Source organism: Fontimonas sp. FW305-C-3 (assembly GCF_058783185.1).
Map to the genome: position 1 here is coordinate 904,417 of NZ_JBYSYK010000001.1, position 57,019 is coordinate 961,435.

49 protein-coding genes (2 of these 49 running past the window's edge) are annotated in these 57,019 nt (G+C 65.7%); 24 read left to right on the forward strand and 25 right to left on the reverse strand.

The features are described from left to right. Positions 1-249: the beginning of an MraY family glycosyltransferase gene (locus tag AC3WUF_RS04260; RefSeq protein ID WP_492422747.1), read on the reverse strand. Its footprint begins 852 nt before the window's first position; only the first 249 of its 1,101 coding nucleotides appear in the window; it begins with the start codon at positions 247-249; its stop codon lies off the left edge, out of view. A 167-nt stretch (positions 250-416) separates the two neighbouring features. Here AC3WUF_RS04260 and AC3WUF_RS04265 point away from each other — a divergent pair, with 167 nt between their 5' ends. From AC3WUF_RS04265 to AC3WUF_RS04310, 10 genes are all read left to right on the forward strand, one after another. Continuing rightward, a complete protein-coding gene (locus AC3WUF_RS04265) occupies positions 417-785 on the forward strand; it encodes a hypothetical protein (RefSeq protein WP_492422749.1) in 369 nt (122 codons plus the stop codon). Positions 786-982: 197 nt separating this feature from the next. Further along, entirely contained in the window at positions 983-1,387 is a 405-nt protein-coding gene (locus tag AC3WUF_RS04270; protein ID WP_492422751.1) for a hypothetical protein, read from the forward strand. An 86-nt stretch (positions 1,388-1,473) separates the two neighbouring features. Next, positions 1,474-2,322 (forward strand): hypothetical protein, encoded by an 849-nt coding sequence (locus tag AC3WUF_RS04275; RefSeq protein WP_492422753.1) that lies wholly within the window; start codon positions 1,474-1,476, stop codon positions 2,320-2,322. A 43-nt stretch (positions 2,323-2,365) separates the two neighbouring features. Beyond that, a complete protein-coding gene (locus AC3WUF_RS04280) occupies positions 2,366-4,432 on the forward strand; it encodes a YjbH domain-containing protein (RefSeq protein ID WP_492423557.1) in 2,067 nt (688 codons plus the stop codon). After that, positions 4,422-5,114, forward strand: a complete 693-nt coding sequence (locus AC3WUF_RS04285; RefSeq protein ID WP_492422755.1) for a hypothetical protein — start codon at positions 4,422-4,424, stop codon at positions 5,112-5,114. The genes AC3WUF_RS04280 and AC3WUF_RS04285 overlap by 11 nt, the downstream gene beginning before the upstream one ends. 123 nt (positions 5,115-5,237) lie before the next feature. Further along, the gene (gene tkt, locus AC3WUF_RS04290; protein ID WP_492422757.1) at positions 5,238-7,235 is read left to right on the forward strand and encodes a transketolase; all 1,998 of its coding nucleotides are present in this window, start codon (positions 5,238-5,240) and stop codon (positions 7,233-7,235) included. 104 nt (positions 7,236-7,339) lie between these two features. Beyond that, positions 7,340-8,344: a type I glyceraldehyde-3-phosphate dehydrogenase gene (gene gap, locus AC3WUF_RS04295; RefSeq protein WP_492422759.1), complete on the forward strand. Its 1,005-nt coding sequence runs from the start codon at positions 7,340-7,342 to the stop codon at positions 8,342-8,344. Positions 8,345-8,414: 70 nt separating this feature from the next. Next, a complete protein-coding gene (locus AC3WUF_RS04300; protein WP_492422761.1) occupies positions 8,415-9,593 on the forward strand; it encodes a phosphoglycerate kinase in 1,179 nt (392 codons plus the stop codon). Positions 9,594-9,698: 105 nt separating this feature from the next. Then, the gene (locus AC3WUF_RS04305; RefSeq protein WP_492422763.1) at positions 9,699-11,276 is read left to right on the forward strand and encodes a TPM domain-containing protein; all 1,578 of its coding nucleotides are present in this window, start codon (positions 9,699-9,701) and stop codon (positions 11,274-11,276) included. Positions 11,277-11,339: 63 nt separating this feature from the next. Next, entirely contained in the window at positions 11,340-12,188 is an 849-nt protein-coding gene (locus AC3WUF_RS04310; RefSeq protein WP_492423559.1) for an AAA family ATPase, read from the forward strand. A gap of 26 nt (positions 12,189-12,214) precedes the next feature. Here AC3WUF_RS04310 and AC3WUF_RS04315 read toward each other — a convergent pair whose 3' ends face one another. Together AC3WUF_RS04315 and acs are read right to left on the reverse strand one after the other, a co-directional pair. Then, on the reverse strand, positions 12,215-12,943 hold the full coding sequence (locus AC3WUF_RS04315) for an FHA domain-containing protein (protein WP_492422765.1): 729 nt from the start codon (positions 12,941-12,943) through the stop codon (positions 12,215-12,217). Between the two features lie 62 nt (positions 12,944-13,005). Further along, positions 13,006-14,970, reverse strand: a complete 1,965-nt coding sequence (acs, locus tag AC3WUF_RS04320; RefSeq protein WP_492422767.1) for an acetate--CoA ligase — start codon at positions 14,968-14,970, stop codon at positions 13,006-13,008. Between the two features lie 456 nt (positions 14,971-15,426). On the opposite strand from acs, the gene AC3WUF_RS04325 reads away from it, so the two are divergent. Further along, complete coding sequence (locus AC3WUF_RS04325; RefSeq protein WP_492422769.1) at positions 15,427-16,257, forward strand: 23S rRNA (adenine(2030)-N(6))-methyltransferase RlmJ; 831 nt, start codon at positions 15,427-15,429, stop codon at positions 16,255-16,257. Continuing rightward, the gene (locus AC3WUF_RS04330; protein WP_492422771.1) at positions 16,254-16,790 is read left to right on the forward strand and encodes an NUDIX hydrolase; all 537 of its coding nucleotides are present in this window, start codon (positions 16,254-16,256) and stop codon (positions 16,788-16,790) included. The genes AC3WUF_RS04325 and AC3WUF_RS04330 overlap by 4 nt, the downstream gene beginning before the upstream one ends. Here the strand turns inward: AC3WUF_RS04330 and AC3WUF_RS04335 are convergent. Both AC3WUF_RS04335 and AC3WUF_RS04340 read right to left on the reverse strand, forming a co-directional pair. Beyond that, positions 16,787-17,437, reverse strand: coding sequence for a DUF2799 domain-containing protein (locus AC3WUF_RS04335; RefSeq protein WP_492422773.1), 651 nt, complete (start codon positions 17,435-17,437; stop codon positions 16,787-16,789). The genes AC3WUF_RS04330 and AC3WUF_RS04335 overlap by 4 nt on opposite strands. Next, positions 17,434-18,312: a bile acid:sodium symporter family protein gene (locus AC3WUF_RS04340; RefSeq protein WP_492422775.1), complete on the reverse strand. Its 879-nt coding sequence runs from the start codon at positions 18,310-18,312 to the stop codon at positions 17,434-17,436. The genes AC3WUF_RS04335 and AC3WUF_RS04340 overlap by 4 nt, the downstream gene beginning before the upstream one ends. Positions 18,313-18,578: 266 nt before the next feature. On the opposite strand from AC3WUF_RS04340, the gene thiC reads away from it, so the two are divergent. After that, positions 18,579-20,468: a phosphomethylpyrimidine synthase ThiC gene (thiC, locus tag AC3WUF_RS04345; protein WP_492422777.1), complete on the forward strand. Its 1,890-nt coding sequence runs from the start codon at positions 18,579-18,581 to the stop codon at positions 20,466-20,468. Positions 20,469-20,666: 198 nt separating this feature from the next. After that, the gene (locus AC3WUF_RS04350; protein WP_492422779.1) at positions 20,667-22,970 is read left to right on the forward strand and encodes a thrombospondin type 3 repeat-containing protein; all 2,304 of its coding nucleotides are present in this window, start codon (positions 20,667-20,669) and stop codon (positions 22,968-22,970) included. Positions 22,971-22,973: 3 nt separating this feature from the next. Here AC3WUF_RS04350 and AC3WUF_RS04355 read toward each other — a convergent pair whose 3' ends face one another. Beyond that, positions 22,974-23,360 carry a DUF3592 domain-containing protein gene (locus AC3WUF_RS04355; RefSeq protein WP_492422781.1) on the reverse strand — a complete coding sequence of 129 codons (387 nt, stop codon included), beginning with the start codon at positions 23,358-23,360 and terminating at the stop codon, positions 22,974-22,976. Between the two features lie 173 nt (positions 23,361-23,533). On the opposite strand from AC3WUF_RS04355, the gene AC3WUF_RS04360 reads away from it, so the two are divergent. After that, positions 23,534-24,658 (forward strand): mechanosensitive ion channel family protein, encoded by a 1,125-nt coding sequence (locus AC3WUF_RS04360; RefSeq protein ID WP_492422783.1) that lies wholly within the window; start codon positions 23,534-23,536, stop codon positions 24,656-24,658. Here AC3WUF_RS04360 and AC3WUF_RS04365 read toward each other — a convergent pair. The 3 genes from AC3WUF_RS04365 to AC3WUF_RS04375 form a co-directional block, all read right to left on the reverse strand. Then, positions 24,652-28,965, reverse strand: a complete 4,314-nt coding sequence (locus AC3WUF_RS04365) for a DEAD/DEAH box helicase (protein ID WP_492423561.1) — start codon at positions 28,963-28,965, stop codon at positions 24,652-24,654. The genes AC3WUF_RS04360 and AC3WUF_RS04365 overlap by 7 nt on opposite strands. 79 nt (positions 28,966-29,044) lie before the next feature. After that, positions 29,045-29,509 carry a type II toxin-antitoxin system death-on-curing family toxin gene (locus AC3WUF_RS04370; protein ID WP_492422785.1) on the reverse strand — a complete coding sequence of 155 codons (465 nt, stop codon included), beginning with the start codon at positions 29,507-29,509 and terminating at the stop codon, positions 29,045-29,047. Between the two features lie 7 nt (positions 29,510-29,516). After that, entirely contained in the window at positions 29,517-29,741 is a 225-nt protein-coding gene (locus AC3WUF_RS04375; protein ID WP_492422787.1) for an AbrB/MazE/SpoVT family DNA-binding domain-containing protein, read from the reverse strand. Between the two features lie 120 nt (positions 29,742-29,861). Here AC3WUF_RS04375 and AC3WUF_RS04380 point away from each other — a divergent pair, with 120 nt between their 5' ends. Both AC3WUF_RS04380 and AC3WUF_RS04385 read left to right on the forward strand, forming a co-directional pair. Then, on the forward strand, positions 29,862-30,713 hold the full coding sequence (locus AC3WUF_RS04380) for an SDR family oxidoreductase (RefSeq protein WP_492422789.1): 852 nt from the start codon (positions 29,862-29,864) through the stop codon (positions 30,711-30,713). Positions 30,714-30,823: 110 nt separating this feature from the next. Beyond that, positions 30,824-31,300, forward strand: a complete 477-nt coding sequence (locus AC3WUF_RS04385) for a topoisomerase DNA-binding C4 zinc finger domain-containing protein (protein ID WP_492422791.1) — start codon at positions 30,824-30,826, stop codon at positions 31,298-31,300. A gap of 30 nt (positions 31,301-31,330) precedes the next feature. Here AC3WUF_RS04385 and AC3WUF_RS04390 read toward each other — a convergent pair whose 3' ends face one another. Continuing rightward, positions 31,331-31,813, reverse strand: coding sequence for a YajQ family cyclic di-GMP-binding protein (locus AC3WUF_RS04390; protein WP_492422793.1), 483 nt, complete (start codon positions 31,811-31,813; stop codon positions 31,331-31,333). A 170-nt stretch (positions 31,814-31,983) separates the two neighbouring features. Here AC3WUF_RS04390 and AC3WUF_RS04395 point away from each other — a divergent pair, with 170 nt between their 5' ends. Further along, complete coding sequence (locus AC3WUF_RS04395) at positions 31,984-32,889, forward strand: alpha/beta fold hydrolase (RefSeq protein WP_492422795.1); 906 nt, start codon at positions 31,984-31,986, stop codon at positions 32,887-32,889. 6 nt (positions 32,890-32,895) lie between these two features. Here AC3WUF_RS04395 and AC3WUF_RS04400 read toward each other — a convergent pair whose 3' ends face one another. Beyond that, entirely contained in the window at positions 32,896-34,053 is a 1,158-nt protein-coding gene (locus AC3WUF_RS04400) for a PQQ-dependent sugar dehydrogenase (protein ID WP_492422797.1), read from the reverse strand. Between the two features lie 103 nt (positions 34,054-34,156). On the opposite strand from AC3WUF_RS04400, the gene AC3WUF_RS04405 reads away from it, so the two are divergent. From AC3WUF_RS04405 to AC3WUF_RS04415, 3 genes are read left to right on the forward strand one after another with little or no spacing between them, the layout of a single operon-like run. Continuing rightward, positions 34,157-34,561 carry an MAPEG family protein gene (locus tag AC3WUF_RS04405; protein ID WP_492422799.1) on the forward strand — a complete coding sequence of 135 codons (405 nt, stop codon included), beginning with the start codon at positions 34,157-34,159 and terminating at the stop codon, positions 34,559-34,561. A gap of 6 nt (positions 34,562-34,567) precedes the next feature. Then, entirely contained in the window at positions 34,568-35,173 is a 606-nt protein-coding gene (locus AC3WUF_RS04410) for a DUF938 domain-containing protein (RefSeq protein WP_492422801.1), read from the forward strand. Beyond that, positions 35,170-35,571 (forward strand): YchJ family protein, encoded by a 402-nt coding sequence (locus AC3WUF_RS04415; protein WP_492422803.1) that lies wholly within the window; start codon positions 35,170-35,172, stop codon positions 35,569-35,571. Before AC3WUF_RS04410 ends, AC3WUF_RS04415 begins: the two co-directional genes overlap by 4 nt. A gap of 23 nt (positions 35,572-35,594) precedes the next feature. Here the strand turns inward: AC3WUF_RS04415 and AC3WUF_RS04420 are convergent, their stop codons facing one another. Next, the gene (locus AC3WUF_RS04420) at positions 35,595-37,256 is read right to left on the reverse strand and encodes a hypothetical protein (protein ID WP_492422805.1); all 1,662 of its coding nucleotides are present in this window, start codon (positions 37,254-37,256) and stop codon (positions 35,595-35,597) included. A 350-nt stretch (positions 37,257-37,606) separates the two neighbouring features. On the opposite strand from AC3WUF_RS04420, the gene AC3WUF_RS04425 reads away from it, so the two are divergent. Beyond that, positions 37,607-38,440: a glutathione S-transferase family protein gene (locus tag AC3WUF_RS04425; protein WP_492422807.1), complete on the forward strand. Its 834-nt coding sequence runs from the start codon at positions 37,607-37,609 to the stop codon at positions 38,438-38,440. On the opposite strand, the gene AC3WUF_RS04430 is transcribed toward AC3WUF_RS04425, so the two are convergent. The 6 genes from AC3WUF_RS04430 to AC3WUF_RS04455 all read right to left on the reverse strand — a co-directional run bounded on the left by AC3WUF_RS04430 (position 38,437) and on the right by AC3WUF_RS04455 (position 43,731). Then, entirely contained in the window at positions 38,437-40,317 is a 1,881-nt protein-coding gene (locus AC3WUF_RS04430; RefSeq protein WP_492422809.1) for an ATP-binding cassette domain-containing protein, read from the reverse strand. The two genes, AC3WUF_RS04425 and AC3WUF_RS04430, sit on opposite strands and share 4 nt — an antisense overlap. Positions 40,318-40,347: 30 nt before the next feature. After that, a complete protein-coding gene (locus tag AC3WUF_RS04435; protein ID WP_492422811.1) occupies positions 40,348-40,746 on the reverse strand; it encodes an OsmC family protein in 399 nt (132 codons plus the stop codon). 12 nt (positions 40,747-40,758) lie between these two features. Continuing rightward, positions 40,759-41,694, reverse strand: coding sequence for a pirin family protein (locus AC3WUF_RS04440; RefSeq protein WP_492422812.1), 936 nt, complete (start codon positions 41,692-41,694; stop codon positions 40,759-40,761). Between the two features lie 55 nt (positions 41,695-41,749). Continuing rightward, on the reverse strand, positions 41,750-42,619 hold the full coding sequence (locus AC3WUF_RS04445) for a pirin family protein (protein WP_492422814.1): 870 nt from the start codon (positions 42,617-42,619) through the stop codon (positions 41,750-41,752). 63 nt (positions 42,620-42,682) lie between these two features. After that, positions 42,683-43,081, reverse strand: a complete 399-nt coding sequence (locus tag AC3WUF_RS04450; protein ID WP_492422816.1) for a DoxX family protein — start codon at positions 43,079-43,081, stop codon at positions 42,683-42,685. A gap of 35 nt (positions 43,082-43,116) precedes the next feature. Beyond that, positions 43,117-43,731 (reverse strand): FMN-dependent NADH-azoreductase, encoded by a 615-nt coding sequence (locus AC3WUF_RS04455; RefSeq protein WP_492422818.1) that lies wholly within the window; start codon positions 43,729-43,731, stop codon positions 43,117-43,119. 108 nt (positions 43,732-43,839) lie between these two features. On the opposite strand from AC3WUF_RS04455, the gene AC3WUF_RS04460 reads away from it, so the two are divergent. Continuing rightward, the gene (locus AC3WUF_RS04460) at positions 43,840-44,754 is read left to right on the forward strand and encodes a LysR family transcriptional regulator (RefSeq protein ID WP_492422820.1); all 915 of its coding nucleotides are present in this window, start codon (positions 43,840-43,842) and stop codon (positions 44,752-44,754) included. A gap of 26 nt (positions 44,755-44,780) precedes the next feature. On the opposite strand, the gene rsgA is transcribed toward AC3WUF_RS04460, so the two are convergent. The 5 genes from rsgA to AC3WUF_RS04485 all read right to left on the reverse strand — a co-directional run bounded on the left by rsgA (position 44,781) and on the right by AC3WUF_RS04485 (position 51,141). Then, positions 44,781-45,845: a ribosome small subunit-dependent GTPase A gene (gene rsgA, locus AC3WUF_RS04465; protein WP_492422822.1), complete on the reverse strand. Its 1,065-nt coding sequence runs from the start codon at positions 45,843-45,845 to the stop codon at positions 44,781-44,783. A gap of 46 nt (positions 45,846-45,891) precedes the next feature. Further along, on the reverse strand, positions 45,892-47,277 hold the full coding sequence (locus AC3WUF_RS04470) for a sensor histidine kinase (RefSeq protein ID WP_492422824.1): 1,386 nt from the start codon (positions 47,275-47,277) through the stop codon (positions 45,892-45,894). After that, complete coding sequence (locus AC3WUF_RS04475; RefSeq protein WP_492422826.1) at positions 47,274-47,954, reverse strand: response regulator transcription factor; 681 nt, start codon at positions 47,952-47,954, stop codon at positions 47,274-47,276. Before AC3WUF_RS04475 ends, AC3WUF_RS04470 begins: the two co-directional genes overlap by 4 nt. Beyond that, entirely contained in the window at positions 47,935-50,025 is a 2,091-nt protein-coding gene (locus AC3WUF_RS04480; RefSeq protein WP_492422828.1) for an LTA synthase family protein, read from the reverse strand. Before AC3WUF_RS04480 ends, AC3WUF_RS04475 begins: the two co-directional genes overlap by 20 nt. Positions 50,026-50,100: 75 nt before the next feature. Further along, entirely contained in the window at positions 50,101-51,141 is a 1,041-nt protein-coding gene (locus tag AC3WUF_RS04485; RefSeq protein ID WP_492422830.1) for a 1-aminocyclopropane-1-carboxylate deaminase/D-cysteine desulfhydrase, read from the reverse strand. A 156-nt stretch (positions 51,142-51,297) separates the two neighbouring features. On the opposite strand from AC3WUF_RS04485, the gene hutH reads away from it, so the two are divergent. Next, positions 51,298-52,836, forward strand: a complete 1,539-nt coding sequence (gene hutH, locus AC3WUF_RS04490) for a histidine ammonia-lyase (RefSeq protein WP_492422832.1) — start codon at positions 51,298-51,300, stop codon at positions 52,834-52,836. A gap of 150 nt (positions 52,837-52,986) precedes the next feature. Here hutH and AC3WUF_RS04495 read toward each other — a convergent pair whose 3' ends face one another. After that, positions 52,987-54,579, reverse strand: coding sequence for an OpgD/OpgG family glucan biosynthesis protein (locus tag AC3WUF_RS04495; RefSeq protein ID WP_492423563.1), 1,593 nt, complete (start codon positions 54,577-54,579; stop codon positions 52,987-52,989). Positions 54,580-54,734: 155 nt separating this feature from the next. Further along, a protein-coding gene (locus AC3WUF_RS04500) for an efflux RND transporter permease subunit (RefSeq protein WP_492422834.1) crosses the window boundary here: on the reverse strand, positions 54,735-57,019 show its 3' portion. It continues 793 nt past the right edge of the window; only the last 2,285 of its 3,078 coding nucleotides appear in the window; its start codon lies beyond the right edge, outside the window; it ends in the stop codon at positions 54,735-54,737.

Here is a 57,019-nt window from a genome sequence, read left to right on the forward strand (position 1 = left end):
GCCCCAGAGCATCCACAGGATCTTTGCCGTTACATCGGGCAACGTTGGCGACAGCAGGGCAAGGCCAGTGAGCCCGGAAACATAGACCGACACACCTCCCACTCTTGGCACGGTTCCCGCATGTACCTTGTGGCGAGCTTCGGTTGCGGTGTCCCCCGTCAGGCCGATATGCCAGCGCTCCGCAAAAATGAGCGCTGCTGTGCAACTTGAACTGATGAAGAGTACGGTCAGAAATTGACTCAAAATCATGGGGGGTGGCACCATAGAACGACAGGGAAGCGCGGCAGCAGGACAGGTGGGTAGCTACTAGATTGCAGCGCGCCATGGGCCTTTCGCGATTCTAGCAGGGCGACAAAATGGGCTGCGAGCAGGTTGTAGGGTCGATTTGAGGGCCGCTTTTGCGAAATTCGGGTGAAATGCTGGCATTGACGATGCGCGGAGCCCTCTCACTGGGAGCGCTCCTGTGCGCGCAGACAGCTTTCGCCGCGCTGCCGGCAGACTCTGCAAATCCGAGCCCAGAAGCGGAGTTGCAGGTCGTCAGGGAAATTGAAACCGGTAAGGCCTTGGCCGATTACTGGGCCGCGGAACCTGTCGAGTATCGCGCCACTGCCGAGGCCGTCTTGAATTCGGTGGGTGCGAGCTATCTGACTCGGGATTCAGTCGGTGCCTCGGCACTTGCCGATTTTCTGGTCTGGTTTGGTGGCGGAGGCGGCGCGCCGCAGGATTTGGTCAAGCTGCGTCCTTTGGAGTCAGCAACTGTTCAGCGGGAAACTGTTGTAAAGTAGCTATAAGAATTTGTGGTAGATCACTATATTTTCGCCGGCATATGCTAAGATTTGTTCGGTGGGGATACGTTTATAACTGTCCGGGCGGCGAGTGATCCGTGCTTCGCCCGCAAAATTTCACGGGTATCTTTACGGGGTTTTCAGTGAACAAAGCTATTGTGATGACATTGGCGGTTTGCCTTGCGGGCGGCCCGATCGTGGCAGCTGTGACCAGCACGCAGGCTATGGCCCAGGCGAAGCAGACTGGCGTGCTGTCTCAGGCGGCGGCGGTTGCGTATTCCAACAAGCTGGGCATGACGCTCCCCGACGCCGTCAAGGCCGGGTACCTCAAGCCGGCTGAAGTTCCGGGCACCTACGTGGTGACGGAATCCGGCGCCAGCGCCGTTGGCGTACCGGTTGCCGGTGGTCCGCTGTCGGCCCTGCAGATCACGGCGATTGTCGCCGGCGTTCTGGGTCTGACGCTGGTCACCATCGACTTCCTGGACGATGACGACGACAGCAGCGGCCCGACGCTGCCACCGACGCCGACGGCGACGGTGACGCCGACGGCTCCGCCGACGACTCCGCCGACGACCACGACGACGTCGACGACGTCGACCTGATAGTCGTCAGCAGAAATCGGAAAGGCTAGCCCCTCGGGCTAGCCTTTCTTTTTCGTTCTGCGGGTGGCTAGTGGTGCAGAGGCGCATTGATCGATGTGCCCAAGGATGGCCACCGCCATCAAAGTCATTTTGGCCTCGGTCATTGGCTGCACAGGTTTTTGATTGGCCTGAAATCAGATTCAAGCAGCAGCCTCGATTGGTGCGCACAAATGGATGCGAAGCGGCTTTTCCTGATCACCGCACTGTGTTGCGTGCCGGCGCTTGTTCATGCGCAGGCAGATGATGTCCGTTCGCAGCGCCCAGCCAGTGTCGGCACCATTTCCGTGCAGCTTGATGGCTCGGTTGATAACCCAGGCGCCGTCAAGCTCCCGGCTGACAAAGCGACCATCCAGAACGCGCTTGCCGCGAGCACAGGGGCCAGCCGCGACGGTTATCGACTGGGAACACTCTTGCTTCGTCGCGCCGACGTAAGCAATAACGACAAATCGGACTGCGTCCCGCTGGCGGCGCGTCACGCCAGCCTGCTCATGCAGGATGATCCCAAACTCGAAAAGCGCACCGACGCGATCCGCCAGCTGCTTTCCGGGCAGCTGATTCGTATCGATGCGCGCGATGCCGTTGTCGGAGAGGCAGGAATTCGCCCCGTCTTGCTGCAGGACGGTGATTTGCTCGCGCTGCCTGCTCGCAGCGGCGTTGTGTACGTCGCCACCGCGCAAGGCGCCATCGTCCGCATGCAGCATAGCCCAGCAGCGGCAGCAGACATCTACGTCGATCAGCTGCCCAAGGCAGATCGCGAAGGGGTCGATAACTTCGTGCTGCACTATCCCAATGGTCGGCAGCTGGGGCTTGCACTGGACGCTTGGCGTTATCGGCCGACAATGGTTCCTCCGGGCTCGCTGATTGCCCCTGATTCGGTTTGTCTGCGTGGTGAATAGGCTTTTACGCAATTCGTTTGCAGTGGCGATTTGTCTCGCCGCTATGACTGCGGCTGCAGAAGCGCAACCGGTTGTGCATGGACCCTCCGGTTACCCGGCGCTGATCACAACCCCGACAGCCGCTTTCCCGCAGACGGGGACATTGGGCCTGGGCGTCTCCATCGCGCCGCCGTATAACACGCTTTATCTGTCGGCCCAACCTGCGGACTGGCTGCACGTCGGCGCGCGATACGTGGCGATCACCAATCGCCGCTATAGCGAGGTCAATGATCAGTCGTTCAAGGACAAATCTTTCGACGTTGCGATTCGCCTTCTGTCCGAGTCGACTTGGCGGCCTTCGATTGCGCTGGGGCTGAACGATTTCGGCGGAACTGGCCTGTTCTCCTCGGAGTCCCTGGTCGCGACAAAGCACTACTACGATTTCGGCTTCACGCTGGGCCTGGGCTTCGGTCGTTTCGGGACCTACGCAGACATTCGCAATCCTTTTGCGGCGATCGGCGTGCGCGACGACGAGCGCGAACTGCTTGATCCAGCGAGCGAGCAGGGCGGCATCCCGGAGCTCAGCGAATGGTTCGCCGGGCGCAGTGCCAGCATTATCGGCGGCGTTGAATGGGCGCCGCGAGATTCGCGCTGGTCTGTCCAGCTCGAGCTGGACGGCAATGATTACACGGCCGAGCCGTCCACCGAACCGCTTGAGGTCAAGTCGCGCGTCAATGTCGGCATGCGATATCGCCTGCCGGGCAGTTGGTTTGCCAGCTTGGCGGTGATACGCGGCGACACCGTGATGGGCCAGATTGGCCTTGCCCCGAATTTCGGTGGTGACAGAAAGCCGTCCGAACACTTCGTTCCCAAAGGTGCGAGCCATCTGCTGATTCCGCAGTACCAGCCCAAAGGTCCCAAGCTCGATACGCCGGAGGGTGCCAAGAATTGGCTTGAGATGCTGCAGCGCTATGACGTTATCCCGCACGCGGCCAATTACGATGCGCAGACCGGTACTGTAAGTCTCTGGGAAACCAATCGCGTCTCGGACGAGAGCGTGGATGTGTTGCGCACCGCCGGTCGTGCCACGCTGGCGCACATGCCTGAAGAGGCTAAGCGCCTCGAAGTGATCGAGGTCGCCGGTGGCATGGAAGTGCTGAGTCTCACCGCCGACCGCGAGGTGCTGGACGCCGAGGCCCGTGAACGGATTTCTCCGGACGAGTTCCGCGCGAATGTGGAGATCAGGTCGCAGGCTTCGACGCCGCGCCTTCAGGCAACGTATCCGGAGCTGCTCGAATACCCGGCCTGGACCTGGGGCGTCTCGCCAGGCTTGAGATTGAACATCGGCGGTATCGACGGCTTCGTACTCGGCGATCTGACCGCGAAGCCTTTCGCGACATTGCAGCTGAGCCGCGGCCTGAGCCTGACCGGCACCTTGGGCGTCAAGGTGGCGGGCAATCTGGACGAAACGGTCTATCGCGACTCCAGCAGCTTGCCGGAAGTCCGCAGCCAGCTTGCGCTCTACCAATCGTCCGGCAGCAATCCCTACCTCGATACGCTGGAAGCGAACTATGTCTTTCCGCTGGGCAAGGACCTGTTCGGACGGGTTTCGGCGGGCATCTTTGAGTCGATGTATGGCGGTGTGGCCGGCGAGATTCTGTACCGCCCGCTATCGAGCCGCTTTGCCTATGGCGTCGACGTCAATTACGTCGTGCAGCGTGATTACGATCAGCGCTTCGAATTTCTCGATTATCGGGTCGCGACCGGACACTTTTCGGTCTACTACGACACGCCGCTGTACGGACTGCGCATCAAGGCCAGCGCGGGGCGCTATCTAGCCCGCGATGTCGGCGCCACCCTGGATATTTCGCGAGAGTTCGACAACGGTCTTGTGATCGGCGCGTTTGCGACGAAGACCAATGTTTCGTCTGAAGAATTCGGTGAAGGATCGTTCGACAAGGGCATCTATCTGCGCATTCCGCTTTCCGAACTTTTTGACGGTGCGGAGCGTGGCGCAGCAGGCTTCCAGTATCGCTTCCTGACCCGCGACGGCGGTCAGAAGGTCAACGACGGTCGTCCGCTGTACGAGATCGTCGGCGAATACAACGCGAGACAGGGTTATGTCGACTAAGCGCAATGTCGTGCTATCGCGCGTGTTGATGGCCCTCGCGGTGGCTGGATCGCTGGTCGGTTGCCGGACCTTCAATGCGATCTCGGAAAGCCCGCTTTTCACCGACGAAATGCCCTCGCAGACCGGCACCGCCGTCGCGAATCTGGCGGCAATGCCGTTTGCCAACGCCTACGTACAGGTTGGCAACAAGTTTGATGCGTTGATCCTGCTCGGCATGATCGGGCCGGGTTCTCTGGAAACCTGGTACGGCGCGAAAGGTCTGACGATCGTCGTTGACGATACGCGCGTCCTGTACACGCGTGGTTTGCCCGGGACCAATATTGCCGAGAGCATCGATGCCGGCCAGATCTTCGACTACCGCCGCCTGGACTGCGGCCGCGGGCGCACGCATCTGGCAATGCCCGGTTTGCGCTATGTCCGCTTCGAAGGCTCGAACGAGTATTTCCCGGAGCTGACCGAAAGCCTGCGCTGCTCGGTCGAAAACCTGACGACGGCGGGTTATCTGGGCGATGCCTTGCGCGTCGATGAAGTCATCCAGTTCCCGCCGCACAAGAAGCCCCAGCTGCGTACGCGCTGGCTGCATCCGGGAACGGGCCAGTTGTTGCGCCTGAAATACGAATCCAGCCCGTACTCGCCCGAGATCGAGATTCTCTGGTTCAAGGTTGCCAAGAACGCCCATTGATTGGCGGCCCTAGGCCCCAATCTGCTGCGTTCGGGGTAGTGCACTTTGAAGTGTTGCCCCGTGTGGCCCAAACCCGGACAATACGCGCCCCAAACGCCCCCATTCCCCTTGCCGGAAAGCCTCATGCCGACCCGTTTCGAGCTGGCCAACGCCATCCGTGTCCTCGCGATGGACGCCGTCCAGAAGGCCAATTCGGGTCATCCCGGCATGCCGATGGGCATGGCGGACATCGCCGAAGTGCTGTGGAACGACTTCCTGTCCCACAACCCGGCCAATCCGGCTTGGGTCAACCGCGACCGTTTCGTCGTCTCCAACGGCCACGGCTCGATGCTGCTGTATTCGCTGCTGCATCTGGCCGGTTATGACCTGCCGCTGGATGAGCTGAAGAACTTCCGCCAGCTGCATTCGAAAACGCCGGGCCATCCGGAAAATGGCCTGACGCCGGGCGTCGAGACGACGACCGGCCCGCTCGGCCAGGGCTTGGCGAATGCGGTTGGCATGGCGATGGCGGAGCGCGTGCTCGCCAGCCGCTTCAATCAGGCCGACCACAACATCGTCGACCATCACACCTATGTGTTCGTCGGTGACGGCTGCCTGATGGAAGGCATTTCGCACGAAGCCTGCTCGCTTGCCGGCACGCTGGGCCTGGGCAAGCTGATCGCGCTGTACGACGACAACAACATCTCGATCGACGGCGAGGTCGAAGGCTGGTTCCGCGACGACACGCCGGCGCGCTTCGAAGCCTACGGCTGGCAGGTCATCCGCAACGTCGACGGCCACAACCCCAACGAGATCAAGAAGGCGATCGAAACCGCCCGCACGGCCGGCGACAAGCCGACGCTGATCTGCTGCAAGACGATCATCGGTTTCGGCTCGCCGAACCTGCAGGGCAAAGAGAAGTGCCACGGTGCGCCGCTGGGCGATGCCGAGATCAAGTTGGTGCGCGAGCAGCTCGGCTGGAGCGCGGCACCGTTCGAGATTCCGACGGCGGTACAGACCGCCTGGGACGCACGCAGCGCCGGCGCCAAGCGTGAAGCCGACTGGGCAGCCCGCTTCAAGGCCTATGCCGCGGCGTTTCCGCAGGACGCCGCCGAGTTCGAGCGTCGCATGCGCGGCGAGCTGCCGGCCGACTGGAACCAGACCGTGGCGGCGCTGCTCGCCGATACCGCGAAGCAGGACAAGCCGAACGCGACGCGCAAGGCTTCAAAGGCCGCGCTCGACGTCATCGCCGCGAAGCTACCGGAACTGTTCGGCGGCTCGGCGGACCTGTCGGAATCCAACTGCACGGACTTCAAGGGCCACAAGTCGCTGCGTCGCGGCGCGCTGGCCGGCAACTACGTGAACTACGGCGTCCGCGAATTCGGCATGTCGGCCATCATGAACGGCGTTGCGCTGCATGGCGGCCTGATTCCGTTCGGCGGCACCTTCCTGGTCTTCTCCGATTACGCCCGCAACGCGCTGCGCATGGCGGCGCTGATGAAGCAGCGCAATATCTTCGTGCTGACGCACGACTCGATCGGCCTCGGCGAAGACGGCCCGACGCACCAGGCCGTCGAGCATGTCTCGTCGCTGCGCCTGATTCCGGGCATGCACATGTGGCGCCCGGCGGACGCCTTCGAGACGGCGGTGGCCTGGACCGAGGCGATCGGTCGCGCCGATGGCCCGAGTGCGCTCGCGCTGTCGCGTCAGAACCTGGTGCCGAACGCACATCCGGAAGCTCACCTGAAGGACGCCCGTCGCGGTGGTTATGTCCTCTGGGAGTCTGCGGCCAACCCCGAGCTGCTGCTGATCGCAACCGGCTCGGAAGTCGAAATCGCGATGGCGGCGGCCCGCCAGCTCGCCGATGGCGGTCGCCGAGTCCGCGTGGTGTCGATGCCTTGCGCCGAAGTTTTCCTTGCCCAGGACGCCGCTTATCGCGAATCCGTGCTGCCTTCCGCACTGCGCAAGCGCATCGCGATCGAAGCCGGCATCACGCTGTACTGGCGCGCCTTCGTCGGCCTCGACGGCGAAGTCATCGGCGTTGACCGCTTCGGCGAATCCGCGCCGGCGGCTCAGGTTTACAAGTACCTCGGCGTCACCGCCGAAGCCGTGCTGGCCAGCGCGGCGCGCCTTCTGGCCTAAAATAGGCGTCGATACGGCCCGCTTTTTTTCGGAGCCGATAGGCTCCGCGCTTGAACGGCAGGTGCGCCGCGTTGCACCGGTTGCTTGAATGAGGATGGTCTGAAATGGCAGTCAAGGTTGGCATCAACGGCTTCGGTCGCATCGGTCGCAATGTGCTTCGCGCCGCTGTGCAGAATTTCGGTAGCGACATCGAGATCGTCGCGATCAACGATCTGCTCGAGCCGGACTACCTCGCCTACATGCTGCAGTACGACTCCGTGCACGGCCGCTTCAAGGGCGAGATCGCCGTCAAGGAAGGCGCGCTGTTCATCAACGGCAAGAAGATTCGCCTGACTCAGGAACGTGACCCGGCCAACCTCAAGTGGGGCGAAGTCGGCGCTGATGTTGTCATCGAGTCGACCGGCCTGTTCCTCGACAAGGCGACCGCGCAGAAACATCTCGATGCGGGCGCCAAGAAGGTTCTGCTGTCGGCGCCGTCGAAGGACGACACGCCGATGTTCGTCTACGGCGTCAACCACAAGACCTACGCCGGCCAGACGATCGTCTCCAACGCGTCCTGCACGACCAACTGCCTCGCGCCGCTGGCCAAGGTCATCAACGACAAGTGGGGCATCAAGCGCGGCCTGATGACGACCGTGCACGCCGCCACTGCGACGCAGAAGACCGTCGACGGCCCGAGCAGCAAGGACTGGCGCGGCGGCCGCGGTATCCTCGAGAACATCATCCCGTCGAGCACCGGTGCCGCCAAGGCTGTCGGCGTCGTGATTCCGGAACTCAACAAGAAGCTGACCGGCATGTCGTTCCGCGTGCCGACCTCCGACGTCTCGGTCGTCGACCTGACCTGCGAGCTGGAGAAGGAAGCCAGCTACGAAGAGATCAAGGCCGAGATCAAGGCACAGTCGGAAGGCGCGCTCAAGGGCATCCTCGGCTACACGGAAGACAAGGTCGTCGCGACCGATTTCATCGGCGACGCGCGCACCTCGATCTTCGACGCCGATGCCGGCATCGCGCTCGACAAGACCTTCGTCAAGCTCGTCAGCTGGTACGACAACGAGTGGGGCTATTCCAACAAGTGCCTGGAAATGGTCCGCGTCATCGCGGCGAAGTAAGCGACAGCATCAAACGGAAGGCCCCGCTCGCGGGGCCTTTCGATTTCTACTCACACAAAAGCAGATAGCCATGACCGTACTTCGCATGACTGACTTGGATCTCGCCGGCAAGCGCCTGCTGATCCGCCAGGACCTCAACGTGCCGGTGACCAACGGCAAGATCACTTCGGACGCACGCCTGCGCGCCTCGCTGCCGACGCTGAAGCTCGCGCTGGAGCGCGGCGCGTCGGTGCTGGTGATTTCGCATCTCGGCCGCCCGAAGGCCGGCAAGTTCGATCCGGACGCCTCGCTGACGCCGGTCGCGACCTGGTTCGCCGAACACCTGGGCCAGAGCGTGCCGATCCTGACCAACTGGATCGACGGCATCGACCTGCAGCCCGGCCAGATCGTGCTCGGCGAGAACACGCGCTTCCTCAAGGGCGAGAAGGACGACAACGAAGAACTGTCGAAAAAGATGGCGGCGCTGTGCGACATCTACGTGATGGATGCCTTCGGCACCGCGCATCGCGCCGAGGCGAGCACGCATGGCGTCGCGCGCTTCGCGCCGGTCGCCTGCGCCGGCCCGCTGCTGGCGGCCGAGCTTGAAGCGCTCGGCAAGGCCCTGGCGACGCCGAAGCGTCCGCTCGCGGTCATCGTCGGTGGCAGCAAGGTGTCGACCAAGCTGGATTTGCTCAACACGCTGGCCGACAAGGCCGATCAGCTGATCATCGGCGGCGGCATCGCCAACACCTTCCTCGCCGCGGCCGGCTACAAGATCGGCAAGTCGCTCTACGAGAAGGACATGCTCGATACCGCCAAGACGATCCTCGCGAAGATCAAGGCGCGCGGTGGCGATATCCCGCTGCCGGAAGACGTCGTCGTCGCCAGCGAGTTCTCCGCCGAGGCGCACGCGGAGGTGCGGCCGGTCAGCGAAGTCGAAGACGACGAGATGATCCTCGACATCGGCCCGAAGACGCGCAAGACGCTCGCGGCGCTGCTGAAGAACTGCGGCACGATCGTCTGGAACGGCCCGGTCGGCGTGTTCGAGTACGACAGCTTCGCCGGCGGCACCAAGGCGATTGCCGAGGCGATCGCGAGTTCCAGCGCGTTCTCGCTGGCCGGCGGCGGCGACACCTTGGCGGCGATCGACAAGTTCCACGTCGCCGACAAGCTTGGCTACATCTCGACCGGCGGCGGCGCGTTCCTGGAGTTCCTCGAAGGCAAGGCGCTGCCCGCGGTCGTGGCCCTCGAAGCCCGCGCCAAGGGCTGAGTTTGTGACGCAGCGCGCGCCCGGCTGCGGGCGCGCGCTGCCGCTCCCTTGTGGTTCAGCGCGGGGCGGCACATGATCCTTGAGCCTTCGGTCCGGGGATTTTCCATGCGTCTGAGCCTCATCGCAGCGGGTCTGTTGGCCGCAACGAGCCTCGCTGTCCACGCGCAGCAGGACATCCCGCCGTTCGATACCTACGTCAGCGATCCGGCCGGCGTGATGGGCCCCGAGCTCATCCCGACAATGGAGATGATGCTCTCGCAGGTCGCCGACAGCGGCGGTGCGCGCATCGCTGTGCTGTCGGTAGCCGACCTGCAGGGCGAGCCTGCCGGACAATACGCCTTGCGCGCCCTGTACGAATGGCGCATCGGCGACGGCGCCGAGCAAAGTTCCTTGCTGCTGCTTGCTCCCGATGGCGTCGCCGCCCTGGCGACGGGCGGCAAGCTGCTGGCGCGCATGAGCCGCGCCGAGGCGGAAGCCGTCCTTGTCGAGACGCTGCTGCCAACCGCCGCGCAGGTCGACATGACGACGGCGGCCATCAATGCCGCCCAGTCCGTGATGGTCGGTCTGATGAGCGAGGAGGGCGGCGCAAGCGGCGACCCCTTCGCGGTCGTCGCGCACTTCGGCCCGGACGGTACGCCGGAGTTGATCGACGAATACAGCGAGGATCTGCCGCCAGCGGTGACCGGCGGCGAAAATTTCGAACTCACGCTCGATCCGCAGCGGTGGATCAACGACATGACGGCGGCGCTGGGCTTCGCGCTCGCCGCTGCCGGCCGCGATCCGCTCGGCTTCCTGGGCCAGGCCCGCGGTGAGTTGCTGGCGCTGCCGGCGGTGCTCGACGTAGCGTCTTCGCAGCCAACCGTTCCAGAGCAGGTCGTCACCCGCTTCATCCTGCTCGGACTGAGCATCGGCCTCTGCGTCTTCGCCTGGCGTGTCACGCAAACCACCGCGGTATTGCTTGGCGTCATGGGTGTGCTTGGCGGTCTGTGGATCTGGCAACTGAGCGGCTTCGCCGCGCTGGCCTTGTGCGTAATGGCCGCAGGCGTGCTGCTGCTGCCGTTGTCGCGGCTGGCGCTGATCCTGTTCAAGGGTGCGGCGAGCCGGGATAACGTCGTCAGCGCCACGAGCGGCGGCAACGGGGTGGGCCCTTCGCAGAGTTACCAGGAATGGTTGGCGGCGCAGAAGGCGAAGTCGGCGCACCTGACGCGCAAGCCAGATACCGCCGCAGCGGCAAAGCCGGCGGCGACCAAGGTGGCGGCGGTCAAACCCGCCGCCGCCATGCCGGCGGCGCCCGCCGCCCCGACAGCCGCGGGACGGCTGCCGGGCGGGCTGATCGATAATCGCAGCGTGCCGAAGGCCGGCTCGGAAAACCTGGGAACCCGCCTTTCCAACGACCGCGAACGCCTCCATCAGGCGGGTGTCGCGACGCCGGCCATCGACCAGCTGCTGCGTTCGCGAAACACGTTGAACGGCCTCAGCAAGCGCAAGATCCAGATGATCGTCATCGGCGGGGCCATCGCCGTCGTCGTGTTCGGGCCGGTCGCGGTCTTTGCCTTGATCGTCGCCGGCGTGCTGTGGGGCCGCAAACTGTGGTCGCAGGTCAAGCCGGCCAATATGAACACGGGCGATTTCCTCAAGCAGGTCGCCAAGGAAGCCGAGGCCGCGTCGAAGCTGCGCCACTAGCAGGCGGCTCGCCGCCGCAAGGCTAGGTTCGGTAGACTGCTGACCTTTCCCATCGCCCAAGGAATTCCCGTGCGCTTCGAAGGCACCGACAACTACGTCGCCACCGATGATCTGATGATGGCGGTCAATGCCGCCGTGACGCTGCAGCGGCCGCTGCTGATCAAGGGCGAGCCCGGTACCGGCAAGACCCAGCTGGCGCGCGAGATTTCCGTGGCGCTGAAGCGTCCGTTCCTGGACTGGGCGATCAAGTCGACGACCAAGGCCCAGCACGGCCTCTACGAGTACGACGCGGTCTCGCGCCTGCGCGACTCGCAGCTCGGCAACGAGAGCGTCAAGGACATCAGCAACTACATCATCCGCGGCAAGCTGTGGGAGGCCTTCGAGTCGGACGTTGCCCCGGTGCTGCTGATCGACGAGATCGACAAGGCCGACATCGAGTTCCCGAACGACCTGCTGCGCGAACTCGACCAGATGGAGTTCTACGTCTACGAGACGCGCCAGACGGTCAAGGCCAAGAACCGGCCGATCATCATCATCACCTCGAACAACGAGAAGGAACTGCCGGACGCCTTCCTGCGTCGCTGCTTCTTCCACTACATCCGTTTCCCCGACAAGGAAACGATGCAGAAGATCGTCGACGTCCACTACCCGGACCTGAAGAAGAATCTGGTCAAGGAAGCGATGGAAGCCTTCTTCGGTCTGCGCGAACTGCCGGGCCTGAAGAAGAAGCCGTCGACTTCCGAACTGCTCGACTGGCTCAAGCTGCTGCTCGCCGAAGATATCGATCCGGCCGTGCTACGCGAGAGCAGCACCAAGAAATCGCTGCCGCCGCTCTACGGTGCGCTGCTGAAGAACGAGGCCGATGTGCATCTGTTCGAACGCGTCGCGTTCATGGCGCGGCGCCAGAGTTGAGCAAGCGCCCCGGCCCGGGGCGCGCTTCAGGCCAGAGCGAACGCCAGATCACGAACCAGATGGTTCGCGATCTCCTGCGAGGTCGGCAGGCACCGCACTGGCTCATCGGTGCGGATCAACCAGATGCCGTTGAGCGTGTGCTCGGGATAGTCGGGGTGGCGCAGGGCCACGGTGATCATGCGCTGTGGCCCGCCTGGCTGACGCTGGATGCGGATCATTACGTCATTCGCGCGACGATTGATCTCGAAATACTTTATCCGCGGATCGCCCACGACCTTGAGCCGCAGTTCCTCGGCGAGCTTGAGGCACGACTCCCATTCGACCTGTATTTGTGCGATGGCCTGTTCGCGCGCAGTGAGTTCGCGTGCGCGATGATTGCGGATTGAACCCACCAGTTCGTCGAGCATCGTGGTCTCGGCTGTAGTTGGCGGCGCATCGGCAACTGTCGGGCTCGCCTCACTGACGGCGACAGCATCCATCTGGAACCGCAACGCAAGGGAGCCAACCTGAATCAGGTCGCCCTCTCTGAGGGTCGCCTGTTTGATGGTCACGCCGTTGACGCGTGTGCCGGCTTTGCTGCCAAGATCGGTTAAGAGGTACTGACCTTGGGCAAAGCTGATCTCGGCATGTTCAGGCGCCACAGCCCGCTCATCAATGACAATGTTGTTGTGAGGCGCTCTGCCGATTGCCAGCACGAACGAACCTAAAGGCCATTCGCTGACCTTGTCCTTGTGCAAGATTTTCAGTTTCGCCATTTTCGAGGCGCTGGTTTCGTGAAGCGATTCTGCTCAGGTCGTGCCGGACCGACAAGCGCGGATTAGGCCTTGCCCGCCAGCTGCGAAACGATCGCCGGATTCTCCAGCGTCGAGATGTCCTGCGTGATTTCCTCACCCTTGGCGATCGTGCGCAGCAGACGGCGCATGATCTTGCCGCTGCGGGTCTTCGGCAGGTTGTCTGCGAAGCGGATGTCGTCCGGCTTCGCAATCGCGCCGATCTGCTTGCCGACGTGATCGCGAAGTTCCTTCACCAGTGCATCGGCTTCGGCGCCGGTCGGGCGCTCGCCGCGGCAGATGACGAACGCGAACACGCTCTCGCCCTTGATGTCGTGCGGCCGGCCGACGACGGCGGCTTCGGCGATGCGCGGATGCGATACCAGCGCGCTTTCGACTTCCATCGTGCCGAGGCGGTGGCCGGAGACGTTCAGCACGTCGTCGACGCGCCCCATGATCCAGTAATAGCCGTCCTCGTCGCGATGGGTTGAATCGCCGGCGACATAGTACTTGCTGCCGAACTGTTCCCAGTACGTCTTGATGTAGCGCGCGTTGTCGTTCCAGATCGTGCGCAGCATCGACGGCCAGGGCTTCTTGATGACCAGATAGCCGCCCTGCTGGTTGCCGGTCACCAGCGCGCCCGATTCGTCGACGACATCGACCGCGATGCCAGGCAGCGGCTTGGTGCAAGAGCCGGGCTTGGTCGGCACCGCGCCGGGAATCGGCGCGATCATGATGCTACCGGTTTCGGTCTGCCACCAGGTATCGACGATCGGCAGCCGCTCGTTGCCGATGACGCGGTGGTACCACATCCAGGCTTCCGGATTGATCGGCTCGCCGACGCTGCCGAGCAGGCGCAGCTTCGACAGGTCGTATTTGCGCGGCCAATCCTCGCCGAGCTTCATCAGCGCGCGGATCGCGGTCGGCGCGGTGTAGAAGATCGTCACGCCGTGGGTTTCGCAGATCTTCCAGAAGCGGCCCGCATCGGGCACCGTCGGCGTGCCTTCGTACATCATCACCGTTGCGCCGGCCGACAGCGGGCCGTAGGCGACGTAGCTGTGGCCGGTGATCCAGCCGACGTCGGCGGTGCACCAGAACACATCGTCGTCGCGCAGATCGAAGACCCACTGCGTGCTCACCGTCGCACCGAGCAGATAACCGGCGCTGGAATGCTGGATGCCCTTGGGTTTGCCGGTGGAGCCCGACGTGTAGAGCAGAAACAGCGGATGTTCGGCGTCGACCCAGACCGGATCGCAGCGCTCGCTCTGGTCGGCGAGCAGCTCGTGCCACCAGCGGACGCGGTTGCCCACAAACGGAATGTCGTGTCCGGTGCGCTTCAGGACGATCACGTGCTCGATGCTGGCGCAGCCCATGGCAAGGGCTTCGTCGGCGGCCTGCTTGAGTTCGACGATCGTGCCGCCGCGATGGCCGCCGTCGGCGGTGATCAGCAGCTTCGCGCCGGCGTCTTCGATGCGATCCTTCAGCGAACTCGCCGAGAAGCCGCCGAACACGACCGAATGAATCGCGCCGATGCGCGCGCAGGCCTGCATCGCAATCACCGCTTCCGGCACCATCGGCATGTAGATGACGACGCGATCGCCGGTCTCGATGCCCAGCGACTTCAGGCCATTGGCCAGCTTGCAGACTTCGGCGTGCAGCTGTTTGTAGGTGTAGGTGCGGACATCGCCGCGCTCGCCCTCGAAGCGGATCGCGATCTTGTTGCCGCGCTCGCCGAGGTGGCGGTCCAGGCAGTTGGCCGAGACATTCAGACGCCCGTCGGCGAACCAGCGATAGTTTGGCGCCTGGCTGTCGTCGAGCACCTGCTTGAACGGCGTCTGCCAACCCAGGTTTGCGCGCGCCTGATCGGCCCAGAAGCCGTTGTGATCGGCCGCTGCCGCCTGGTTCAGGGCTTCGAGGCGTTCAGCATTCAGCCGCGCCCGGGTGACGAAGTCCGGCTTGGGCTCGAACACGCGGGTCTCGGTGAGAATGGACTGAATCTGCTCGTTGCTCATCGCGGCCTCCTCGGGCTCTGGTCTGGCGTCTCTGGCAAAGCCAGGGGGCGGTCCTTATGGCATGCCTGAGGCGCTGACGTCCAGACCACGAAACGGGTAGTCCGGGCATCGGCGTGCGGCGCGGCAGCGTGACGATTATTTGCCCATTCCGCGCGGCGGACGTCCGCAAAACACCGACCGGGTCCGCGCCTGAGGGGCTGCTCATTTTCCGTGCCCGCAGCAGCGGCAAAGCCGTTTTTCAGGCTGTTACGTAGGGGATTTTGTGAGCGGATCGCTGCCCCGGGCAAGCTTTCCTGCGCACACGTCTCGAAAAATACCAGCCCGTGATGTAACAATATGTGCAGTCCGGTCGCTTTCCCTCCCTTAGGCCGGACAGTATTCGACCGCGGCCGCGCGTTCCTTCATTGGAGCAGCTCACCGCGGTCTTTTTTTTGCGGCTCAGCGGATAATGCTTCGGTGCACTACCAACATCGCTATCACGCCGGCAATTTCGCCGATGTCTTCAAGCACATCCTGCTGGTCAGCCTGCTCGATGCGCTGAGCGCCAAGCCGGCGGCCTGGTGCTATCTCGAAACCCATGGCGGCGCCGGAGACTACGATCTCAGCGACGCCGCCGCGCAGCGCACCGGCGAAGCCCAGGCCGGCATTGCCAGGCTCTGGGCGGCACGGCCGCCGGCCCTTGAGCGCTACCTGGCGCTGATTGCGCGCAACAATCCGGGCGATGCGCTGCGTCACTACCCCGGTTCCCCGTTGCTGGCCCTGAGCATGGCGCGCGAGCAGGATCGCCTGATCGTCTGCGAGAAGGTGCCGGCCATCGCGGCCGAACTGCGGGCCACGGTCGGTGACGATGCGCGGGTCGCGATCCACCAGCGCGACGGCTACGAGGCGGCCGCCCTGCTGCCGCCGCGCGAGAAGCGCGGCCTCGTTCTGGTCGATCCGCCGTTCGAGCGCCCGGACGAGTTCGAGGCGGTGTCCGACTTCGTGCAGGCCGCGCTCAAGCGTTTCAGCAACGGCACCTACGCGATCTGGTACCCGCACAAGCAGCGTTACCAGACCGATCGCTGGCTGCGCCGCATGCGCTCGGTGCTGACGCAGGAGGCGATGGACCTGCAGATCGACACCGGCGCGCCCAGCGAGGGCCAGATGCACGCCTGCGGCCTGCTGGTGGTCAATCCGCCTTACGCATTCACCCAGGCGGCGCCTGGCCTGCTGGCGGCAGCGCTGCCGTTGCTGACCCAGGGCAAGACCGCGAAGATCAGTCACGAACTCTGGACCCGACCGGCATGAGCGACACGGTTCGCGAGCTGCACAACGGCCAATTCCTGCGCCTGCTGCGCAACGCCCACTGGGAATACGTCGCCCGCGTCAACAGCCGCGCCGCGGCGTTCGTGCTGGCGGTGACCGATGACGACGAGCTGCTGCTGGTCGAGCAATACCGGATTCCGCTGCAGCGGCGCACGATCGAATTGCCGGCCGGACTGATCGGCGACGAAGCCGGCTTCGAGGACGAGTCCATCGAGCACAGTGCGATTCGCGAACTCGAGGAAGAAACCGGTTACCGCGGTGCGCGCGCCGAGATCCTGCTGAGCGGTCCGGTCGCCGCCGGCCTGACCAGCGAAGTGCTGTATCTGATCCGCGTCAGCGGGCTGACGCGTGTGCACGACGGCGGTGGCGTCGAGGGAGAGGACATCACCGTGCATCGGGTGCCTCTGGCGCGGATCGATGCGTGGCTCGCCGAACAGGCGCAGCGCGGCATCATGGTCGAGCCGCGCATCTACACCGCGCTGTACTTCGTGCTGCGCGGTTTTCCAAAAGCCTAGTTGCGCCGGATCGGCTCCAGCGGCGCGACGTCATAGCTCGCGCTGTAGTCCGCATCGCGGCGCTCGAGTTCGCGCCGGGCATTCGCATAATCGGCATTCAGCTGGTTGAAGTCGCGCTCCAGCTGGAAGCGTTCGTCGCGGCTGATCAGCTCGGGGCGCTTGGCCGGCTTGTGGCCGCCGCGCACCGCGTCGATGTACTCCTGCGCACGGCGGTCGTCTTCCGCGAGCCGCGAGCTGATATTGCCCAGCTCGCTGTCGATGCTGTCCAGGCGGCTGCGCAGTGCGCCGACGCGCTTGCCGTCCTCATAAGCCGGGCGGAATTTTGCGTCGAGCTTCGGCGGGCAGACATCCGCATAGCCCTGGTTGTCGCGGCCGACGATGTAGCCGTTGGCCGCGGTGCAATACAACGTCTGGCCCTCGGTGTAGCCGATCTGCCAGGCCGTTGTGTCCGGCGCGATGCCGTACTCGGCACAGGCCTTCTGATGCTCGGCGATGCGCGGACTCGCATACCCCTTGAGCCCGTCGACATAGCCCAGCTGGCGCCAGTTGCCGGCGCGGCAGTCGGACTCATTGAGCGTCGCGCAGCCTGCGCAGGCGACGGCGATCAGCGAAGCGGCAAGCAGGCGGGTTCTGCGCATTGGGTTCATGCCGTTGTCGTGGGACGGGCGCGGCGGCTGACCCACCAGCCGAACAGCGCCGCGGTGAAGAACATGAACAGGCTGTAGATCGCTGCGGGAATCGCCATCGTCGGGTTGTTCAGCATCATCGGCGACAGGGCGATGGCGATCGCCAGCGTGCCGTTGTGAATGCCGATCTCCATGCCGATCGCGATGGACTGGCGTTCGTCGAGCTTGAGCAGGCGCGGCACCCAGTAGCCGGTGCCCAGGCTCGCGAGATTGAAGACCAGGCAGGCGGCGCCGACGAGTGCGAAGTAGGCGCCGATGTTCTCGCGGTCGTTGCTGAAGACCAGGCCGACGATCGCGACGAGGAAGATGATCGACAGCCATTTCACCGGCTTGAGCAGGCGCTGCGTGAGCGCGTTGGCCTTGGCGTTGAGCAGCATGCCGATCGCGACCGGGCCGAGCACGATCGTGAACAGCTGCAGCACCTTGCTGAACTGCAGCGGGATCACCTGGCCTTCGCCCATGAAATGCAGCATCGACAGGTTGACGATGATCGGCAGCGTGATGATCGCCAGCACCGAGTTGATCGCGGTGAGCGTGATGTTCAGCGCCACGTCGCCGTTCGACAGATGGCTGTAGAGATTCGCGGTCACGCCGCCGGGCGAGGCGGCGAGCAGCATCAGGCCCACGGCGAGTGCCGGCTCGAGGCCGAAGGCATGGGCGACGCCGACGCAGACCAGCGGCAGCAGCACGACCTGGCAGCCCAGGCCCACCAGCACGGCGCGCGGATAGACCAGCACGCGGGTGAAGTCGCCGACGCGCAGCGTCAGGCCCAGGCCGAACATGATGAAACCCAGGGCAAGGGGCAGAAACGCGGTGGTGAGCAGGCCTGCGGTCATCGGGGCTGGGTGTCCGTGCGAAATGCGGTGGGGCAACTGGCGCTCGGATACTGCCTGAAACTTGACCGGCGATGCACTGTGAATGTGCGCCAAGCCATCGCGTCTGCGGGGCGTTACACTAGCCGCCACAAGCCGGGGGTGCCCACGCGGGATGCGGGCTGAGATCAAACCCTTGGAACCTGGCCACCACCGTGGCGAGGGAAGGCTTAAAGCCAGGGGCCTTGCCGCTGGCGTGAGCGCTCCCCCGTCGCCTGCTGAGATTCGACATGAGCGCAGTTGCCGATACGATTTTCTCCAAGGCCGAAGAACTGTCGGCCGATGTCCGCCGGCCGTTCCCGGGCAGCCGCAAGATCTACGTGGAAGGCGCGCAGGGCGTGCGCGTGCCGATGCGCGAGATCTCGCTGACCGCGACGCGCTCGGCCAACGGCCTCGAGCCCAATGCGCCGGTCACGGTCTACGACACCTCGGGTCCGTATACCGATCCGAACGTGCAGATCGACCTCGTCGCCGGTCTCGCGCCGGTGCGCGCCGAGTGGATCGAAGCCCGCGGCGATACCGAACAGCTCAAGGGGCCGAGCTCGATCTTCGGTCGCATCCGCGCCGCCGACGATACGACGCGCGCGCTGCGCTTCGAGCACATCCGCGCGCCGCGCAAGGCCAAGGCCGGCGCCAACGTCAGCCAGATGCACTACGCCCGCCAGGGCATTGTCACGCCGGAGATGGAGTACATCGCGGTGCGCGAGAACGCGCGTCTGCAGGAACTGCGCGCCGAGTACGAGAAGGCCGGCTACCTGCGCCGCATGCATCGCGGCGAAGCCTTCGGCGCGCGCCTGCCCAAGGAGATCACCGCCGAGTTCGTGCGCCAGGAAGTCGCCGAAGGCCGCGCGATCATCCCGGCCAACATCAACCATCCGGAGCTGGAGCCGATGATCATCGGCCGCAACTTCCGCGTGAAGATCAACGCCAACATCGGCAACTCGGCGGTGACGTCGAGCATCGCCGAGGAAGTCGAGAAGATGGTCTGGTCGACGCGCTGGGGCGGCGACACGGTGATGGACCTGTCGACCGGCAAGAACATTCACGAAACGCGCGAGTGGATCCTGCGCAACTCGCCGGTGCCGATCGGCACGGTGCCGATCTACCAGGCGCTGGAGAAGGTCAACGGCAAGGCCGAGGAGCTGACCTGGGAGCTGTTCCGCGACACGCTGATCGAACAGGCCGAGCAGGGCGTCGACTACTTCACGATCCACGCCGGCGTGCTGCTGCGCTACATCCCCTGGACCGCCGAGCGCGTCACCGGCATCGTCTCGCGCGGCGGCTCGATCATGGCCAAGTGGTGCCTCGCGCATCACCAGGAGAATTTCCTCTACACGCATTTCGAGGAAATCTGCGAAATCATGAAGGCCTATGACGTGTCGTTCTCGCTCGGCGACGGCCTGCGTCCCGGCTGCATCGCCGACGCCAACGACGATGCGCAGTTCGGTGAGCTGCACACGCTCGGCGAGCTGACCAAGATCGCCTGGAAGCACGACGTGCAGGTCATGATCGAAGGCCCCGGCCACGTGCCGATGCAGATGATCAAGGAGAACATGGACGAGCAGCTCAAGCATTGCTTCGAGGCGCCGTTCTACACGCTCGGACCGCTGACGACCGATATCGCGCCGGGCTATGACCACATCACCTCGGGCATCGGCGCCGCCAACATCGGCTGGTACGGCTGCGCGATGCTCTGCTACGTCACGCCCAAGGAGCATCTCGGCCTGCCGGACAAGGACGACGTGCGCGAAGGCATCATCACCTACAAGATCGCCGCACATGCCGCGGATCTGGCCAAAGGCCATCCCGGCGCGCAGGTGCGCGACAACGCGCTGTCGAAGGCACGCTTCGAGTTCCGCTGGGAAGACCAGTTCAACCTCGGCCTCGACCCGGAAAAGGCGCGCGAATTCCATGACGAGACGCTGCCGCAGGAAGGCGCCAAGCAGGCGCATTTCTGCTCGATGTGCGGTCCGCACTTCTGCTCGATGAAGATCACCCAGGACGTCCGCGACTACGCGGCCAAGGTCGGCGCCGACGAGCAGGCGGCGCTCGCCAAGGGCATGGCCGAGAAATCGGCGGAGTTCGTCCGCGCCGGCGCCGAGATCTATCGCAACGACTGATCAGGGCTGCCGAAATGACGCCGGCCTCGACAGCCGGCGTCATGCACCAGCTTGGTGCTTGCCGGCGTGCCATAACGCCCCTGCGGTAGCGGCGGGCTGTTCCGCGGGCCTAGAGTGTTGCGCACCACAACGCACAGCGCGCGCTTAGGGGTTGGTACGCTGCTTGCGGGGTAATGCGCACGTTCCGGGGGGAATACCATGCTGGGCTTCGATCATCTGCTGGCACATCGCCAGCTGCGAACATTCCTGCTGATTGCGCTGATGCTGCCGACCGGTGCGGCACAGGCGGTCTGCTCGCTAGGGACCGGCAACAATCTGGTCGTCGACAACTGGGAAGGCACCGCTCCCGGCGGCGAAGGCGACACGCCGGGCGCCAGCACGGCCAGGAACGTCGCGCTGCCCCTCGAATGCACGGCGACCTCCCTGGTGTTTCGCATCGGCTGGAACAACGCCGACGCCGATCTGGGTCTACGCGTGACGCTGCCGGATGGCACGGTGCGCACGGCAGACAGCGAAGGCGCGGCGGGGACGTTCGAGACCTTGACCGTCAGCAACGCCGTTCCCGGGACCTATCAGGTTGTTGCGACCAATCCCGGCGGCTTCACCGTCGAGTACAGCGGCAGTGCCCGCGCGAACATCGCCGTCGTCGTGAAGCCGCCGTACGACGGCATTCCTTCCGCCCCGCTGCAGCCGCGCGTCGTCGTCGCGGACATCGACTCGGCCATCAATCCGTATCACGCGGCGTTCTATACCGGCGGCCCGATCTACGGCGGCAATGTGCCGTCTTCGGTCACCAAGGAAGTCCTGGAGGCGCTCGGAGTGCCGCCGGAGAACGTCGTCACGCTGACGCGCACCGGCAATCTGACGGCCGATCTCGCCGCCGATGCCGAGTTCTGGAACCGCGTCGAGCCGGGCGAGCTGTATTACTTCAAGGGCACCAACATCATTGCGACGTCGTTTGTCGGCGCGGGCTTCGAGACGCTCAAGCCGGGCGTCGCAAAGTCGGCGCACGGGCTCGGCACTTCGGCTGCCGTGCTGGCAGCCAACCCGGACGCGATCCTGCTGTTCGTCGAAACCGAAGGCGCGCTCGGCAACGACGAGGCGCATGACTTCGCGTTCCTCAATCCGCAGGTCGACATCATCACGACCAGCTACGGCGTCTCGATCCCGCTTGTCGGAATTCCGCTGCCGGAGACGCGGGCCTTCGCCGATACCTACGAGGCGGTCGTCCAGTTGGGCAAGCTGCATTTCAGCTCCGCGGGCAATGGCCCGGGTCTCGCGCCGGCACGTGCGGGCGCCGGTCCCTGGTGGAGCATCGGCGTCAGCGGCATCGAGGAAGGTTCGTCGGAAGGCGACACGCTGCTGTCCGGCCTGTTCCCGGATTTCGTGTCCGACTATACGCAGACACTGCCGTACTGCATGGATTGCGAGAGCGGCGTCGACGAGTTCGTCGCAGGCACCAGCTTCTCGACGCCGCGTGCGGCCGGTGTCGCGTCCAGAGTGCTGCTGCGTGCGCGTCAGCTGGTCAAGCATGTCGGCGGCATCAAGACGGTTGCCGGCGTGCCGCTGATGGTGCAGGGCAAGGGCTACAGCATTTCGAATTGGTTCCTGCGCCGCGCGCTCGAGCAGGCCGCGTGGATTCCCGGCATTGAAGAATACGATCCGATCGAAGGCGTGTTCGATGTTGTCGGCCTGCCGATCAATCCGCTGGTGCCCTGGCTGCAGATCGCGTGGGGCGATCTGACCGGGCTCGAAGAGAAGGAAGTCGTCAACAAGGCGCTCGGCCATCTCAACATGGGCACGGTGCTCAATGCGAAAGGACTGGGCTACTGCGAATTCCAGAGCCTGATCATCCAGGAGCGCAAGCTGTACTGGGATACGCTCGCGCCGATCCTGCCGGACCTGTTCGGCGGTGCGGCGACCGGCGCGACGCCGGACGGCGATCCGTTCATCTATTGCGCATCGCTGCTGCCATATCCTGCATCCAACGATCCGGGTGGCCGGCCGGTCGATACGGACGGCGACGGCGTCGTCAATCCGCTCGACAACTGTCCGACGATTGCCAATCCGACGCAGCAGGACAGCGACAATGACGGCATCGGCAATGCCTGCGAATCGCTGCCGACCGCAACCCCGACACCGACCGCGACACCCACGCCGAGCAGCACGCCGACGGCCAGTCCGAGTGCCACGCCGACACCGACCGCGACGGGCAGTGCAACGCCAACGCCAGTGCCGACCGTCGGTCCTTCTGCAGTGCCGACGCCTTACGTGACGAACTGGCCGACCGCGACGCCGATGCCGACGATGACGCCTGGCGCAACGCCGGGTAATCCAACGTCGACCCCGGTAGCGACCGCTACACCGACGACGAGTCCGACCGCGACGCCGTTGGCGACGGCAAATTCCGGTTCCGAAGAAGACAAGGGTGGCGGCGCGCTGAGCTGGTTGATGCTGCTGGCCTTCAGCGGCCTGGCAACACTGCGGCGTTCGCTGCGCTAGGGATTAGTCGTCCCAGCGGCGCCGCATGTTGCCGCGACGTGCGCGCGCCGCGCTGATCGCTTCGCCGATGCGCTCGCGCGTCTCGACGATGCGCGGGTCGGCAGGCAGGTAGACCATATCGAGCAGCGCGCCTTCCTGCGCGCTGTCGAACTCGCTCTGACTGACCACTACGCTGCGCTGGTGCATGCCCTTGTCGGACTCGTACTCATAAATCAGCGTGTAAGTCGTCTGACCCTTCCGCGTCAGCATGTTTTTTGCGCAAAGGCGTCCGGTTGTCGGTTGGCCTGCGCGCTCGAGGCGCAGCAGCTGGTTGCCGCGGCGCAGGCCTAGCCAGAAGAAGAGGCCGGCGGCGCCCGCGATCAGGATCAGGATGCTCAGAATTCCATTCATTTTGTTCTCGTGGCGCTTTGCAATATCAGCCGGTCGCGCCGCTGCATTCTAAGCGGGAACCGGCGGTTCATTCGGCTGTCAGGCAGCAGCGGTTAAAAAGACAGCCCTCGCGCCGGCTTCATTTCGTTGCTCCGCCTTGCCGGCATCGCCCGTACTGCTCTTCGGGAATGCGCATGAATCTGCAGACACCGTTATTGGAAAATCCCCTGTCCGACTGGATGACCGCGCTTGCGGTTGCGTTGGCCATCAATCTGATCGTCGCGCTCGTCAAAAGCCTGGCCCTGGCCCGTCTGTCGAAGCTGGCGCAGCGCACGAGCAACAGCCTCGACGACGCACTGGTCGAGGTCGTGCGCAGCACGCGCCAGATTCTCGTCCTCGGCGTCAGCCTGTTCGTCGGCACGCGCTATCTGGACCTGCCCGATCCGGCCGCGACCTGGCTCAAGTACGTCGCCGGCGCGGCAGCATTGCTGCAGGTCGGCCTGTGGGCCAGCAAGGCCATGGACTTCTGGCTTGGCCGTTATCGCAAGCGCAGCGAGCAGCATGACATCGGCGCGACGACCAGCCTTGCCGCGCTCGGCTTCATCGCGCATGTGCTGCTGTGGTCGATCCTGCTGCTGGTCGCGCTCGACAATCTCGGCATCGACGTCACGGCATTGGTCGCCGGCCTGGGCATCGGCGGCATCGCGGTCGCGCTCGCTGTGCAGAACATCCTCGGCGACCTGTTCGCCAGCCTGTCGATCGTCATCGACAAGCCCTTCGTCATCGGCGATTTCGTCATTGTCGACGACTACATGGGTAGCGTCGAACATGTCGGTCTGAAGACCACGCGCATCCGCAGCCTCGGCGGCGAGCAGATCGTGTTTTCCAATAGCGACTTGCTGAAGGCGCGGCTGCGCAACTACAAGCGCATGTACGAGCGGCGCAATGTGTTCGCGTTCGGCCTGACGTATCAGACCAGCGCCGAGCAGATCGAGCAGGTGCTGAAGCTGGTGAAGAAGATCATCGAGGACCAGCCGATGACGCGCTTCGATCGCGTCCACTTCGCGAAATTTGGCGAGTCCTCGCTGGATTTCGAAGTCGTGTTCTGGATGACCGATCCGGATTTCAACAAATACATGGACACGCAGCAGGCGATCAATCTGGCGATGCTGCGTGGTTTTGCCGAGATCGGGGTCGGCTTCGCGTTCCCGACGCGCTCGCTGTTCGTGGAATCACCGCTGGCTCTGGAGCGCGTCGCGCAGCAAGAACGCCAGGAACGGCCCGAGCCGCGTTCGAATCGTCCGCCGCTGACTCAGTAGCGCGGCCGCTGTCCGGCGCCGCGGCCGGGCATGCGCAGCGGCGGGCTGATGCTCTCGCCGTCGGTTTCGAACGCGCCGCTGCCGCGCAGCAGGCGATTGCGCCATTGCCACTGCGTCGCGCTATCGGTCTCGATCAGCGTTCGCACTTCGCCGCCGACGAGGCTGGCGACCGGGACGCCACCGCGCAACAGCAGGCGATGTCCGGGCATGGCCGGCACGCGCTCGCCGGGCAGGATGACCCCGGTGAGATTCAAGGGATCGCAGCCGGCGATCACGATCAGGGCCTGATCGCGGTCCTCGCGATGCCTGGTCAGTGCATTGGCGGCATCGAGCAGCGCGAATTGCTCGCCGGCAAAGCCGCTGACAAAACGTCCGCCGCGAATCTCGCCACGCGCTTCAAGTCGGCGCAGGCAATAGTGCAGTTCGCGCCACGGCGGCAGGCGCGCCTCACGCTCGATCAGGCCGCGGAACAGCACGCCATAACGCTGCAGCAGCGTCCAGGCAACAGCCTCGACGTGGACGTCGTCGGAAGCCGGTGCGGTCTTGCGACGTGCATGCACCAGCGACCAGCGGCCGGCACTTTCAAGATTCTGGAACGCTGCGCGAACGCCGCCGCGGCGCAGGCTGCGTGCCTTGAGTTCGGCGGGTGCGACCAGCGCGCGCAGGCCTGCAAAGCCATCCGCCGTGATCAGGCCATGGCTGACGAGTTCGCCGAGTGCCGATTCGACCTGGCTGCGCAGCACGCCGCTGTCGGCGACGAGTTCAACGAAGAATGAAGCACCATGCTCGCGCAGCACTTCGAGTACGGCGACCGCCGCCGCGCTCAGCTCCGCCGTCTGATCCGGCTCCGACTGCCAGTGCACGGCCTGTTCGCGCAGCAGCAGCATGATCGGCGTCGCGCGCACCGGGGCGGCCTTGCGGCCGTCGCTGCTCGTGCCCGGCAGACGCTGCCAGAGCACGCGACCGCTCGCGCACAGCTGATCCAGCCAAGCGGGGTCGTAAGCGCGCAGACGCGCCGGCAGCACATCGGCCTCCCAGGCGGCGGCGGCAATCGCGCAGCCCTGCAGCTGCGCCAGCACGGCCTCGAGTGCAACCGGACCTTCGCGCAGGCTGCCGCTGCTCAGCCCCTGCCAATCCAGCAGGAAGCGCATGAAAGCCGCCGGCGACACCGGCTCGAAGCCGGCGCGGCGCGTGTCGCGGGTCAGGCGATGAATGCGTGCCAGGCGGCGGCGCTCGCACCATTCGGCGGCGCCGGCTTGCGAGAAGCTGCCGCGCATGACGTAGCCCTGCGCTTCCAGCGCCAGCAGGGCTTGAGAGATCGCGGCGACATCGATGCCCAGGGGCTCGGCGAGTTCGCGCTCGGTCGTCGGGCCGATCAGTTCGAGGCGGCTGCGCATCAGCTCGCGCAGCGCGATATCGAGATCGACGTCGGCCCCCAGCGCCGGTGCGTCGCCGATCACTTCGGCATGCGGCAATACCGCGCGCAGTTCGCGCAGGCGTTCGGCGGCGACCCACAGCGTCGCGGCCGGAGTCTGCAATTGCGCGATACGCCGCGCGGCAAGCAGCGTCGGCAGCATTGGCGCCCACGGCCCGATTTCGGTCGCGGTGAGAAAGCCGTAGACGACCAGCGCATCGTGCAGCTCGTCGGCGTTGGCCGGGTCGGGCTGCATCTCCTGCTGCACGCGGCGGATCGCATCGGCGTCGAGACGGCCGAGATCGCCGGCGGTCTGCGGCTCGAAGACGCCGCGCGTCTTCACCGCGAGCGTGCGGCGCTCCTCGGCGGCGCCATCGTCGAGGAAGGCGTAGGGACGCGCGTTGAGGATCGCTTCCGACAATGGGGAGGGTGCGGTCAGATCGCGGCAGACAATCGTCACTTCGCCGGATTCGATGCGGCGCAGCTGCGTCAGCAGTCCTTCGGCGTCCATCACCTCATGCAGGCAGTCGTCGAGCGCCTGATGGACCAGCGGATGGTCCGGCACGTCGCGATGGCCGGGCAGGTTGTCCTGGCAGGCGACGGCGTCGGGGAAGGCATGCGTCAGCAGGTCTTCGGCATCCGAGCGCTGGAACTGCGGCGGTACGCGCTTGCCGTTGCGATTGCGCGAGATCGCAAGCGCCACCGATGCAGCCCAGCGCCAGCGCGTCGGGAACATCGGCGCCTGCAGGATCGCCTGCACCAGCACGTCCAGTGCGGTGTTGGAGTGCAGGTAGTGTGTGACTTCTTCGAGCGGGAAGCTGTGCGTGGGGCCCAACGACAGCACCAGGGAATCGTCGAGCGCTGCCGCCTGCAATTCGAAGTTGAATTGCTTGCAGAAGCGCTTGCGCAGCGCCAGGCCCCAGGCGCGCATCACGCGCGAACCCAGCGGCGCGTGAATCACCAGATGCGTGTCGCCGACTTCGTCGAAGAAGCGCTCGAACACGAAGCGTTCGCGGGTCGGCAGCAGACCGAGCGCCGCCTTTGCCGCAGCCAGATAGTTGGCCAGCTGCAGTGCGGCGACCGCGTCCAGGCCGTAGTCGTTCTGCAGCCAGCGCTGGCAGTCTTCGACCGTGCCGCCGGTAAGCAGTGCATCCGCATCCGCGCGCAATCGCGAGACGGCAACCGACAATTCATTGCTGCGTCCGGGCGATTCGCCGAGCCAGAACGGCAGGCTCGGCGGCTGCCCCTTGGCATCCTCGACGATCACGCGGCCGGTCTCGACCTTGAGGATGCGATACGAGGTATTGCCGAGCTGGACGATGTCGCCCGGCAGGCTCTCGAACGCGAAGTCTTCGTTGAGCGTGCCGACGCGCAGATCCTCGGGCGCGAGCACCACATCGGAATCGAACTGATCCGGAATCGTGCCGGCGTTGGTGACCGCCACCAGCTTCGAGCCGCGGCGGCCGCGGATGCGCCGGTTGACCGCGTCGTAATGCAGCAGCGCGCCGCGGCGTCCGCGCTTGGTGCTGTAGCCGTCGGCGAGCATCTGCACCAGCTCGGTGAAGCGTTCCAGCGTCAGGCTGCGATAGGGCAGGGTGTGTGCGACCCGCGCATGCAGATCTTCCAGCGCCCAATCCTGGCAGGCGGTTTCAGCGACGATGTGCTGGGCGAGCACGTCGAGCGGCGCCTGCGGGATATGGATGTGATCGAGCTCGCCGCGATTCGCGCAGTCGATCAGCGCGGCGCTCTCGGCGAGATCGTCCATCGACAACGGGAACAACCGGCCTTTTGGAATCGCGCGTACGGCGTGACCGGCGCGGCCGACGCGCTGCAGGAAGGCATTGATCGAGCGTGGCGAACCGATCTGGCAGACCAGGTCGATGTCGCCGATATCGATGCCGAGTTCCAGCGAGGCGGTGGCGACGAGCGCCTTGAGCTGACCGGACTTCAGGCGCTGCTCGGCACGCAGGCGATGCTCGCGGGCGAGGCTGCCGTGATGCGCGGTGACGTGTTCCTCGCCGATGCGCTCGGCCAGATGACGTGCGATGCGCTCGGCCATGCGGCGCTGGTTGACGAAGATCAGTGTCGTGCGATGCTGATCGATCAGCTCCGCCAGGCGGTCGTAGATTTCGCCCCAGACTTCATTGGCCATCACCGCGCTGAGCGCGGAGCGTGGCATTTCCAGCGCGATATCGCGCTGGCGCCGATGGCCGGCATCGACGATCGTGCAGCTGCGCGAGGCATCGCCCATCAACAGCTCGGCCATCGTCGTGATCGGCTTCTGCGTCGCCGACAGGCCGATGCGGATCGGCGGCCGTTCGCACAGCGCGTCGAGCCGCTCCAGCGACAGCGCCAGATGCGCGCCGCGCTTGCTGCCGGCCACCGCATGCAGTTCGTCGACGATGACGGTGCGCGTGGTCTTCAGCATCGCGCGGCCGGAATCCGAGGTCAGCAGGATGAACAGCGATTCCGGTGTCGTGACGAGGATGTGCGGCGGCGAGCGGCGCATCCGTGTGCGCTCGAACGTGCTGGTGTCGCCGGTGCGCACCGCGTCGCGGATCGCCAGCTCTCCGAGGCCCATCGCCCTCACGCGCGCGCAGATGCCGGCCAGCGGCGCCTGCAGATTCTTCTGGATGTCGTTCGACAGCGCCTTGAGCGGCGACACGTAGAGCACGTGAACGTCGTCGGACAGTCCGCGCTCGACGCCTTCGACAACAAGGTCGTTGATCGCCGCGAGAAATGCGGCGAGTGTCTTGCCCGAACCGGTCGGGGCGGTGATCAAGGCGTTCTGGTGCCGCGCGGTAGCCTGCCAGGCCTGTTGCTGCACCGGCGTCGGCGCGCCGAAGGTGTCGGTGAACCAGCCCGCCACCGCAGGGTGAAACAGCCCCGCCATCGGGCCGTCGGCGATGGGTTTTGCGTCGATCAGGGGCAGGATCTGCTGCATATATAACCAGCTTACCGCCAGCGCCTGACTATTTCCTGGCTTTTGTTGTTTTTGCGGAAGTTTTGGCTGAATAGCCAGGGCGCCGTTCCTGAACACCGCTGCCCTGCAGGTCGAGCTTGAGGCGGGAGCGCAGCCAGGTGGCGAATTCGATCTCGCTCAAGGCGCCGTCGGCCAAGCCAAGAATGACTGGATAAATCTCCTCATCGCTGGCTTCAAGCGATGCACCATTCAGCTCGATGAAGGTTTCGCAGCTGACGATCGCAGTGCGCTTGTTGCCGTCGACGAAAGCATGATTCTTGGCAATCCCATGCGCCAGACTGGCGGCCAGATCTGCGAGATCGGCCGGCGGTTCGCCGTAGGCATAACGTTGCTGCGGGCGCGCCAGCGCAGACTCGAGCAGACCATCGTCGCGCAGGCCGCTGCTGCCGCCATGCTCGGCGATTTGCCGGTCATGCAGCATCAGAACCAGGGCTTTTTCGATCCAGACGATCATCGTCGTTTCAGCTGTCCGCCAGCTTGTGGAGCAGATTGCGACGCTTGCGCATCACCCGCTCCGCAACCTCCATCTGCGCAGCCAGCAGCGGATCGTGCGGCATCAGCTTGATGCCATCCGGCGTCTCGGCGACGTACAGCGTGTCGCCTTTCTCGACGCGCAGACGTGCGAGCAGCTCCTTGGGCAGCAACACGCCGGCCGAGTTGCCGACGGCAATGATCTTGAGTTCCATCACGGCGCTCCAATCGATTTATAACTAATGTTATAACTACTCCGATCTCCTGTCGACAGCGCAGGCCTGCAAAGAAGTAAGCGCTAAGCTGTCCGCCTTCGATTTCTGGCGGGGATTTTCATGAAAGCTGCTGTCGTCACCGGCGTTTCGACCGGCATTGGATACGCCATCTCTGTCGCGTTGGCCGCGCAGGGGTTCCATGTGTTCGGCAGCGTTCGCAAGCCGGCGGATGCCGATGCCCTCAAGGCCCGCCTCGGCGCCGCATTGACCCCACTCGTGTTCGACGTGACCGACGAGGCGGCGGTCCACTCGGCCGCGGCGCAGGTCGGTGCCGCGCTCAAGGGCCAGCGTCTCGCAGGCCTGGTCAACAACGCCGGTATCGCCGTCGGCGGGCCGTTGACGCATGTGCCGATTGCCGAGTTCCGCAAGCAGCTGGAGGTCAACATCACCGGGCCGATGATCGTCATGCAGGCGTTCCTGCCGCTGCTGGGCACGGATGACAGCCTGAGCGGGACGCCGGGCCGCATCGTCAACATCACCTCGGTCGCCGGCAAGATGGGCGCGCCCTTCGTCGGCCCGTACGTGGCTTCGAAACATGCGCTCGAAGGCCTTTCGGAAAGCCTGCGCCGCGAGCTGATGTTCTACGGCATCGATGTCGTCATGGTCGCGCCGGGGCATGTCGCAACGCCGATCTGGGACAAGGCCGAGCAGGTCGATTCGACGCCCTACCAACATCTGCCGATCTTTCCGGCAATGCAGAAATTCATGGACTTTTTCCTCGTCGAAGGCCGCAAGGGATTTCCACCCGAGCGCGTCGCCGGCGTCGTGCTCGAGGCGCTGACCGCGGCGAAGCCGAAGGTGCGCTATCCAGTGGTGCCCGGGCATCTCAAGAACTGGACGATTCCGCGTCTGCTGCCGACCCGTGTGGTCGACAAGGTGCTGGCTGCGCAACTGGGCTTGAAGCGCCGATAGCCGGCAGAGGGCAGGCGCCGGAGTGTCGCTCAGCGGCACGGCACTCTGGCACTATTGCCCGCAAGGGGCTCGTCCGCTGCGCGGACCGGCCGGATCAGCTGGAGACAACGGTGGCACGAGGACAGGGGCAGGGCGCCCTGAGCGGTGTGGCGATACAGGCAGCGGCGCTGCCTTGGTGGGCGGCGCTGGCGCTGGCCGCGGGCGCGTACTTTGGCTTGCATGCACTCGCTGCAATGAATATCGCGCCGAGCGAGCAACCCACCGCTGCGGACTACATCAAGACGCTGGCGACTGCGCTGCAGTTCCTGCTGCCCTTGCTGTTTGTGGCGCTCGCGGGCCTGTCGGCCTATGGCCGCGGGCTCAAGAAGCGCGCAGCGGCTGCCGAGTCGCAGCCTGCGCAGGCGTCAGCGGTAAAGGCGCGTCCACGGCCACCGCCGCAGCGGGCCGGCACCTCGACCTACATGGCTTGTCCGAAGTGCGGCAGCATGATGTACGTGCGGCGCGCCGCTGACGATAGCCCCGATGCGGGCAAACCCTACTGGGGCTGCAGCCGTTACCCGCTGTGCAAGGAGACACTCGAGGTTTGAGTGCCGGGGCGCCAAGCCCCAATCGTTTGCCTAGTCCCTGAAGTTCTCGAACTGCAGCGGTACATCGAACTCGGTCTTGCGCAGCAGGGCGATCGTGTCCTGCAGATCGTCGCGCTTCTTGCCGCTCACCTTCAGCTTGTCGCCGTGGATCTGCGCCTCGACCTTGAGCTTGGCCTCCTTGATCTTGGCGACGACCTTCTTGCCCAGTGCCTGCTCGATGCCCTGCTTGACGGTGATCTTCTGGCGCGCCTGCGAAAGGTTCACTTCCGGCTCGCCAATATCCAGACAGCGCAGATCGATGTGCCGCGCCGCGAGTCGCGGACGCAGGATGTCGAGCATCTGCTGCAACTGGAAGTCGTTCGGCGCGGTCATCGTGATGACGAAATCATCCAGCGCAAAGCTGGCGTCGCTGCCGCGAAAGTCGAAGCGATTGGTCAGCTCGCGCTTGGCCTGATCCACCGCGTTGGTCAGCTCGTGCTTGTCGACTTCGGAAACGATATCGAAGGAAGGCATGTCTTTGAGTCCCGGAAAGGCTGTTGATGAGGCTTGTCATAAATCTTAACCGGCTGTCACATTCATCACAGCGTCAGCGCCTCGGAAAAATCGAGGTGACTAAAATTTTCAGCGCCTGCTAGTGTCGCGGTTCGTTCACAAAAATTTCACGAATCCGACATTCGACTGCAATGAATCCAAGCTGGTCCGCCGGCAGCGCCTGCGTCAATGGCCTGCAACTGAGTTACGAAATGGCTGGGCCGGAGCAGGGCGAACCCTTGTTGCTGGTCATGGGCCTGGGCGGGCAATTGATTCATTGGCCGGAAGCGCTCTGCGGCCAACTGCTTGCCAACGGCTTCCGCGTGATCCGTTTCGACAACCGCGACGCCGGTCTGTCGGCAGAAGTCGACCGCGGTCTGCCGGTGCGCCTGGCCGGAGACTGGCTGCGCTCGCGCATGGGCCGCCCCTCGCAGCCGAACTACAGCCTGCATGACATGGCCGACGACGCCGTCGGGCTGCTCGATGCGCTGAGCATCCCGCGCGCGCATCTGGTCGGCGCTTCGATGGGGGGCATGATTGCGCAGATCGTCGCGGCGCGGTATCCGCAGCGCGTGCTGAGCCTGAACTCCATCATGTCGAGCACCAATCATCCGAAGCTGCCGCCGGCACGTTTTGATGTGCTGTGGCGCATGGCGGCTATCGGCTCGCGGGCGAAGACGCGCGAGCAGGTCATCCGCCGTTCGACGGCAATGCTCAACCGGGTCGGCAGTCCCGGATTTCCGACGCCGATCGAATACCGTCGCCGTCTTGCCGGTGTTTCCTACGATCGCGCCTTCCGTCCGCGCGGGGTGCTGCGTCAGACCCAGGCCATTTTTTCCACCGGCAGCTTCGAAGATCTGCTGCCGCAGATTCGCGTGCCGACCCAGATCGTCCACGGCCTTGCCGATCCGCTGCTGCGCCCGGCTTGCGGCCAGCGCAGCGCGCAGCTGATCCGCAATGCGCGGCTCGAGCTGATTGCCGGCATGGGCCACGACTTCGCGCCCAGCCTGATGCCGCGCTGGGCTTCGCTGATCAGCGCAAACGCCGCTCGCGCCTGAATGCGTTCAGGGTGACGGCACGATCTTGTAGATCTTGCCGTCGAAGGCCGTGATGTAGAGCTCGCCGTTCGCGTCTTCGCCAAACGACGACGGCCGGCCCGGCACCGTGCCGAGTTCAATGACGGCGACCGCATCGCCGTCGCGACGCAGCGCCCAGACCTCGCGGCTGCAGAAGTCGGCGAACACATAGCGCCCGACCAGATCCGGAATCGCCGAGCCGCGATAGACGTAGCCGCCGGTGATGCTGCAGCGGCCGCCGGCGTGATCGTATTCGTAGAGCGGCGCAATCGCGTCGGCCGGAACCGGATCGCCGTTGTTATAGACCTGCGTTCCCTCGTACTTGCGCCAGCCGTAGTTGCCGCCGGCTTCGCCGAGATCGATCTCCTCGATCTCACCCTGGCCGACGTCGGCAATCCAAAGCTCGCCGGTCGAGCGATCGAAGCTGTTGCGGAACGGATTGCGCAGCCCATAGGCCCAGATCTCGCCGCGCTGTCCGGCGCTGTTGGCAAACGGATTGCTGGAAGGGATGCCGCCGTTGGTATCGATGCGCAGAATCTTGCCGAACAGGCTGTCGAGATTCTGCGCGTTGTTGTCCGGATCGCCGCTGCCGCCGCCATCGCCGCTGGCGATGTACAGCAGGCCGTCGCGACCGAAGCCAAGCCAGCCGCCGTTGTGATTGTCGGCCGGCTGATCGAACTCGAGCAGCTTCGTCTCGGTGGCCAGAGCGCCGCCGGCGCCGGGGCTGAATCGCGCAATCAATGTCGCATCGCTGTTGCCGCTCGCCTGCGCGGCATTGATCGTACGGTTGATGTACAGGCGGCCATTGCTGGCATATCCCGGATCGAAGGCCAGGCCCAGCAAACCCTGCTCGCCGCCGTCGGCCTCGGTGCGCGAGCGCAAGTCGAGGACCAGCGTCGGCGTCGCGGTTTGCGCATTGTTGCGGAAGCGGAACAGCTGCCCGGCGCGAGTCGCGACCCAGACATTGTCGCTGTCGCCGGGGGCGCTGGCGAAGATCAGCGGCTCGTCGAAACTCAGCTCAGGAAAGGCGTCGACAATCGCGACCGTCGGATCGGGTGGCGGTGTCGTGTCGCCGCCGCCGTTGCTGCCGCCGCAAGCGACGACAAGCAGCGCCAATGCCGGACCGACTGATTTCCAGATCTGCATGAACCACTCCGCTGAGACTGGCCGTCGCGTCGGCCCGGAAGCGCGGATTGTCAGCAGCGGTGGCTCAACGTAGGCTGAACCGACACCACCGGGGGAGCTGACCATGTTCATCACACCGCTGTATGCCGGCCTGCTGGCCATCCTGTTTCTCGCGCTCAGCGTGCGGGTCGTGCAGCAGCGTGGCCATGGCGTGAGCCTTGGACACGGCGAAGACGTCGCGCTGCTGCGGCGCATTCGCGGGCACGGCAATTTCGCCGAGTACGTGCCGTTCATCCTGCTGATGATGGCTTTGCTCGAAGTCGGCGGCGCGACGCCGGTCTGGATGCTGCATGCGCTGGGCGTCACGCTGGTGGTGGCGCGCGTGCTGCACGGCATCGCGCTGTCCTACACCGAGAAATGGAAGTTCGGCCGCTTCTACGGCACCCTACTGACGTTCATTCTCGTGCTGGTGCTCGGCCTGCTGTGCCTGTGGCGCGGTGTCGCCGGGCTGGCGTTTACGCTGGGGTAGGGCGCTGTGGCCGACAAGCCGTTTTCGCCGTCCTGCGAGCGCAATCGCGAGCCGATCCTCGAGGTGTTGCGCCTCCAGCTCGCGGCTTGTCGGCGCGTGCTCGAACTCGGTAGCGGCACCGGACAGCATGCGGTGCATTTCGCCGAGGCTTTGCCGCATCTGTGCTGGCAGTCTTCGGACCGGGCGGCGAATCTGCCCGGCATCCGGATGTGGCTGGACGAGGCGCGGCTGCCGAATACACCGGCGCCGCTGACCTTGGACGTCAGCGCGGACGCCTGGCCAGAGGACCGCTACGACGCAGTGTTCTGCGCCAACTCGATCCACATCATGAGCTGGTCCGAAGTCGAGCAGATGTTCCGTGGGCTGGATGCGGTGCTGGCCGACGGCAGCCGCCTGATCCTGTACGGGCCGTTCAAGTACGGCGGCCGGCACACCAGCGAAAGCAACGTGAAGTTCGACGAATGGTTGCTCAGCCAGGGGCCGCATATGGCGGTGCGCGACTTCGAGGCAGTCGATGCACTCGCGCGAGGGATCGGCCTGCAGCTGATCGAGGACTACGCGATGCCCGCCAACAATCGCTGCCTGGTCTGGCAGCGCGGATCGGGCCGATGAAGGTGAAGGCGCTGGTCGACGCCTGTGCTTGCGAGTCCGGGCTGGAATACGCAGGTTGCTGCGGGCCGTATCACGCCGGCGCGCTGGCGCCGACGCCGGAGGCGCTGATGCGTTCGCGGTACTGCGCCTACGTGCAGCGGCTGGCCCTGTATCTGCTCGTGACCTGGCATCCGAGCCGGCGGCCGCCGGTCGAGGAACTTGATCTGGATCCTGCGACGAAATGGCTGGGACTCAAGATCCTGCGGGCCGAGCCAGGCAGCGAAGATGCGGGCATCGTCGAATTCGTGGCGCGTTACAGGATCGGTGGCGGCAGCGCGGTGCGCCTGCACGAGGTCAGCCGCTTCGTTCGCGAGAACGGCGCGTGGTTCTACCTTGACGGCGAGCACCGAGACGGCTGACCTTGGCTCGCGGCCACACCGCCTCAGAAGCTTTCGGCAAGATCGCAGGCCGCGCGTTCGCCGAGCCGGCAGCTTGCTTGAGCCTCGTTGCGCGCCTCGACGAGCGCGCCGGTGGCCGCCAGCAGCTGCGCACGTTTGTAATGGCCGAACTGATAGCCCGGCTGCTGCGCGAGAACCGCTTCCCACAGGTGCAGTGCTTCGCCGTAGCTGCGCCGGCTGATCAGGATGTCGTCGAGCAGCGCTGTGGCCCCGCTGTGGCCCGGGACGAGCGTCAGCGCGGCGCGCGCATCGGCCTCCTGCTGGACGGCGAACGGCGCACCGAGCTTTGCGTAGACCATCGCGCGGTGCCAGAGCGCGTCCGCCCGCGCCGCTGGCGGCGCGGCTTCGCGCTCAAGCTGTGCCAGGGCCTGATCGAGGCGCTGGCCGGCCATCGGCAGGTTGCCCTCGGCGTAGTCGGCCTTGGCCTGTGCGAGCAGGTCGCCGCCGCTTTCCGCCGGCAGGCGCAGTTGATAACTCAGTTGCAGCGCCGTGCCCGCTATCTCCGGCGCTGTCGCGGCCGGCGTCGGTCCCGGATCGGCGGCAATACGATCGTCTTCGGCCACGCTGGTGGCGGCGACCGAGACGAGCCAGGGATACCCCAAGGCGCCCGGCGCGATGCGCGCGTGCAGGCGCGCGCGGGCAATCGGCGTTGACTGCCACTGCGCTTCGCTGACCTGGGTCGACAGCGCATGCGGAGCGCCGAACAGGCCGCGGCGCTGCAAGGCGGTGCTCGACCAGCGCAGGGTCGGCGACTGCGGGCCGGACAGCTTGACGCTGCCAGTCACCGCGACCACCGCGTCGCGTGCCGCAGCGGCGTCGCCGCCGTTGCGGACGAGATTGAAGGCGATGGCTGCTGGCGCGGCGGCAATTCCGCTGGCGAGCAGCGCGGCCGGCAGCAGTCGCGCGCTGTCTGGATGGCCGCGCAGCCAGAGCAGCGCCGGGGCCAGTGCGCCTAGCCCCCACAGCGGGGCCAGCTTCAATGCATCGAACACCAGCGCCTGCAGGTCCAGCGGCGCGTAGCGGTCGAGAAAGACCACGCAGGCGCCGATGGCGGCGAGCGGTAGCAGCACGCCACCGATGAGCAAGCTCATACGACGTAGCTGCCATAGCGGCGTCATTGGCGTCAGCGCGCCGATGATGCTCATCGGCTGGCGCGCCAGCGCCGCGAGCAGTTCGGCGCGCTCCTGCATTGTGCGCTGCAGCGTCTCGGCATCGCCGCTGGCTTCGAAGCATGCGCTCAGCTCGCCGTCCTCGAAACGCAGCGCGCAGGCCCCTGCGTCGAACAGCGCCAGGATCGCATCGCGCATCGCCGGCTCGCGCAGCAAGAGCGTCGCCAGTTCCCGGTAATTGCAACTCACCAGCGCGCGGCGATCGAAGGCGGCATCCCCGCTGCCGGTTGCGCGGGCGAGGCCGCAGCGCTGCCCCAGACGGTCGAGCCGGCTTGGGCGGCGAATCTGCAGCGCCGGCAGGCGCGCGATCGGGGTCGAGAAAACGAGTTGCGGCGTACTGTGCCGTGGCGGCGTGCTGACCCGCACGGCGACGCTGCGATCAGCGAAATCCAGCGTCCGCGGCGCCCAGCGCCGAGCGCCGGCCCGTTCCAGGCCAGCGCGCAGCGCCCGTGCGCGCGGCAGCAGGAACAGCAGCATGGCCGCGCCAAACAACGCGGTCAGAACGGCAAGGCCGGCAATGCTGGCGGTGAGATCGCTCGTACAGCCCCCGTGAGCGGTTGGCAGGGCCTGCGAGGCCCCCAGGGCGCGGACATTAGCCGGGATGCCTCGCGCTGACCAGTGCGCGGTTCATCGAAGGTTCGCCGGACAGGGTTTATCGTCTCCGGACAACAGCATGAAACGCCCTGTCGCGCAGTCTTGGCGCGACGTTTGCTTGTCACTTTCAGGCGCTACGGTGCCGCCGTTGGGGTGTAGGCGAACTGTCAGGGCACACGGAGATCAGGATGACCGCACACGCGCAGCAGAGGGGATCAGGGACTGATCCGGCAATGACGCTGTATACCTTCGCCGCCTCGCAATCGAGCGAGAAAATCCGCTGGGCGCTGGATGCGGTGGGACTGCACTACCGCGAACACCGCTTGACGCCTTTCCTCCACTACGCCGGCTCGCTGAGCATCGGCGGCAGCCAGGGCGTGTCGCTGCCGACCCTGCAGGCCGATGGGGTCATGATCCAGGACAGCACACGGATTCTCGAATGGCTCGAGACGCATCGCGCGCCGTTTCCGTTGATTCCGCAGAATCCGGAAGAACGTGCTGCCGCGATGCAGGTCGAGGCGCATTACGATCACATCGCACCGCACATCGTGCGCTGCGTCTACGCCACCTTGCTGGAATCCCCCGAGCTGGTGCGGCGCCTGTGGGCGCTGGATGCCAGCCTCGGCGAAGCCGCGCTGATGCGCATCGGCTACCCGGTGCTGCATCGCATCTTCCGTCGCGGCCTCGGTCTGACGCCGGCGCTGATCGAACATTCGCGGCGCGTGGTTGATCGCACGCTGCGCGAACTCGACCGTCAGGCTCAGAGCGGCAAGGTCTATCTGGTCGGCACGCATCTGAGCGTGGCGGACATCACCGCGGCTTCGCGCCTCGCGCCACTGGTCTGCCCGGACGAGCATCCGGTGTTTTCCGATCCGGAATATCGCGACGCGCTCGCGCCGCTGGCCTGCCCTTGGCAGGCGCGGCCCGGCATCGCCTGGGTGCGCGAGATGTATCGCGTGCATCGCCGTGCCCGGCCGCCGCATGTACTGGATGCCGCGCCCAGCGCCGTCGAGGCATTTCATGCACCGGCAGCGCCGCTGCGCCGCGCCAGCGGTCGTCGCGCTTAAGGCGCCTGCGCGGTCTCCAGCGCTTCGGCGGCGCTGAGCCATTCTTCCTCGACCGCCGCGAGGCGGCCGCTGAGTTCGCGCTGCTCGCGCTGCAGCTGCGCGATCTCGCCCGGCTTTGCGGTCGCGTAGAGCGCCGGATCGGCGAGTTTGGCGTCGATCTTCGCGATGTCCTGCTGCAGCTTCGCCATCTGCGTGTCGAGTTTCTTCACCGCATCGCGCAGCGGCTTGATCTGCTCGCGCGAGAGGGCGGCGCTGCGACGCTGCTCCTTCGGCCCGTCGACCGCGCGCTGCGGTCGCGCGCCGTTGTCGTCGCGGTTCGACAGCCAGCGCGCGTAATCCTCGAGGTTTCCGTCGAAAGGTTCGCAGCTGCCGTTGGCGACGAGCCAGAAATCGTCGCAGGTGGCACTCAGCAGATGACGATCGTGCGAGACGACGATGACCGCGCCTGCGTACTCCGCCAGCGCCGTCTCCAACGCGTGACGCATGTCGAGATCGAGGTGGTTGGTCGGCTCGTCGAGCAGCAGCAGATTCGGCTGCTGATAGACGACCATCGCCAGTGCCAGGCGCGCCTTCTCACCGCCGGAGAACGGCGCGACCGCCTCGAAGGCGCGATCGCCGCGGAAATTGAAGCCGCCGAGAAAATCGCGGATCGCCTGCTCGGTCGCCAGCGGATTGAGCCGGCGCAGATGCAGCACCGGCGAGGCCTGCGGATCGAGATACTCCAGCTGATGCTGGGCGAAGTAGCCGATGCGCAGATCCGGCGCGCGGACAGCCTGGCCGCCGAGTGGCGCCAGCTCGCCCGCCAGCGTGCGCACCAGCGTTGATTTGCCGGCGCCGTTCGCGCCGAGCAGGCCGATGCGGTCGCCCGGCGCGATCTGCAGGCGCAGGTTGCCGAGCACGGTGCGCTGCGGATAGCCGGCGGAAGCCTTGTCGAACTTGATCAGCGGCGAAGGCAGCTTCTCCGGCACCGGGAATTCGAACGAGAACTCCGAATCCCAGTGCGCCGGCGCGACCAGCTCCATGCGTTCCAGCGCTTTGACGCGGCTCTGCGCCTGGCGCGCCTTGGTCGCCTTGGCCTTGAAGCGGCGGATGAAGCTTTCCAGATGCGCAACGCGCGCCTGCTGCTGGGCGTAGGCCGCGGCCTGCAGGCGCAGCTTCTCGGCGCGTTGCAGCTCGAACGCGGAATAGCCGCCGGTGTAGAGCACTGCCGACAGGTGCTCCAGGTGCAGCGTGTGCGTCGTCACTGCGTCGAGAAATTCGCGGTCGTGCGAGATCAGCAGCAGCGTGCCCGGATAGTTTCCGAGCCAGCTCTGCAGCCAGATGACGGTATCAAGATCGAGATGATTGGTCGGTTCGTCGAGCAGCAGCAGGTCGGAGCGGCACATCAGCGCGCGCGCCAGGTTCAGGCGCATGCGCCAGCCGCCGGAGAAACTTGCGACCGGCTGATCCTGCTGCTCGCTGGAAAATCCCAGGCCATGCAGCAGACGCCCGGCGCGTGCGCGCGCCGCATAGCCGCCGATGGTGTTCAGACGCTCGTGCAAGGCGCCGATCTTCAACGCGTCGTGCGCGGCTTCGGCCTGTGCCAGACGGCGTTCCAGATCGCGCAGCTCGGCATCTCCATCGAGCACAAACTCGATGGCCGGATCCGCCAGCGCCGGGGTTTCCTGTGCGACGGACGCAATCGTCAGATGGCGCGGCACGCTGATCTCGCCGCGATCCGCCTGCAGTTCGCCCATGAAGGCGGCGAACAAGGTCGACTTGCCGGTGCCGTTGCGGCCGACCACGCCGACATGCCAGCCGGCATACAGCGTGAAGCTCGTGTCTTCGAGCAGGGTGCGGGCGCCACGGCGCAGCGTGGCGCGAGTCAGGGAGATCATGCCGCGCAGTTTAGGGGAAAGCGGCTCCGCTCAGGCGCGTCTCGTCGTGATGTTCGCACCGGCCTTGACCGTCAGTGTCACCGGCGTCTTCTCGGCAATCTCCAGCAGGCGCTGCCACTGTTCGTCGCTGAGCGCTGCATCGCTGCTGAGCTGGCGTTCGATGGAGGCCACGCCGTCGGAATCCTTGTTCAGTTGCAGTGCCACATGCAGCTTGCCGATGTTCCATTGCTTGCGCTCGGCGTACATGGATAGCGTCATGCTGGTGCAGGCGCCCAGGCCGGCGAGGATGAACTGGTAGGGCGCCGGGCCGGCATCGGCACCGCCGGCCTTCGCAGGTTCGTCGGCCGTCAGTGCATGGCGACCGGCCTGGATGTCCTGCTTGTACGGCGCATTGCCGCCGCTGACTTCAACTCTGGCGATTTCTCTCATGGGTCGGATCCTTCAGGTCTTGCGCGTCCAGGGAACGGGCGGCGCGGTCAGCGGCTTGCCCGGATAGCCGTGCACTTCACCGAAGCCCCGGCCGGCGTTCCAGTCGTCGGTAAAGCGTTCGATGTCAGCCTTGTTGCGGCCGATGAAGTTCCACCAGATCAGCAGCTCGTCGGTGTACGGCGTGCCGCCGATCAGCAGCGTGCGGGAAGCGCCGTGGCTGGTCAGCGACGCGGCATCGGCGCCGACCGGCAGATACAGCAGCTCGCCAGGGCCGACAGTTTCCTCGCAGAACGTCACCGAACCTTCGAGCACGAGCACGCCGTGCTCGAAGTCGCGGCGCAGTGGCAGTTCGATGCTGGCGGCCTTGCCGCTCAGCAGTTCGAGGCCGAGCAACGGCGAGTAGACCTTGACCGCTGAGGTCAGCCCACCGAATTCACCGGCGAGCAGGGTAATGCGAAAGCCGTCGCGATCCAGCGATGGCACGACCGCGTAGTGCTCGAACGCCGGCGCGATGTCGCGATGACTGTCCGGCAGTGCAATCCACAGCTGCGCGCCGTGCATGATCGGCGAGCGCTCGGACGGCGACTCCTCCGAATGCGAGATGCCGCGGCCGGCGGTCATCAGGTTGATCTGGCCAGGGCGGATCAGCTGCTCGTAGCCGAGGCTGTCGCGATGCAGGATTTCGCCGGAGATCGGCCAGGTGAAGGTCTGCAGGCCGGTGTGCGGATGCGGGCCGACGCGCATGCCGTCGCCGTGCGTGATGTCGAGCGGGCCGAAATGATCGAGGAAGACCCAGGCGCCGATCGTCTTGCGTACCTGCGCCGGCAGCGCGCGGCGGATGCGCATGCCTTCGCCCAGCACCGACTCGCGTGCGGCGATGCGTTGCAAGGCGGGCCGCGCGCATGGCTGCGCGCGGTTCGGATTCTCTGCGGTATCGGTGCTGCTCATCGTGCATCTCCCGTGATTGGTTCCCTCTCCCCGCTTGCGGGGAGAGGGAGGCAAGCTACGCAGCCAGCTTGCCGCGGCGGTAGTCATCGATCGCCTGTTCGATCTCTTCGCGCGTGTTCATCACGAACGGACCGTACTGGACGACCGGCTCATGCAGCGCCTTGCCGGCGATCAGGATAAACCGCGTGTCTGCCTGCGGCGCGCGCACCTGCACTTCATCGCCATCGGCTAGCACGCCGGCGGCATAGGTGTTCAGTGTGCGCGCCGCATCGCCGCCGACTTCCAGCGCGCCTTCGTAGACGTAGATCAGCGCGGTGTGCCCCGCCGGCACTGGCAGCGTCTGTTGCGCACCGGCTGGCAGGCGGACGTCGAGATACAGCGGATCGGTCGCCATCGTGCCGGCCTGCGGATTGATCGGGCCGCTCACGATGCGGCCATCGATCAGCGGATAGCCGGCAATGACCTTGATCGTGCTGCCGTCGGCGAGCGTCGCCACCGGAATCTGATCCGCCGGAATGTCGCGATAACCGGCCGGCTTCATTTTTTCCTTGGCCGGCAAGTTGATCCACAGCTGAAAGCCGCGCATGCGGCCGCTTTCCTGCTGCGGCATCTCCGAGTGGATCACGCCGCGGCCGGCGGTCATCCACTGCACGCCGCCGCTCTTCAGCTCGCCGACATTGCCGAGATGATCTTCGTGGCGCATGTGGCCGTCGATCATGTAGGTCACGGTTTCGAAGCCGCGGTGCGGATGCGGCGGGAAGCCGGCGATGTAGTCGTCCGGATTCTCGGTGCCGAACTCGTCGAGCATCAGGAACGGATCCAGGCGCAGGCCGGGCATGGAGCCGACGCTGCGGCGCAGCTTGACGCCGGCGCCGTCCGAAGTCTCGACGCCGGGGATGACCTGATTCAACTTGCGAGTGGACATGTGATTCTCCAGTGACTGCGGGCCTCGCGGCGCGCAGGGTGATAGAGCGTGTGCGGTGAAGACCTACTTCTTGAACAGCTTGGCGTCGAGGCTGATCGCGCCGGCGCCGTGGGCAACCAGGAACAGGAAGCCGCCGGCCATCGCCAGGTTCTTCATGAACATGATCTGCTGAATCTGATCGGCGCCGCCGTGGAACAGCACCGCCGAGACGATGCTGAAGATCGCCAGGCCAAACGCCGCGAGACGCGTCAGCAGGCCGAGGATGATGGCCAGGCCGCCGCCGAGTTCGACGAAGATCACCAGCGGCAGCAGCGCGCCGGGCACGCCGACCGACTGCATGTACTGCTGGGTGCCTTCATAACCGCCGATCTTCGACCAGCCGGCACCGACGAAGATCAGCGCGATCAAGAGGCGGCCGGCGAGCAGGATCCAGGGCTTCAGGGTTTCAAGTGTGTTGTTCATGGCATTTTTTCCTTGAGGTGAATGTGGAGCCGCGATCAGGCGGCAAGACGGTCGATCTGCGTATGCGCGGCGTCCAGTGCCTCGCGGCGGGGCGCGTCGCCCATATTGAGGCCTTCGGCGTAAACGAACTCGACGTCGCTCATGCCGAGGAAAGCGAGGAAGTCGCGAACATGACCGCTCTGCGAGTCCTTGCTTGTGCCCAGATAGCGGCCGCCGCGCGCGGCGAGCACGTAAACCTTGCGGCCACCGAGCAGGCCTTCCGGGCCGGTCGCGGTGTAGCGGAAGGTGACACCGGCGCGAGCGATGTGATCGAACCAGGCCTTGAGCGTCGACGGAATGCCGAAGTTGTACATCGGCAGGCCGATGACGACGGTATCGGCGGTCCGCAGTTCTTCGATCAGCGCGTCGCTTTCGGCGGCAACGGCCTGCTGGGCGGCGCTGCGTTCTTCCGGCTTCGTCAGGAAAGCCTGGAAACGTTCGGCGGTCAGGTGCGGCAGCGGCTGGGCGGCGAGATCGCGGACGACGACGCGGCCATCCGGGTGCTTGAGCTGCCAGGCGGCCACGACCTGCTGGGCGAGCTGCGAGGACTGGCCGTTTTCGGCGAAGAGGCTGGAGTTGATCTGCAGGAGAGTAGGAACTGGGTGACTCATGGCGCGTGCTCCGTTGGTGAGGTGCCCTTGGGCGTGACGCCATTAAACGATTGTCGAATTAGATAAAAAAGCGCAATATTTCGGCCTAATCAATCCAATAATTAGATAATGAGCGGTCCGAAGATCAGCCTTGAGCAGTGGCGCGCGCTGATTGCCGTCGTCGATGCCGGCGGATATGCCCAGGCGGCCGTGGCCCTGCACAAGTCCCAGTCCGCGGTGACCTATGCGGTGCAGAAGCTGCAGACGCTGCTCGGCGTTCAGGCTTTCGAGATTCAAGGCCGCAAGGCGGTGCTGACCGAAGCCGGGCAGGTTCTGTACCGGCGCGGGCTGGCCCTGCTCGAAGAAGCGACGCGCCTGGAACGCGCGGCGACGAACCTCGCGCAGGGCTGGGAGCCGGAGCTGAGCCTCGCGGTCGAGACGATCTTTCCGACCTGGCTGTTGCTGGATTGTCTCAACCGCTTCGCCGCGGAACGCCCGGAAACCCGCATCGAGCTGTACGAGACCGTGCTCGGCGGCACTGACGAAGCCGTGCTCGAGGGCCGCGCGGATGTGGCGATCGCCTCAAGGATTCCGGTCGGCTTCAGCGGCTCGCGGCTGCGCCGCATGCGTTTCGTCTGCGCCGCCGCGCCGCAACACCCCTTGCATCAGCTCGGCCGGCCGGTCAGCTACGAAGACCTGCGGCGTCATCGCCATCTGGTGATCCGCGACTCCGGTACGCAGCGCACCCGCGAAGGCAACAACTGGCTCGGTGCCGAACAGCGCTGGACCGTTTCCAACAAGGCGACGTCGATCCGCGCGGCGACGCTCGGCCTCGGCTTTGCGTGGTACGCGGAAAACATCATCCGCGACGAACTGGCGCGCGGTGAGCTCAAGGCGCTGGAAATCATCGAAGGCAGCGAGCGCTTTGCCGAGCTGTATCTGATACTGCCGCAGCAGGACGCCAGCGGGCCCGGTGCCCGGCGCCTCGCCGAACTCATTCGTGAGGGCGTCGCGACGCTGTGCGTGGAAGAGGAGGAAGCCTGAGTCTGCGGCCGGTGCTGCAACGAGTGCTATTTCTCGTCGCGATCCTTGTACAGCTTGCGCAGCGATTTCTGTACGACCTTGTCCTGCTGCTTCTTGTCGCGCTTCTGCAATTGCGTGCGTTGCGCGAGCGCGACTTCGGCGCTCAGCTTGCGGAAGTTGCCGAGACGCGCCGGATCGACGACATCGCGCACCGCGCAGCCGGGCTCGCTCAGATGGCGGCAATCGCTGTAGCGGCAGCCGGCGGCGAGCGCGTGAATCTCTTCGAAGCCCGACTCCTGCAGTTGTTCGGCACCGGTCAGCTGCAACTCGCGCAGGCCCGGCGTATCGATCAGGCAGGCGCCGCCGCCCAGGCGCAGCAGGCGCCGCGCCACCGTCGTATGACGGCCGCGCGCACCGAGTTCGCTGACCGCGCCGGTCGCCTGGCTCTGATCGCCGAGCAGGGCATTGGCAAGCGTGGACTTGCCGACGCCGGAGGAGCCGAGCAGCACCAGCGTCTGGCCGCGCTCCAGCCACGGCGCGAGCTGCGCGCACAGTGCAGGATCGCGCACGTCGCCGGCAAACACCGGTGTGTCCGCACCGGCGAGGCTGCGAATGGTCTCCAGCCGCGCATCGAGCTCCGGGCACAGATCGGCCTTGCTCAGCACGATGACCGGAAAGATTCTTGCGCTGCGCACGAGCGCAAGGAAACGCTCTAGGCGGTTCGGGTTGTAATTGTCGTCGAGGCCCATGACGAGCAAGGCGGTGTCGACGTTGGAGACCAGCGGCTGTCGCTCGCCGTTGTCGCGCCCGCGTGCGATCAGGGTCTCGCGCGGTGCCAGCGCCATGATCAGCGGCGTGCCGCTGGACGGCGTTTCCCACAGGCACCAGTCGCCGACGACGGTGGTATCGCTGCCGTCGCGTTGCTTGGTCGCCAGCGGTGGCGCGAGCATCGCGCTGAAGCGGGTCTCGCCGTCGTCGACTTCGAAACGATCGCGATGCACGGCGACGACGCGGCCAACGAGCCCGGCGGTCTGCAGGCCCTGCAGCGCCTGCACCTGGCGTTGGTTGAAACCGATCCGCGTCAGCGATTCGAATGAAGAATTGAGATCCATGAGTGGCGACAGTATCGCCCATGCAGGGTGCTGCCGCCGTGAACGCTCATTCCGTCATCGGCAATCGCAGCAGCAAATGGCCGCCGCGCATGCTGGGTTCGGCGCTGACGCTGCCGCCGTGCAGCTGCGCCACGGCGCGGACCAGACTCAGGCCGAGACCGTGGCCGGGCGTGTGGCGTGCCTGGTCGCCACGGACCATGCGATCGAAGATGCGCTCGCGATCAGCGGTGGCAATGCCGGCCCCCTGGTCGGTCACGCTGAGCAGGGCCCAGCGATGTCCTTCGTCTTCGGCAATCTCGACGCTGACGTCGATGGTCTGCCGGCGCACGCCGTACTTCACCGCGTTGTCGATCAGATTGATGGTGCTCTGGAACAGCAGGTTGCGATCCCCCCGGATGACGATTGGCTGATCCGGGCCGCGCAGGCGCAGATTCATCTGCTGCTCGGCGGCTTCGGCCTCGTACAGGGAAACCGCATCGCTGGCGAGCATGCGGAGATCGACGCAGACGAACTGGCGCGCCTGTGCGCCGGACTCGATCGTCGCCAGCTGCAGCAAGGCACGGAAGCTGCCGAGCACCTGATCGACTTCGCGCAGATTTTCCTGCACCCAGGGTGCGAGATCGGCAGCGGCCGGCGGGGTGGTCAGCGCCGCTTCGAGGCGTGCGCGATGGCGGGTCAGCGGCGAGCGCAGATCGTGAGCGATGGCGTCGGTCGTGCCGCGCACGCCTTCGATCAATGCCTGGATGCGATCCAGCATGCGGTTGAGCGTCGCGGTCAGCGCGTCGAACTCGTCCCTGGAGCCGCGCTGCGGAATGCGGTGATCGAGATCGCCGTCGATGATGCGTTCGGCGCTGCGGCGGATCATCGCAATCGGCCGCAAGGCCGTGCGATTGACCAGCGCGCCGGCGATGATCGACAGCACGAAGGCCAGCAGCAGCGCGATGCCGGCAGTGCGGTAGATGTCGTTCATGACGATCCGGTGCTCGATCGTGTCGAAGCCGGCGAGCACGCGGCTGCCATCGGGCAGGCGTGCCGCCGCGATCAGCCATTGCGTCGACGGCGAATGCTTGGGGTTGTCGAGCTGCAGGATGCGGCCGTCGGTGCCGAGCCCCTCGGGCCATGTCGGCCAGTTTCCGGCCAGCCGGCGTCCCTGTGGATCCTCGAGCCGGTAGATGCGGCCGTGATCGGTGAGGATGACCTTACTGCGCACGTCGATGAAACCGCTGACGCCTTCCAGTCCATCGATCTCGTAGTCGGCGACGAGAACCTCGAGTTCGGCGACCACGTCGTCGTCGATATCGTGGCGCAGATCGTTCTCGATCAGGGTCACGATCAGCGCGATGACGCCGGCGGCGGCGAGCGCGAATATCAGCGCGTGCAATGCGGTCAGCTGCGTCGCCAGGCCGATCTTCAGATTGCCCTGCAGCTTCACCCGACGTCTCCGAACAGGTAACCGGCGCCGCGCACCGTCTGGATCAGCGACTTTCCGCCGGGCAGATCGATCTTGCCGCGCAGCCGGGAGATGTGGACGTCGATGATGTTGGTCTGCGGATCGAACTGATAATCCCAGACGCCTTCGAGCAACATTGTCCGCGTGACGACCTGGCCGGCGTGCAGCATCAGGTATTCGAGCAGGCGGAATTCCTGGGGCTTGAGCTCGATGGCCTGGCCGCCGCGGTGCACCGTGCGTGCCAGGCGGTTCAGTTCGAGGTTGTCGCAGCGCAGGACCGTGCGCGCCACGTGGGTATCGCCGCTGCGTCTGGCGATGGCTTCGATGCGCGCCAGCAGTTCGGGCAGCGCGTAGGGTTTGACCAGGTAATCGTCGCCGCCGGCCTTCAAGCCGCGAATCCGGTCGTCGACCTGGCCCAGCGCGGAGAGGATCAGCACCGGCGTACGATTGCCGCTGGTGCGTAGCGCCGCGATGACGGCGAGGCCGTCCATCTGCGGCAGCATGCGATCGACGATCAGCAGGTCGTAGGGCGCGGCGCAGGCGCGAAACAGGCCATCGCGACCGCCGTTGCTGCAATCGACGACATGACCCGCCGCGGTCAGGCCCTTCAGTGCGAGCTGTGCTTGCTCTTCGTCGTCTTCAATCAGCAGCAGCCGCATGGTCCGCCCCATGACCCGCGCGCGGATCGGGGCGGGCCTTCGTCAGCGGCATCATAGTGCGCTGCAGCGGGGACGAAGAAGTCGAATGGTGTTGCGCCGGCCCGGCAAGTTCCACCCGCGGAACCCGGTAGCCGCCGTGATCGTAGAGCCAGCCCGGCAGCGAGACCTTGCCGAGCATGTTGCTGCGCATGGCGCTGTCGGACGGCGCTGCGGCAAGCAGGCTGCGGTCGGCAGGGTTCACGCGCCAGGTTTCGGCGCGCCCGCCTGGGTACAACACCGACAGACTGTCGCCCTCCAGCCAGGCGAAGCGATTGTCGAACTGCATCAGCGCGCGCGGCCGGCGGCCGTCCGCCACGCCGAACTCGGGCAGCATCGCGCTGAGGTCGTAGCCTGGGAACGGCACATTGGCGTCGACGCCCATCAGCGACAGCAGCGTCGGCGCCAGATCGATCTGACTGGCCAGGCTCTTGATCGTCATTGCAGGAATGTCGGCGCCGACGATCAGGCCGGGAATGCGGAAGCGCGGCAAGGGAACGACGTCATCGCCGTAGACGCGGATGTCGTGATCGGCAACGACCATGACGACGGTCGATTCGAACCACGGCTCCTTGCGCGCCGCGTCGAGGAACTGGCCGACCGCATGGTCGGCGTAGCGCACCGCGCCTTCGAGCGTGCCGGGTTGGTCATGCTCGGCGGGCAGGCGGCCGAGCGGAAATTCGAACGGCGTGTGATTGGACGACGTGAAGACGAGCTGGAAAAACGGTTTGCCTTCCGCGTGCATCGCGCCGACCTGCTTGAGCGTCTGGTCGAACAGGTCTTCGTCGGAGACGCCCCAGCTGCCGCGGAATTTCGGATCGACGTAGTCGTGCTCGTCGAACACGGTATCGAAGCCGTTGCCGAGGAAGAAGCCGCGCATGTTGTCGAAATGCGAGCCGCCGCCGTAGGTGAAACCGGTGCGATAGCCGGCGTCGCGCAGCACGCTGGCCAAGGTCGTGAAGTTGGTCTGCGCACGCTCGCGCTTGAGCACCGGCTGCGCCGGCGAAGGCGGGAATCCGGAGACGATCGCTTCGAGGCCGCGCGCCGAGCGCGTGCCGGTCGCGTACAGCGACTCGAACCAGATGCCGGAATCCGCCCAGCGATCGAGGTTGGGCGTCAGACCGCGGCCGCCGAGGCGGCCGGAGAAATCGGCGCCGAGGCTTTCTTCGACGACCAGCACCAGATTCAGCGGCTGCGCGCGCTGGCGCGTCGGCTGCAGGCGATGCAGCGTCGGCGTGGCTGCAGGCGCGTTGACGTAGCGCGGATCCTGTCGCAACCAGGCGCGCAGCTCGGCTTCGGGCAGCTTGCCGTAGATTTCGCCGACGTCGCGTTCGTGACGCAGCGCGTACGCCGCATAGCCGATGCTGTAGGTGCTGTTGAGCGCGATCTGGTTGACCAGCGAATCGCTCCAGCGCGCGAACAGCGCCGGATTCGCCGGCCGATGGTCGAGCGTGCCGCGGATCAGCAGCGTCGTCAGCGCGATTGCCAGCGGCCACAGCAACAGCAGGCCGAGACGGCGCGGTGCCGGCACCACGCTGGAACGTACCCAGCGCAGCATCAGGTACAGGCCGACGGCCAGCGCGCCCAGGCCGACGAGCAGCGAGGTGCGGAACGCCCCCCACAGCATGCCGCCGACCTCATGCAGATTGCCGAGGTAATCGAGTGCCAGATGATTCGGACGCAGCTCGTACTCGCCGACGAAGGACGGTGAACTGAGCTCGAGGATCAAGGCGGTGAGGATGAAGCCGGCCAGCCACAGCCGCGCGAAGCGCGTCCACAGTGCCTGCGTGCGCGGCCAGGCGGCCAGCGGCAGCAGCAGTACCGGCACGCTGAGCATCCAGCCGAGGGTGATGAAGTCCACCCGCAGGCCGATGCCCAGCACGTCGGTGAATTCGCCAGCGACGCGCGACGGAAACTGCGCGGCCAGGACCAGACGGCCGGCAGCCCACACCAGCAGCGCGACAACGCCGGCCTGGAGCAGCAGGAGCAGGGGATGTTTACCGGCGACCGCGGTCGCCCGAGTACGGATTTGCATGCAGTGACTATGGGCACTGCGCCGATCAAGCGAACTGGTTGCTGGATGAACGTTTGTTCATGCACGCCGGACGGTTCAATCCGGCGGCAGCAGGAAACCCCTCAGCCGGTCCGGCGGCAGCGGCGCGACCGTGGCCGGCCGGCCATGAGCGTTGAAGGTGTGCCAGTAAAGACTCGGGCCAGGCAGGTTGCCCGCGGCCTTCATCGCGTACAGCGCCGCCAGCGCCTTGCCGGAGTAGGCGCTGTCGCTGCAGGCGCCCGTTGCCGCCTCGAAGCGCTGCATGGCGGCCCTGGTCTCGGCGGTTGGCACCGCGTAGCCGCTGCCAAAGTATTCGTTGTGAATCTCGATCGCGGCGATTTTTGGCGGTACCGCGGCCGGCTCGATCCGATCCAGCAAGGCCAGCGTGCGCCCGGTCAGGGCTTGCAGTTTGGCGTCGCTCGCAAAGCCGGGGCCGACGACCTGAACCGCGATGATCCGCGTTGGCAACTGCGCCAGGCCCAGGCCGATCGCCAGGCCGGCCACCGTGCCCATGCTGCTGAAGGCGACGATCAATTGCTGCGGTACCGGCATCTCGCCGGCGTCGATCTGCGCGCGCAGTTCGAACGCCGCGTTGACGAAGCCCAGCGCGCCGAGCGGGGTCGAGCCGCCGGGCGGAATCCAGCGCGGCACGCGGCCGGCCAGCGTCAGGCGCAGGCTGCGAGCCGCCGCGCGCACGGCAACCGCCGCTTCGCTGTGGCCGACGCCGAGCTGTGCGCCGCTGTGCAGCGCGGTGGCGAGGTTGTCGGCCACATACGGCGCATTGACCTGCGGCAGCAGGAAGGCATGCGTGCGCAGGCCGAGCTTGCGGCCGTGCCAGGCGGTGGCGGCGACGAAATTCGAGCCCGAATAGCCGAACGTGATCAGGTCGTGCCGACGATCCGCGCGCGCAGCGCCCAGCAGCAGATCGAGCTTGCGGATCTTGTTGCCGCCGTAATCGGTCGCGCTGAGATCGTCGCGCTTGACCCAGATGTCGTCAGCATCGGACAGCCGCTGCAGCGGCGTGGGCCCGCGCAGCAGGCCGGCCTGAGGAAATATCCCCAGTGCGGGAAAGGCATCGAACAGGGGGTAGCTACTCATGACAGCGCATTGTGACCCCGGTTGAATAGGCTGCGGAAGTGCGACGAAGAACGGCGCCATCGAGCGTCGCGATGCAGGCGGGCAGGAGAGCGCGGATGGAGGTCGTGATGAGCGGCTCACAAGGGCTTGTGTGCACCGTGGTCGGGGAGCGTTCCCATGGCTGAGTGGCATCTGCGGCCGGGCAAGCTGACGCTGAGCGAGCTGCGGCACCTGATCGGCGGCCACGTGAAGCTGTCGATCGATAATCTGCACTGGCCGGCGGTCGAAGCTTCGGTGCGGACCATCGCCGCGGTCGTTGCGCGCGGTGAGCCGGCGTACGGCATTAATACCGGCTTCGGCAAGCTCGCCAAGGTGCAGATTGCCGACGACCAGCTCGATCGCCTGCAGCACAATCTCGTGCGTTCGCACGCCGTCGGCGTCGGTGCGCCGCTTGATGCTGCGACGGTGCGGCTGATTCTTGCGCTGAAGGCCGCAAGCCTTGCGCGGGGTGCATCCGGCGCGCGACGGCAGACCATCGAGGCCTTGCTCGCGCTCTACAACGCCGATGTGCTGCCGCTGATTCCTGCGCAAGGCTCGGTGGGTGCGTCCGGCGATCTGGCGCCACTCGCGCATCTGACCCTGGTGTTGCTGGGTGAAGGAGAGGTCCTGATCAATGGCGAGAAAGCAGCGGGCATCGAAGGCCTGAAGCACGCCGGGCTGCAGCCATTGGCGCTCGCGCCCAAGGAAGGTCTTGCGCTGCTCAACGGTACGCAGGTGTCGACCGCACTGGCGATCCGCGCGCTGTTCGAGGCCGAGGATCTGTTCGCGGCGGCCACCGTGTCCGGCGCGATGGCGGTCGACGCGGCGCGCGGCTCCGATGCGCCGTTCGACGCGCGCATCCAGGCGCTGCGCGGCCAGCCCGGGCAGATCGATGTCGCCGCCGGCTACCGGCGTCTGCTCGAAGGCAGCGAGATTCGCGCCTCGCATCGCGTCAACGACGAGCGCGTGCAGGACCCGTACAGCCTGCGCTGCCAGCCGCAGGTCATGGGCGCCTGCCTCGACCTGCTGCGCAATGCGGCGCGCACGCTGCTGATCGAAGCCAACGCGGTGACCGACAACCCGCTGGTGTTCGCCGGCGACAACGAAGTGATCTCGGGCGGCAACTTCCACGCCGAGCCGGTGGCGCTGGCGGCGGATACGCTGGCGCTGGCGATCGCCGAAATCGGCGCGCTGTCCGAGCGCCGCATCGCGCTGCTGATCGATTCGACGCTGTCCGGTCTGCCGCCCTTTCTGATTCGCGACGCCGGTATCCACTCCGGATTCATGATGGCGCACGTCACTGCGGCGGCCTTGGCATCGGAGAACAAGTCGCTTGCGCATCCGGCCAGTGTCGACAGCCTGCCGACCTCGGCGAACCAGGAAGATCACGTCAGCATGGCGACCTTCGCCGCGCGGCGTCTGCTGCAGATGTGCGAGAACACGCGCTACATCATCGCGATCGAATTGCTGGCGGCGGCGCAGGGCGTCGATTTCCACGCGCCGCTGCAGACTTCGGAACCGCTGCAGGCGGTGCTGCTGTCGCTGCGCGAGCGGGTGGCGTTCCTCGGCGAAGACCGCGTGCTCGCGACCGATATCGAGGCTGCCTGCGAGTTCATCGCCAGCGAAGCGCTGACACCGATGGTGGCGGACCTGCTGCCGTCGTGGCGGCCGGAGTAGCCCCCGAAGAGCCTCTGCGGCATCTCGATACACCTGCTTCGCAGGCACTCGATGCGAACGGAGTTTTATGGGGGATTCCCAAAAGCTCCCGTTCGTCTCGAGTGCCGCGCAACGCGCGGCGTATCGAGAGACCCGCGCAGAGGCTAGCGCTTAGCGATCCGCGTGCTTGAGCTGCTCCGCGCGCTCGGCCTTCGGCGGCGGTGCCCACTGGTAGACCCAGGTTTCGCTCAGCGCCTGTTTGCCGTTGCGCAGGAACAGGCGGATGTCGATCGGCTCCAGCGAGTCGTCCGGCACGATGTCGAACAGGGCGCGGTAGCCGTTGATTGCGTGCAGCGGACGCGCCGAGACCAGCTCGATGCGGCCGCGCGAGGCGCTGACGACGGCCTCGACCTTGGCATTGGCGCCGAGCAGTTCCAGCGCGCCGCCGGCGAAATCGACCGCGAAGCGCCAGGAAAAATACGTACGCTTCTGGCCGACAACACCGCCCAGGCCGGTGCGGCTGTCGCGGGTCGTCGCCTGTGCCGGTTTTGCCGGCGGCTGGGCGCCCCAGTGCAGGCGGTAGCCGAACAGCATCTCGTCGCCGGCCTTCGGCTTCTGTTCCGGCTTCCAGAACGCAACGACGTTGTCGAAGGTTTCGTCGACGGTCGGAATCTCGACCAGCTGCACCGCACCCGGCCCCCAGTTGCCGCGCGGTTCCACCCACAGGCTCGGGCGGCGGTCGTAGAACACGCCGTCGTCCTGGTAATGGTCGAAGTTGCGGTCGCGCTGCAGCAGGCCGAAGCCGCGCGGGTTGTTGTCGAAGAACGAATTGACGCGCACATCGCGCGGATTGACGATCGGCCGCCAGATCCATTCGCCGCCGCCGGTCCACATCGACAGGCCGTCGGAGTCGTGAATCTCCGGGCGGAAATCGTAGTCATAGCGGCGATCGTTCTCGCCGGTCTGATACATGCTGGTCAGCGGCGCGATGCCGAGACGCTCAATTTCCTGGCGCGGATACAACGCCGCGTCGACGTCGATCAGCAGCACTTCGCCCGGTGTCAGCGTGAAGCGATAGGCGCCGGCCACGCTCGGCGAATCGAGCAGGGCGTAGATCACCACGTTGCCGGTCTCGGCCTTCGGGCGTTCGATCCAGAATGCGCTGAAGCGCGGGAACTCTTCAGGGCGCGGCAGGCCGGTGTCGATCGCCAGGCCGCGGGCCGACAGGCCGTACTGCTTCTCGGAGCCGACCGCGCGGAAGTACGAGGCGCCGAGAAACGCAGCGATGTCGCGCTGCCAGTCGGACTGGTGATGGATGCGAAAGCCGGCGTAGCCCAGATCCTTGGACAGCTTGCCGAGCTTGAGGCCGGCGGTATCGAACTGCGCCGGGCTGTAGTCGATGTGGCGCGCGATGCCGTCGACCACTTCGTAGATCTGCACCGGATGCTTGAAGAACAGGCCCGGGTGGAACATCTCGACGCGGAACGGCAGGTCTTCCTTGGCCCACAGCGCGTGGCCGCGGTCGAAGCGCAGCTTCTGGTAGTCGTCCCAGCTGATGTTGTCGAGCGCCGGCGGCAGATCGTTCTTCGGCTCGACGTAGGCCTTGGACGCGAGCGAGCGGGCCTGGCCCTTGAGCGCGGCATAGTCGAAAGCGACCCCGGGCGCGCTTGCCGCGACTGCGGTCGCGGTGCGCAGCAGGGCGGCGGCCGGCAGGCCGTACAGGGAAAGGGCGGCGGCGGCGCGCAGCAATTGACGTCGATTCATGCTCATCGGCGGGTCCAGGCTGGGGTCATGTCGTGGCCGCGGATTGCGACCGGGCGTCATCGTAACGAAACCTTAGACGCCGTGGTGCGGCCAGCGTGAACAGCAGTTGAACGGGCCAGCGTCTGTCCCGGCCAAGCCGCGTCGCGCACGCCCGATCAGGGCGTGGCGACGAAATCGGCCGGCGAATCCTCATCGAGCGGATTCGGCCGGTTGTCCGGCGGCAGCAGCTTGTACATGACCGGGGTGACCAGGCGACCAATCAGCGTCGAGGTGATCAGGCCGCCGATGATGACCCAGGCCATCGGCGAGTACAGCGGCGAGTTCTGGATCGCCAGCGGCAGCAGGCCGCCGATCGCGGTGACCGAAGTCAGCAGGATCGGCAGGAAGCGGATCTCGCCCGCCTCGGCGATCGCGTCGTCGAGCGGACGCCCCATCGCGCGCAGCTGGTTGGTGAAATCGACGAGCAGGATCGAGTTCTTGATCTCGATGCCGATCAGCGCGATGAAGCCGAGCATCGCTGTGAAGCTGAAGTTGTAGCCGACCAGGAACAGCATGACGATGCCGCCCATGACGCCCAGCGGAATCACGGTCGCGACGATCAGCGTCGACTTGAAGCTGCCGAATTCCAGCACCAGCACCGCCATGATGCCGAACAGTGCGACCAGGATCGCGGTGCCGAAGCCGGCGAAGCTGTCCTCGCGGCTCTCGACTTCGCCGCCGGCGTTATAGCGATAACCAGGCGGCCATTCCATCTGGCCGAGCTGGGTCATGATCGCGTTGGTGACGGCTTCGGTGTTGTGTCCGGTTTCGGTATACGCGGCGATCGACACCGCACGTTCGCGGTCGCGGCGGTAGATGCGCGACTGCGATTCAGTCAGCTCCGGCCGGGTGATCTGCGCGAGCGGCACCTGGCCGCCGCTGAGCGTGCCGACATGCAGGCCTTCCAGCGCGGCCAGCGTCGCGTTGCCGGTCAGCGGTGCGCGCAGGATGATCGGATAGCTTTCGCCGCCCGAGGTATGGAAGTCGCCGGCCGGCAGGCCGGCCACCGCCAGGCGCACGGTCTGGTCGGCCTCCAGCGGCGCGACACCGAGCAGGCCGGATTTCACGCGGTCGATATTGAGATCGAGGTCGATGCGCGTGCGACGCTGCGGATTGACGATGTCGCGCGTGCCGGGCGTGTTGCGGATCAGCTCCTCCACCTTCAGCGACAGCTCGCGCAGCGTGATCAGGTCCGGGCCGATGACGCGGATCGCGATCGGCGCCTCCATCGGTGGGCCGTTCTCGAACTGCTTGACGAGGATTTCCGCGCCGGCGAGATCGTCGAACTGCTGGCGCAGCTCATCGAGCATGACCGGCGTGCGGTTCGGCTGGTAGTCGTGCAGCTGCACGAACACTTCCGCGTAGTTGGACGCGTACTCGTGCTGGAACACGTTGTAGTAGATGCGCGGATTGCCGCGGCCGAGATTGGACAGGTAGTGCTGCACGTCCTCGGTCTTCGCCAGCACGTCCTCGACCTTGCGCAGCACCGAATCGGTCTGCGCCATGCTCGCGCCGTCCGGCAGGCGAATCTGGATCAGGAACTGCGGCGTGTCGGCCTTGGGGAACAGGCTCATGCCCATCTGCGGCACCAGACCCAGGGTCGCGATGAACAGGCCGCTGGCGAGCAGTAGCGTCGTTTTCGGCCGCGCCAGCGCGCGGCGCAGCAGCGGTGCGTAGACGACGTGAATCGCGTGCATCAGGCGCTGCAGGATGACGTTGCCTTCATGCGATTCGTTGCGCGGCAGCACGCGCGAAGCGAGGAAGGGAATGATCGTCATCGAGATGAACAGCGAGGCGACCACGGTCAGCACGACCGCCATCGGCAGTGAGCGGACGAACTTGCCGGCATTGCCGGGCAAGGCCAGCAAGGGCACGAAGGCGAACAGCAGTGTCGCGGTGCAGCCGAGCACGGCCAGCGCGATCTGCCGCGTCGCCAGGATGGCCGCCTTGTCGCGGTTGTGACCGGCGCGCAGGAAGCGCGAGATGTTCTCGGTGACGACGATCGAATCGTCGACCAGCAGGCCGAGCGCGACGACGAAGCCGGCGATCGACATCTGGTTCAGCGAGAAGCCGCAGAAGTACAGCGAGGCCAGGCCGACCGACAGCGACAGCGGGATCGACACCATGACGATGCCGGCGGCGCGCAGACCCAGCGGCAGCAGCGTGATGGCGACCAGCACGAAGGCGATGATGAAGTCGGCGCTGAGGCGGTTCAGGCGCTTGGCGACGTTCTTCGACTGATCGAAGCCACGCTCGAGCTTGATGTCGGCCGGCAACTCCTTCTCGATGTCGTCCAGCACGCCGTAAAGCGCCTCGCGGGTCGCGAAGATGTTCTGGCCTTCCTTCTGGTTGGCGGTGACAAACACGGCGCGCTTGCCGTCGAAACGGCCGAGATGACGTT

Excerpts from the sequence above, each read along its gene's own strand:
- AC3WUF_RS04265 (WP_492422749.1), top strand. The coding sequence starts at position 417 with ATGCTGGCATTGACGATGCGCGGAGCCCTCTCACTGGGAGCGCTCCTG.
- AC3WUF_RS04280 (WP_492423557.1), top strand. The coding sequence starts at position 2,366 with ATGACTGCGGCTGCAGAAGCGCAACCGGTTGTGCATGGACCCTCCGGT.
- AC3WUF_RS04285 (WP_492422755.1), top strand. The coding sequence starts at position 4,422 with ATGTCGACTAAGCGCAATGTCGTGCTATCGCGCGTGTTGATGGCCCTC.
- tkt (WP_492422757.1), top strand. The coding sequence starts at position 5,238 with ATGCCGACCCGTTTCGAGCTGGCCAACGCCATCCGTGTCCTCGCGATG.
- gap (WP_492422759.1), top strand. The coding sequence starts at position 7,340 with ATGGCAGTCAAGGTTGGCATCAACGGCTTCGGTCGCATCGGTCGCAAT.
- AC3WUF_RS04300 (WP_492422761.1), top strand. The coding sequence starts at position 8,415 with ATGACCGTACTTCGCATGACTGACTTGGATCTCGCCGGCAAGCGCCTG.
- AC3WUF_RS04305 (WP_492422763.1), top strand. The coding sequence starts at position 9,699 with ATGCGTCTGAGCCTCATCGCAGCGGGTCTGTTGGCCGCAACGAGCCTC.
- AC3WUF_RS04315 (WP_492422765.1), bottom strand. The coding sequence starts at position 12,943 with ATGGCGAAACTGAAAATCTTGCACAAGGACAAGGTCAGCGAATGGCCT.
- acs (WP_492422767.1), bottom strand. The coding sequence starts at position 14,970 with ATGAGCAACGAGCAGATTCAGTCCATTCTCACCGAGACCCGCGTGTTC.
- AC3WUF_RS04330 (WP_492422771.1), top strand. The coding sequence starts at position 16,254 with ATGAGCGACACGGTTCGCGAGCTGCACAACGGCCAATTCCTGCGCCTG.
- AC3WUF_RS04335 (WP_492422773.1), bottom strand. The coding sequence starts at position 17,437 with ATGAACCCAATGCGCAGAACCCGCCTGCTTGCCGCTTCGCTGATCGCC.
- AC3WUF_RS04340 (WP_492422775.1), bottom strand. The coding sequence starts at position 18,312 with ATGACCGCAGGCCTGCTCACCACCGCGTTTCTGCCCCTTGCCCTGGGT.
- thiC (WP_492422777.1), top strand. The coding sequence starts at position 18,579 with ATGAGCGCAGTTGCCGATACGATTTTCTCCAAGGCCGAAGAACTGTCG.
- AC3WUF_RS04350 (WP_492422779.1), top strand. The coding sequence starts at position 20,667 with ATGCTGGGCTTCGATCATCTGCTGGCACATCGCCAGCTGCGAACATTC.
- AC3WUF_RS04355 (WP_492422781.1), bottom strand. The coding sequence starts at position 23,360 with ATGAATGGAATTCTGAGCATCCTGATCCTGATCGCGGGCGCCGCCGGC.
- AC3WUF_RS04360 (WP_492422783.1), top strand. The coding sequence starts at position 23,534 with ATGAATCTGCAGACACCGTTATTGGAAAATCCCCTGTCCGACTGGATG.
- AC3WUF_RS04365 (WP_492423561.1), bottom strand. The coding sequence starts at position 28,965 with ATGGCGGGGCTGTTTCACCCTGCGGTGGCGGGCTGGTTCACCGACACC.
- AC3WUF_RS04370 (WP_492422785.1), bottom strand. The coding sequence starts at position 29,509 with ATGATCGTCTGGATCGAAAAAGCCCTGGTTCTGATGCTGCATGACCGG.
- AC3WUF_RS04375 (WP_492422787.1), bottom strand. The coding sequence starts at position 29,741 with ATGGAACTCAAGATCATTGCCGTCGGCAACTCGGCCGGCGTGTTGCTG.
- AC3WUF_RS04380 (WP_492422789.1), top strand. The coding sequence starts at position 29,862 with ATGAAAGCTGCTGTCGTCACCGGCGTTTCGACCGGCATTGGATACGCC.
- AC3WUF_RS04390 (WP_492422793.1), bottom strand. The coding sequence starts at position 31,813 with ATGCCTTCCTTCGATATCGTTTCCGAAGTCGACAAGCACGAGCTGACC.
- AC3WUF_RS04395 (WP_492422795.1), top strand. The coding sequence starts at position 31,984 with ATGAATCCAAGCTGGTCCGCCGGCAGCGCCTGCGTCAATGGCCTGCAA.
- AC3WUF_RS04400 (WP_492422797.1), bottom strand. The coding sequence starts at position 34,053 with ATGCAGATCTGGAAATCAGTCGGTCCGGCATTGGCGCTGCTTGTCGTC.
- AC3WUF_RS04405 (WP_492422799.1), top strand. The coding sequence starts at position 34,157 with ATGTTCATCACACCGCTGTATGCCGGCCTGCTGGCCATCCTGTTTCTC.
- AC3WUF_RS04415 (WP_492422803.1), top strand. The coding sequence starts at position 35,170 with ATGAAGGTGAAGGCGCTGGTCGACGCCTGTGCTTGCGAGTCCGGGCTG.
- AC3WUF_RS04420 (WP_492422805.1), bottom strand. The coding sequence starts at position 37,256 with ATGCTGCTGTTCCTGCTGCCGCGCGCACGGGCGCTGCGCGCTGGCCTG.
- AC3WUF_RS04425 (WP_492422807.1), top strand. The coding sequence starts at position 37,607 with ATGACGCTGTATACCTTCGCCGCCTCGCAATCGAGCGAGAAAATCCGC.
- AC3WUF_RS04430 (WP_492422809.1), bottom strand. The coding sequence starts at position 40,317 with ATGATCTCCCTGACTCGCGCCACGCTGCGCCGTGGCGCCCGCACCCTG.
- AC3WUF_RS04435 (WP_492422811.1), bottom strand. The coding sequence starts at position 40,746 with ATGAGAGAAATCGCCAGAGTTGAAGTCAGCGGCGGCAATGCGCCGTAC.
- AC3WUF_RS04440 (WP_492422812.1), bottom strand. The coding sequence starts at position 41,694 with ATGAGCAGCACCGATACCGCAGAGAATCCGAACCGCGCGCAGCCATGC.
- AC3WUF_RS04445 (WP_492422814.1), bottom strand. The coding sequence starts at position 42,619 with ATGTCCACTCGCAAGTTGAATCAGGTCATCCCCGGCGTCGAGACTTCG.
- AC3WUF_RS04450 (WP_492422816.1), bottom strand. The coding sequence starts at position 43,081 with ATGAACAACACACTTGAAACCCTGAAGCCCTGGATCCTGCTCGCCGGC.
- AC3WUF_RS04455 (WP_492422818.1), bottom strand. The coding sequence starts at position 43,731 with ATGAGTCACCCAGTTCCTACTCTCCTGCAGATCAACTCCAGCCTCTTC.
- AC3WUF_RS04460 (WP_492422820.1), top strand. The coding sequence starts at position 43,840 with ATGAGCGGTCCGAAGATCAGCCTTGAGCAGTGGCGCGCGCTGATTGCC.
- rsgA (WP_492422822.1), bottom strand. The coding sequence starts at position 45,845 with ATGGATCTCAATTCTTCATTCGAATCGCTGACGCGGATCGGTTTCAAC.
- AC3WUF_RS04475 (WP_492422826.1), bottom strand. The coding sequence starts at position 47,954 with ATGCGGCTGCTGCTGATTGAAGACGACGAAGAGCAAGCACAGCTCGCA.
- AC3WUF_RS04480 (WP_492422828.1), bottom strand. The coding sequence starts at position 50,025 with ATGCAAATCCGTACTCGGGCGACCGCGGTCGCCGGTAAACATCCCCTG.
- AC3WUF_RS04485 (WP_492422830.1), bottom strand. The coding sequence starts at position 51,141 with ATGAGTAGCTACCCCCTGTTCGATGCCTTTCCCGCACTGGGGATATTT.
- hutH (WP_492422832.1), top strand. The coding sequence starts at position 51,298 with ATGGCTGAGTGGCATCTGCGGCCGGGCAAGCTGACGCTGAGCGAGCTG.
- AC3WUF_RS04495 (WP_492423563.1), bottom strand. The coding sequence starts at position 54,579 with ATGAATCGACGTCAATTGCTGCGCGCCGCCGCCGCCCTTTCCCTGTAC.